At 31.3% G+C, this 50001-nt stretch carries 48 protein-coding genes and 1 riboswitch; of the genes, 7 read left to right on the top strand and 41 right to left on the bottom strand.

Annotated elements, in window-relative coordinates; translation table 11 throughout:
- The 30 genes from B5E75_RS08250 to B5E75_RS08105 form a co-directional block, all read right to left on the bottom strand.
- The coding region (locus tag B5E75_RS08250; protein ID WP_143746949.1) for a hypothetical protein at nt 1-401 on the bottom strand (401 nt) is incomplete at its 3' end.
- A gap of 1 nt (nt 402) precedes the next feature.
- Nucleotides 403-1341, bottom strand: a complete 939-nt coding sequence (locus tag B5E75_RS08245) for a hypothetical protein (RefSeq protein ID WP_087358273.1) — start codon at nt 1339-1341, stop codon at nt 403-405.
- A 184-nt stretch (nt 1342-1525) separates the two neighbouring features.
- The gene (locus B5E75_RS08240; RefSeq protein ID WP_087358272.1) at nt 1526-2353 is read right to left on the bottom strand and encodes a hypothetical protein; all 828 of its coding nucleotides are present in this window, start codon (nt 2351-2353) and stop codon (nt 1526-1528) included.
- Nucleotides 2354-2439: 86 nt separating this feature from the next.
- Nucleotides 2440-3066 carry a TasA family protein gene (locus tag B5E75_RS08235; protein WP_162607654.1) on the bottom strand — a complete coding sequence of 209 codons (627 nt, stop codon included), beginning with the start codon at nt 3064-3066 and terminating at the stop codon, nt 2440-2442.
- A gap of 89 nt (nt 3067-3155) precedes the next feature.
- Nucleotides 3156-3650: a signal peptidase I gene (locus B5E75_RS08230; protein ID WP_162607653.1), complete on the bottom strand. Its 495-nt coding sequence runs from the start codon at nt 3648-3650 to the stop codon at nt 3156-3158.
- 39 nt (nt 3651-3689) lie between these two features.
- A complete protein-coding gene (locus B5E75_RS08225) occupies nt 3690-4721 on the bottom strand; it encodes a DUF5780 domain-containing protein (RefSeq protein ID WP_087358269.1) in 1032 nt (343 codons plus the stop codon).
- A 138-nt stretch (nt 4722-4859) separates the two neighbouring features.
- Nucleotides 4860-5606, bottom strand: a complete 747-nt coding sequence (locus tag B5E75_RS08220; protein ID WP_087358268.1) for a SipW-dependent-type signal peptide-containing protein — start codon at nt 5604-5606, stop codon at nt 4860-4862.
- 86 nt (nt 5607-5692) lie between these two features.
- Nucleotides 5693-6178: a signal peptidase I gene (locus B5E75_RS08215; RefSeq protein WP_087358267.1), complete on the bottom strand. Its 486-nt coding sequence runs from the start codon at nt 6176-6178 to the stop codon at nt 5693-5695.
- 61 nt (nt 6179-6239) lie between these two features.
- Nucleotides 6240-6833, bottom strand: a complete 594-nt coding sequence (locus B5E75_RS08210) for a hypothetical protein (protein ID WP_087358266.1) — start codon at nt 6831-6833, stop codon at nt 6240-6242.
- A 16-nt stretch (nt 6834-6849) separates the two neighbouring features.
- The gene (locus B5E75_RS08205; protein ID WP_087358265.1) at nt 6850-9720 is read right to left on the bottom strand and encodes a VWA domain-containing protein; all 2871 of its coding nucleotides are present in this window, start codon (nt 9718-9720) and stop codon (nt 6850-6852) included.
- Between the two features lie 123 nt (nt 9721-9843).
- Complete coding sequence (locus tag B5E75_RS08200) at nt 9844-10731, bottom strand: MucBP domain-containing protein (protein ID WP_087358264.1); 888 nt, start codon at nt 10729-10731, stop codon at nt 9844-9846.
- Nucleotides 10718-11434 carry a sortase B protein-sorting domain-containing protein gene (locus tag B5E75_RS08195; protein WP_087358263.1) on the bottom strand — a complete coding sequence of 239 codons (717 nt, stop codon included), beginning with the start codon at nt 11432-11434 and terminating at the stop codon, nt 10718-10720. The genes B5E75_RS08200 and B5E75_RS08195 overlap by 14 nt, the downstream gene beginning before the upstream one ends.
- Nucleotides 11435-11452: 18 nt before the next feature.
- Complete coding sequence (locus B5E75_RS08190; protein WP_087358262.1) at nt 11453-12100, bottom strand: hypothetical protein; 648 nt, start codon at nt 12098-12100, stop codon at nt 11453-11455.
- 189 nt (nt 12101-12289) lie between these two features.
- The gene (locus B5E75_RS08185; RefSeq protein WP_087358261.1) at nt 12290-14791 is read right to left on the bottom strand and encodes a hybrid sensor histidine kinase/response regulator; all 2502 of its coding nucleotides are present in this window, start codon (nt 14789-14791) and stop codon (nt 12290-12292) included.
- Nucleotides 14792-14805: 14 nt separating this feature from the next.
- Entirely contained in the window at nt 14806-15153 is a 348-nt protein-coding gene (locus B5E75_RS08180) for an Hpt domain-containing protein (RefSeq protein ID WP_087358260.1), read from the bottom strand.
- Nucleotides 15150-17543 (bottom strand): GGDEF/HDGYP domain-containing response regulator, encoded by a 2394-nt coding sequence (locus B5E75_RS08175; protein ID WP_087358259.1) that lies wholly within the window; start codon nt 17541-17543, stop codon nt 15150-15152. The genes B5E75_RS08180 and B5E75_RS08175 overlap by 4 nt, the downstream gene beginning before the upstream one ends.
- 147 nt (nt 17544-17690) lie before the next feature.
- Nucleotides 17691-18038, bottom strand: a complete 348-nt coding sequence (locus tag B5E75_RS08170) for a hypothetical protein (RefSeq protein ID WP_087358258.1) — start codon at nt 18036-18038, stop codon at nt 17691-17693.
- Nucleotides 18025-18399 (bottom strand): RidA family protein, encoded by a 375-nt coding sequence (locus tag B5E75_RS08165; protein WP_087358257.1) that lies wholly within the window; start codon nt 18397-18399, stop codon nt 18025-18027. The genes B5E75_RS08170 and B5E75_RS08165 overlap by 14 nt, the downstream gene beginning before the upstream one ends.
- A gap of 142 nt (nt 18400-18541) precedes the next feature.
- Nucleotides 18542-20239 (bottom strand): Na/Pi cotransporter family protein, encoded by a 1698-nt coding sequence (locus tag B5E75_RS08160; protein WP_087358256.1) that lies wholly within the window; start codon nt 20237-20239, stop codon nt 18542-18544.
- A gap of 107 nt (nt 20240-20346) precedes the next feature.
- Nucleotides 20347-20715, bottom strand: coding sequence for a hypothetical protein (locus tag B5E75_RS08155; RefSeq protein ID WP_087358255.1), 369 nt, complete (start codon nt 20713-20715; stop codon nt 20347-20349).
- A gap of 202 nt (nt 20716-20917) precedes the next feature.
- The gene (gene purB / locus B5E75_RS08150) at nt 20918-22294 is read right to left on the bottom strand and encodes an adenylosuccinate lyase (RefSeq protein WP_087358254.1); all 1377 of its coding nucleotides are present in this window, start codon (nt 22292-22294) and stop codon (nt 20918-20920) included.
- Nucleotides 22295-26053, bottom strand: coding sequence for a phosphoribosylformylglycinamidine synthase (locus B5E75_RS08145; protein WP_087358253.1), 3759 nt, complete (start codon nt 26051-26053; stop codon nt 22295-22297).
- Between the two features lie 9 nt (nt 26054-26062).
- Nucleotides 26063-27319, bottom strand: a complete 1257-nt coding sequence (purD, locus tag B5E75_RS08140) for a phosphoribosylamine--glycine ligase (RefSeq protein ID WP_087358252.1) — start codon at nt 27317-27319, stop codon at nt 26063-26065.
- A 69-nt stretch (nt 27320-27388) separates the two neighbouring features.
- Nucleotides 27389-28912: a bifunctional phosphoribosylaminoimidazolecarboxamide formyltransferase/IMP cyclohydrolase gene (gene purH / locus B5E75_RS08135; RefSeq protein WP_087358251.1), complete on the bottom strand. Its 1524-nt coding sequence runs from the start codon at nt 28910-28912 to the stop codon at nt 27389-27391.
- Complete coding sequence (gene purN / locus B5E75_RS08130) at nt 28913-29506, bottom strand: phosphoribosylglycinamide formyltransferase (RefSeq protein WP_087358250.1); 594 nt, start codon at nt 29504-29506, stop codon at nt 28913-28915.
- Nucleotides 29500-30525, bottom strand: a complete 1026-nt coding sequence (gene purM, locus B5E75_RS08125) for a phosphoribosylformylglycinamidine cyclo-ligase (protein WP_087358249.1) — start codon at nt 30523-30525, stop codon at nt 29500-29502. The genes purN and purM overlap by 7 nt, the downstream gene beginning before the upstream one ends.
- A gap of 11 nt (nt 30526-30536) precedes the next feature.
- On the bottom strand, nt 30537-31241 hold the full coding sequence (gene purC / locus B5E75_RS08120; RefSeq protein WP_087358248.1) for a phosphoribosylaminoimidazolesuccinocarboxamide synthase: 705 nt from the start codon (nt 31239-31241) through the stop codon (nt 30537-30539).
- An 18-nt stretch (nt 31242-31259) separates the two neighbouring features.
- Entirely contained in the window at nt 31260-31748 is a 489-nt protein-coding gene (gene purE, locus B5E75_RS08115; RefSeq protein ID WP_087358276.1) for a 5-(carboxyamino)imidazole ribonucleotide mutase, read from the bottom strand.
- A gap of 16 nt (nt 31749-31764) precedes the next feature.
- On the bottom strand, nt 31765-33435 hold the full coding sequence (locus B5E75_RS08110; RefSeq protein WP_087358247.1) for a formate--tetrahydrofolate ligase: 1671 nt from the start codon (nt 33433-33435) through the stop codon (nt 31765-31767).
- Between the two features lie 126 nt (nt 33436-33561).
- Nucleotides 33562-33641, bottom strand: a riboswitch (ZMP/ZTP riboswitch).
- Nucleotides 33642-33688: 47 nt separating this feature from the next.
- Complete coding sequence (locus B5E75_RS08105; protein WP_087358246.1) at nt 33689-34393, bottom strand: LytTR family transcriptional regulator DNA-binding domain-containing protein; 705 nt, start codon at nt 34391-34393, stop codon at nt 33689-33691.
- A 154-nt stretch (nt 34394-34547) separates the two neighbouring features.
- Here B5E75_RS08105 and B5E75_RS08100 point away from each other — a divergent pair, with 154 nt between their 5' ends.
- From B5E75_RS08100 to B5E75_RS08085, 4 genes are all read left to right on the top strand, one after another.
- Nucleotides 34548-35390, top strand: a complete 843-nt coding sequence (locus tag B5E75_RS08100; RefSeq protein ID WP_087358245.1) for a hypothetical protein — start codon at nt 34548-34550, stop codon at nt 35388-35390.
- The gene (locus tag B5E75_RS08095; protein ID WP_087358244.1) at nt 35383-35880 is read left to right on the top strand and encodes a hypothetical protein; all 498 of its coding nucleotides are present in this window, start codon (nt 35383-35385) and stop codon (nt 35878-35880) included. Before B5E75_RS08100 ends, B5E75_RS08095 begins: the two co-directional genes overlap by 8 nt.
- 9 nt (nt 35881-35889) lie before the next feature.
- Complete coding sequence (locus tag B5E75_RS08090) at nt 35890-36495, top strand: ATP-binding cassette domain-containing protein (RefSeq protein WP_087358243.1); 606 nt, start codon at nt 35890-35892, stop codon at nt 36493-36495.
- A gap of 449 nt (nt 36496-36944) precedes the next feature.
- Nucleotides 36945-37130 (top strand): hypothetical protein, encoded by a 186-nt coding sequence (locus tag B5E75_RS08085; RefSeq protein ID WP_087358242.1) that lies wholly within the window; start codon nt 36945-36947, stop codon nt 37128-37130.
- Nucleotides 37131-37147: 17 nt separating this feature from the next.
- Here B5E75_RS08085 and B5E75_RS08080 read toward each other — a convergent pair whose 3' ends face one another.
- Nucleotides 37148-38074 (bottom strand): alpha/beta hydrolase, encoded by a 927-nt coding sequence (locus B5E75_RS08080; protein WP_241146644.1) that lies wholly within the window; start codon nt 38072-38074, stop codon nt 37148-37150.
- A 67-nt stretch (nt 38075-38141) separates the two neighbouring features.
- Here B5E75_RS08080 and B5E75_RS08075 point away from each other — a divergent pair, with 67 nt between their 5' ends.
- Complete coding sequence (locus B5E75_RS08075; RefSeq protein ID WP_087358241.1) at nt 38142-38645, top strand: flavin reductase; 504 nt, start codon at nt 38142-38144, stop codon at nt 38643-38645.
- 36 nt (nt 38646-38681) lie between these two features.
- Here the strand turns inward: B5E75_RS08075 and B5E75_RS08070 are convergent, their stop codons facing one another.
- The 10 genes from B5E75_RS08070 to B5E75_RS08025 all read right to left on the bottom strand — a co-directional run bounded on the left by B5E75_RS08070 (nt 38682) and on the right by B5E75_RS08025 (nt 47570).
- Complete coding sequence (locus B5E75_RS08070; RefSeq protein WP_087358240.1) at nt 38682-38945, bottom strand: heavy metal-binding domain-containing protein; 264 nt, start codon at nt 38943-38945, stop codon at nt 38682-38684.
- A 94-nt stretch (nt 38946-39039) separates the two neighbouring features.
- Nucleotides 39040-40641, bottom strand: coding sequence for an ABC-F family ATP-binding cassette domain-containing protein (locus tag B5E75_RS08065; RefSeq protein ID WP_087358239.1), 1602 nt, complete (start codon nt 40639-40641; stop codon nt 39040-39042).
- A gap of 83 nt (nt 40642-40724) precedes the next feature.
- A complete protein-coding gene (locus B5E75_RS08060) occupies nt 40725-41696 on the bottom strand; it encodes a DUF7309 domain-containing protein (RefSeq protein WP_087358238.1) in 972 nt (323 codons plus the stop codon).
- A gap of 52 nt (nt 41697-41748) precedes the next feature.
- A complete protein-coding gene (locus B5E75_RS08055; RefSeq protein ID WP_087358237.1) occupies nt 41749-42615 on the bottom strand; it encodes a tyrosine-type recombinase/integrase in 867 nt (288 codons plus the stop codon).
- 66 nt (nt 42616-42681) lie between these two features.
- Nucleotides 42682-43323: a phosphatase PAP2 family protein gene (locus B5E75_RS08050; RefSeq protein ID WP_087358236.1), complete on the bottom strand. Its 642-nt coding sequence runs from the start codon at nt 43321-43323 to the stop codon at nt 42682-42684.
- On the bottom strand, nt 43323-44339 hold the full coding sequence (locus B5E75_RS08045; protein ID WP_087358235.1) for a glycosyltransferase family 2 protein: 1017 nt from the start codon (nt 44337-44339) through the stop codon (nt 43323-43325). Before B5E75_RS08045 ends, B5E75_RS08050 begins: the two co-directional genes overlap by 1 nt.
- 9 nt (nt 44340-44348) lie before the next feature.
- Nucleotides 44349-45485 carry a UDP-galactopyranose mutase gene (gene glf / locus B5E75_RS08040; protein WP_087358234.1) on the bottom strand — a complete coding sequence of 379 codons (1137 nt, stop codon included), beginning with the start codon at nt 45483-45485 and terminating at the stop codon, nt 44349-44351.
- A 26-nt stretch (nt 45486-45511) separates the two neighbouring features.
- On the bottom strand, nt 45512-46081 hold the full coding sequence (locus tag B5E75_RS08035; RefSeq protein ID WP_205089365.1) for a GNAT family N-acetyltransferase: 570 nt from the start codon (nt 46079-46081) through the stop codon (nt 45512-45514).
- A complete protein-coding gene (locus tag B5E75_RS08030) occupies nt 46072-46986 on the bottom strand; it encodes an exonuclease domain-containing protein (RefSeq protein ID WP_087358233.1) in 915 nt (304 codons plus the stop codon). The genes B5E75_RS08035 and B5E75_RS08030 overlap by 10 nt, the downstream gene beginning before the upstream one ends.
- Nucleotides 46983-47570: a ribonuclease H1 domain-containing protein gene (locus tag B5E75_RS08025; RefSeq protein ID WP_087358232.1), complete on the bottom strand. Its 588-nt coding sequence runs from the start codon at nt 47568-47570 to the stop codon at nt 46983-46985. Before B5E75_RS08025 ends, B5E75_RS08030 begins: the two co-directional genes overlap by 4 nt.
- A 100-nt stretch (nt 47571-47670) precedes the next feature.
- On the opposite strand from B5E75_RS08025, the gene pepT reads away from it, so the two are divergent.
- Nucleotides 47671-48906 (top strand): peptidase T, encoded by a 1236-nt coding sequence (gene pepT / locus B5E75_RS08020; protein WP_087358231.1) that lies wholly within the window; start codon nt 47671-47673, stop codon nt 48904-48906.
- A 51-nt stretch (nt 48907-48957) separates the two neighbouring features.
- On the top strand, nt 48958-49875 hold the full coding sequence (locus B5E75_RS08015; protein ID WP_087358230.1) for a diacylglycerol/lipid kinase family protein: 918 nt from the start codon (nt 48958-48960) through the stop codon (nt 49873-49875).
- Nucleotides 49876-50001 lie beyond the last annotated feature (126 nt).

The following is a 50001-nucleotide window of genomic DNA, read 5'->3' as shown; positions in this document are numbered from 1 at the left end:
CGATAAAACATATTCTCCAATGTCACAATAATCCAACCTAAAATATCACTATTATCACTCATATCATCTGGAACAAGTAATGGAGCAATCAAATCAATAACTTGATCTTGAGCTTCTCCCTTATCACAAAAATAATGTCTACTCTTTATTTCATCAATAATTGTCAACATAATAGAAGTTTTACCTAAACCCCTATCTCCTAAAATAGAAATAAAATTGTCATACTTTTCATAATATAACTCTTTTAAATGTTGATGATTCATATAGGAATTTTTGGCACTATTTCTAAAACTATCAATATAATCCCTAATATTTTCAATATAAGGTAACATTAACTTAACATTCTCAATTTCAAGTTTTCTTGCTCCTAAATGAGCACTATTATGTTTATGATAATCCATTTTATGATTTCCTCCCATCATGATTATTGATATTTAAGTTTAAATCAAATTGATTTGTATTGTAATTTGAATCTTTATTCTTCTTATTTTCTAAGAAATCTAAATAATACGTTACAATTAAAACTTCCATTTTCTTTTTAAATCTTTTATATCTTCTCTGCATTGCAATAAAACCAAATAACAAAAAAAGAATACCTAAAGTATAAACAACAGCAAAACAAATATCCTTCGAATTATAAAACAATTGATATAATAGAATACCTATCCAAAATAAACAAACAGTCCCCATATTTTTAGAAAAAGACTTTGAAGAACTATAATTATGTAATCTATGATATTTATCATCAGTTTGAATTAATAAATCAGCTGATTCAGCCATCACTTCAACCTTTTTTACAATATCAGTTTCACCTTCCATTTGTTTATCAAAACCAGGATATTCCTCTTTTAAATATCCATAGCATTTTTCCATTAAAATACTATATTCTTTATCATATTCATCCTTTTTCTTTTGATTTTTTTCTTTATCTTTCAAGCACTTCCAATAACAACAACTTATAATGAATAAAATGAAATTCAAAACAATGATTCCAACCAATATCATTTTAATAAAACAAGAATAAGAACGAAAATTCATTTGACTCAAAGCATAAAACATACCAAAATCAACTAAAATAACAATACCCCAATTTACACATAATACTTTTTTACACTTTAAATTCACCTTTATAATACATTTAGAAATCTCCGATATAATCCAACCCACAGAATAACTTACACTTATCCCTATCACAAATATAAACCATGAATTATCAACACTTACCACGAATTGATGAACTGTACCCGGAATAACTAAACAAACACCTAGCATCACTAAAAAACCAGGTATCGTCATAGAAATAATGTCATATAAAGTGAACTTCCCAAATAAATTCCCCATAACCATATCCTTCCTTTTTATTGCAATCGCTTACAATTCTAGTTTAAAAAAAGCACTTCAACCCATAAGTCAAAGTGCATACTTGACCATATCTACTATTTACAAATATTGTCAAATAACTACATATTTATAATACAATAATCAGGTCACATAATTGTCACATATTTTGACATTTATTCTAATTCTACTTTTTATTATTTTCTATATAGTCTATTAAATAAATCAAACTTATTCTATTCACTATTCCTTGGTAAGATTTATAACTTTTTATCATAACGAAACATCCATTTAAACTAAATATAAAGCCTATAAAATACAAATAATTAACATTCGTTTCACCGAAAATAAAATAATAACTAAAAATACTACTCCAAAACAAACAAACAATAATCATATTTTTATACAAAGAAAGAAAAGTAGTATATTTTTTTATTGTTGTTTGATATTTATGATCAAGTTCTATTAGTGGATACATTATATTTAATATTTCATATACTATATTTTCTGACAATTCTTCTCCATATATGCTTTTTAAATTTGGAAATGCTTTCTGTAAATACCTATAACAAATGTCTAACAAAATTGTAGATCTATCGCTTTTCAAATCCTCTTCTTTTTTTCTATATTTTGAATAATAAAAAATTAAAAATATACTGACACTATCAAATACTAGAATAAAATTAAAAATAGTATTAAAACAACATAAAAAATAAGTTCCCACATTTATCAAAATCATTAATAAAATAAGTAATAAGAAAAAAATTTTCTTCATTACATCATTAAAATTTAATACCATAATTAATGAAATAATCTTTGACAAAATAATACCAATATAATAACTAACACATATTACAGTGATGATTGTAATCCATATATTATTAACATTCCTTATAAAATCAATCATAATATCTGGAACTAACGAATATACACCTAATAAAATCATAAATCCAGGTATGATTATAGAATAAATATCAAATACACTCAGTTTTTCAAATATATAATCTGCATTCATTTTCGCTCACCGTTATATAAAAATTTTTATAATGCAATCTAATAAAATATAAAAATGGGGTTTTACAACCCCATAATTCTATTTTTTTAATTTCCTTCATTAGTTGTTAAATCAACATATTCTTGAATTTGATCATTACCAATTAACCAACCATTAATATTTCCATCTCCGTCAGTTACTAATGAACTTTCAAAGTTATTAGCTTGAACAGCTTCAGCATCAATGACTATTTCAAAATCAGCATTAACATAGTCATTGTTCAAATTTGATGGAATAGTAATTTCACTAAATAGTGCTGTAGTAGATTCACCAGCCTTTAATACTTCTTGATAATAATAATTTCCATCTTCTGATGCAACCCAATTTTCATTATCAAATTTAGGCAAGAAATTTTCTAAATCTCTAGTTTCTGTTGTTCCATCTTGTTTAGTAATTTTTACATCAACATCTTTAATTCTCACGTATGCTGGTGCACTATCACCAGATAAAGTAATAGTAGGATCTTTTTCAAAAGTATCTCCTGGCATATATTCTTTATCATTATTTTGTAATTCATCATAAAGAGGTTCAGTTAATGTAATATCAATATGCTTAGTACCAAAAATATTTGTTCTACTTTCAGTATCAGTAAACCAAGCTAATGACCCACCAATTCCAACAACTCCAACTAATGCTAAAGCAACTAATCCAGTTCCTAATTTTTTCTTATTCATTATTTTTCCTCCTTTAAAATGTGATTTATAATACACATATATCATACAATTTTTAAGTCACACAGTAGTCACATATCAAATAAATTTTACTATTTATTATGCTTTTTAAAATAATCAGATAAAAACCATAATGCAAACACCATAACAATTGCTCCTACACCAGCAATAATACCATTTGTAGATTGAATAAAATCAGCAACATAACCAAGCATTGGTATACATAAAACAACCTTACCAATCAATCTTTCAAATGATACTGGTGATGAATCAACAGTATCATTATTATCACCTTTTGTAGTAAAGGTTTCTTCCTCACTATTAATCTCTACAACTCTATGGGTTGCGACAACATCTGATCCAGCCGCCATATTGAAAGTAATAACATCCCCTACTCCAATGTTATTCGCTTCTTCATGTTGTACATATATAATGCTTCCAATAGGATAATTCGGTAGCATACTACCACTCAATATCCCATAGACTTCATAACCAAATACTTTTGGTAACATAATCACTGCACATAATGCAACGATAAGTGCAATGATTATGTTTGCTAAAATATTAAATATTCTTGATAACTTCACAATAACCAACCTTTCATACATTTATTCAATATAAAATCACTATATCAATCTTTGATCTTTATATTTATCTAACCAATACTTATAATACTCATTATTCCATGTACTACCATCGTAAAATGTTACTGACTTAACACAACCAATAGCCTGACAGTCAACTTGATATTGTTTAATTTTATTCTCATCTTTATCTAAGTGCATACTTTCAATATCAGAATCTAATTTTTCATCAGTCGAATATTTTATTAATTTTGATGAATACCTGCTTATATTAACATCTTCAATACTTTCTTCAGAAGAATACAAAGCTAATGAATTATTATTGTTTTTATCTGGATACCCTTCTCTATCATAATGTAATATATGGAAAGTAATATCTTTTATATCTTTATCACTGTTATTTATGACTGATGGTTCAAAATATAATCCATATTTAATTATTATCCCAGTTCGATAAATTGTTGGATTCATTTTATCAATTAAAACAAGCTGATTCTTTTTTGCATTTTCAATTCTCTCTTTCTCTTCTTCAATTTCTTTTCTTTTATTTTCTTCCTCAATCTGCTTATTTATATTTTCCAATTCGATATTCAATTTTTCATATGAATCATAATTTATTGTATCTAATTGAGCAATGCTATCCTCAATAGATTTTTTCTTTTCATCAAGTCCACCTTCATTCTTTAAATTATCAAATGTGTAATCAACTATACTAGTTCCTAAATTATTTCTTAATTCTGAATACTTTTCATCACTTTGATAAGTATCTGGAATATCTAAAAAAGAAACAATACCTTTTTCATAATTACCCTCTTCTATATACTCTAGAGTATAAATATAATACTGATTTTCTAAAATATTAGGTACTTCATTATTTTTTAGAACTTGATAAGTAATTGCATGTGTACAAAAAGCAATTACAAACGACAATAATGCCCTTATTGTCATTTCACCAACACTTCTTGCATTCTCACTTTTTGAGTTTCGAATTTTATCAAAAATAAAATAAGCAACAAAAAAAGAAACAATATCAATCATTAAAACTATAATAATCTCATTATAATCGCCTGCCATAAATATTCCTCTCCCATCCATAAATCAAGTATATTATCAAATTGACTTATTCTTAAAGTTATTTACGTAAAATTTTGCTTTTAAAAAGTGAGATTAGCAAATCTTAATCTCACTTTTATTTACATTTATATTTTTACGTTATTCAAATTTTGGTGCGTCAGCTTTTGGACTTGTAGTTTCTGCATCATTTGGTTCCAAATATACTTTTGTTCCATTATCAGTATATACAGCCTGTACTGCACATGCTTTAATTGTTATTGGTGTAATAGTTGGTTGTCCTTCAAAAGTAGAATCAATTCGAATATGATCAAATAATGCTTCTGTATTATGAATTAAATCTTCGCCTTCTTTAGTACTGTTTAAACGTTTATTATAACGTACTACTAGAACCACATTTTCTCCATCATCAGTATTTGAGATTTCCGTCCATTTATCACCAATTACTTCAGCAAGATCTTTATTAGAAGCTTCACCTTTCAAGAAAGAATAAACTTCACCTTTCTTATAAGTAACTTGCATATATACCCAGCTATCTACAGATGCCTCAGTTAAACGAATCACTGGATCTTTTACTACAACAGAACCTGCTTCAAGTTTATTAGTATCTGTACCATAATTATTACCTTTTAATGTACGTAACTCATCACCAACATAATAAAAATCTTCTCCTAAAGTATCATCATTAACATCTTGCTCTCCATCATAATCTTTTTCGTCTACCCATACAGCTTGTTTTAAATCTTCATCAGGAACATAACCTTGTCCTACTGTAAAGCTATTTGTTAAAGTATTTGACTGATCACTTAAATATGCTAAAGTTGATCCGACACAAACAGCTCCAACTAATACTAAACTAGCAATCATCGCTTTTTTGTTTTTCTTCATAATTTCTTCCCTCTTTCTTATTAAATTAACTATCTATATTTTACTATTATTAGGTAACACAACGGTCACAAATCAGAATTTTTTTACTATTTATCATCCTTTTTTAATAAATCTGGTAAAAAATTTAAAAGAAGGATAATAAAAACTATTCCAAAAATAGCTGCTATACCTAAAGGGGTTCTTAAATACATAGCAATATAACCTAATATAGGAATACAGAAGTGAACAACCCCTATGACTTGTGAATAATTGACTGCTTCAGCATCATTAACATCATTAGCATCACCCTTTGTTACAAAAGATTGATCATCTTGATTAATCTCAACAACTCTATGTGTAACCATTGTTTCAGAATTCACCTTAAAACTAATTACATCATCAACTTTAATATTATTAAAATCTTCTGGATGAGAATAAACTATAGAACCAACTGGCATATTAGGTTCCATACTACCACTTATAACTGCAAAATTCTCATATCCAAACAATCTAGGAACAAATAAAATTCCCGCTACTAAAACTAAAACAACAATTATTATATTCATTAATATCTTACATATTCTTTCAATCATTAAAATACTCCTTCTATTAGAAAAGGTTATTACCTTATCATACGATAATAACCTTTTTATTTTAATCTCCTAATGTTAATGTATCATAAATATGCCATATTTCCATAGCTTTCTCATGGTTATATACTCCATCAACAATAGCATTGATTTCATTACCATTTTCTTTATTTGTTGCAGTTGTAGCTATTGTTTCTTGATAAACAGAAATCTCGAAATTATCAGTACTTAATATCCATTTTCCATCTTCATTAGTTACACCTTCAACTTTTGTGAACACTGATATCTCTTCTCCAACTTCTAAAATTCCCTTATAGTAATAATATTCATCAGATTCATACTGCCAGTCAGCTCCAATATCAATGTCTATATCACAAGGAACACTATCTGGACTCCATAATTCTTTTGGTGATACAATAACCCTTACTCTTACTAATGCGTTGGTACTTCCTGTATTAACTACTCTAGGTTTTTTATTAATAATCTCTCCATTAACCGTAGGTTTATCTTCCTTAATCTCGCTATCAACAGTACCTACCAAAAAAGTATTTGTTAAAACATTAGAAATATCTTTTGAAAAAGCCACAGTAAACCCAACGGCCAAACAAAGAAGTAATGAAATACCTATAATATAATATCTTTTATTTATTCTCTTCATACTCCACTACTCCTTTCTAGTTATTATTATTATTTAAACGTTGATTCATAATCACTTCACCATTTGAACCTTTTTCAAATGTATTTACAATAATATCATTATCTGAATCATAATCTTTAGATTTTATGGTATTAGTAAATTGTACTACAAAAGTATTATTATTTTTTAAATAATCAATTTCAAAACTTATGCCATTATCTGTTTTGGTTTCATTACTTACATACCCGTTCGTTACATCTACATCTTTGAATTTGAATCTTAAAGTATTTAATTCTTCAACTTTATAACTACCAACTGGAAGATTATTTAAAACACTTAAATCATTATTGCTCTCTATATCCTTACCTAAATGTATATATCTATAATAAACTTTTTCACCTAAATATTCATTATCAACTGTAACTTTATAAATAAATATTGGCTCACCATCTTTAGACTCATAATCATCTGGATCTAAAACTTTTGCAATATCTAAAGTTGCAGTTCTAATATGAACAATAAATTGATTTGTTTGTTCATTATCATTTATAACACAATCGTTATATGAAATACTATCATCATCATTCTTTGTTACATCTAATTTAAAATTAGCATCTATAGCTTCCATTGGAGTATATATATCATTTTCCAATTTTTGCGTAGAACTATCTACTTTCCCAATTGAAAGAGAAAGCTCTGGTTTATCTCCTTCTACATCAGGTATATCTGAATGATTCTTAACATCAACCCATTCATCACTTAAATTGTAAGAAACATTTTTTTCCTTTAAATTTGTTTGTGTTCCAAAATCAATCGTTGAATCATTTACATGTATATTTGGTTTTAAAACATGTAAAGTAGATATTAATTGACTAGTAGTTTCAATACTTTGAACTCCATTCTCTTTATTATGACTTGGTTCAACTTTCACACTAACCTCAAAGTCTGTACAATCTTTTAAATTCTTTGCTGTAAATTTATTAAGAATTGCTAACTTGTAATCATCAATTGTTTTACCAGCTGGAATAGATAATTTTGCTACAACTTCATCATTTGAGTCTTTTATAGTATATGTTATATTAACATACTCATTTCTAACTCCATTTAATTCAAAAGTAGTGGATTCATTTTTATTATGGCGTTTATTTTTATAAACAATCTCATCGCTGTCATTTGTTATAAAATGAACAAAATCATCCCAATCATTTCCTCTATAGATAGTTGCATCATAATTTTCAATTTCATATTCTAATGGAATATCTACATTAGGATTAGTAAATTCTTCAATAGGTTCACGAGAATAAGAATCTTGATAAATACCAGATAAATCTTTATTCGTTTCAATATTATTACCACCTATAAAGCCATCAATTGGTGTTATATAAAATTCTATAACTAATTTTTTACCCACATGATTATCATCAGGATTATTCTTAAGTACATAATAGTCACTATAATTAAATCCAGTAACTTTTACAGCTTTATTTTCTCTATCAATAACAACTTCTGAATTATTTAACTCTACTTTTCTATCAACAAAATTACCCTCAATATAATCAACAGTAGATACCTTGATTTGCTCTGCATCAGCTGGTAAATTAAAACTATCCTCTATATAGTCTATTACAACTGCATCATCAGTTAAATCACTAGAACTCTCACCAACATCATCAAGAATTTGTTCAAAAGCATTAATAAGATCATTAGGATTTTTAGCAGTTAAATAATAATCTTTTCCATCAGGATTTCTATCTCCTAAGTTCATATCATAAAAATTGTGCCAATAACCATAAGTAATATTCAGAAAATTACTTGATACAGCATGCATATATTTATTAAAATCAGAGTCTATATCACTTGGATCGGCATTTTTAAAAACACCAACAGTGTAAATTGTAACACCAGCAGCTTTCATACGCTTTGCTTGATCAATAGCATCTTTTGCAACATCAGGGTCAAAATCACTATAATGATTTGGCTCCCCATCAGTGAACATAATAACAACCTGATTTCTTCCTTCTTGTTTCGGCTCTAATGCTGCTTGAGCACGTCCCAATCCATAATCAGCAGAAGTAGCACCAGCAGCTTTTAACTGATTAACTGCATTTTTTAAATTTTCAGAATCAGAAATATTTGTAAGATTTTTTACTATTTGTGTATAATTATAGCTATCCCCCCCATCTCTATAAAAATCATTACCTTCAGAAGAATTTATTCTGTCTCCTGCAAATTTAACTATAGATATTCTATCCTTTAGATTTGAATCAGTAATATTAACATTTTGCTCAGCAATACCATCAATAAAAGTATTTGCAGCATTTTTTAATGCATCTATTTTTTTAGATTGTACTTCTTTATATTCATACAATGTAATGTTTAAGTAATCTATTCTTGTACCTTCATTAGCCCAATTGTCCAAAATATATATTTTATTATTTTCATTCATATAATACAATTGATATATTGTATATCTATTAGGCCATTGACCTTTTAGTTCACTTTCAATATATACTTCATAATATTCTCCACCAACTTGATAATAATAATTTGTTTTATTACTCCAATATGGTTCTAAATCCTCTATCGTATCACGGCTATTAAACTCTTTTTCAATATATTGTTTCGTTGGATCTCCAAAAGATTCATCCATACTTCCAGAAACATCTAATAGTAAAACAATATCAGATGGTGTTCTTTCGCCACTAACAACTTTACCAGTAGCATAAGACTCTAATGTAATCTTTACTTGATCAGTTTCAGAGTCATATTCAGCTGTTTTATTTAGTACTATGCCATTATCAGTCTTAGAATCTACTGCATTAACTGTCCCACTTGTATATAGTAGTCCAATTGCCATAGTCAAAGCCAAACCAATAGCAGCTATCTTTTTAAACTTTCCTATTTTCATAGTTTATCCTCCTATCTTTTATTTATATATTTATACATAATATCTCTTTCCATGTGACTATTATATAACTTATAAGTCACATAACAGTCACAAATAGAAAAGATATGTCTAAATTTCTAATCTTTATTCAGCTTTTTTTCTTTTGCTTAATAGGTAAGCAACTATGGCAATAAGAATAACAGCTCCTGCTCCACCTGCAATATAGATTGCATTGTTTGAACCAGAGTCTTTTGCTCCAGCTTGAGGTGTTTCGTTATCTTCAATAGTTGTTTCTCCATCTGCACCAGCTTGTGGTGTTTCATTGTCTTCAATATCAGTTGTTTCACCAGCTACAGCTTGATCTCCACCAGTTGTTGTTCCAGCTGTTCCAGCAGCTCCACCAACACCAGTTCCTGTTCCTACTGTTGTAGCAGTTCCTGCAGTGGCTGGTACTGTCACTACTTCATCAACTGTATTTGTCACATATTCTGTGACATATTCTATTTGAACTTCATCTTCTGGTACTGTATAAACAAACTTAATTTCATTTGTACCATCTGTTAATTGAATAGTTTTTGTACTTTGATCAACTGGCCAGTCATTAATTGTTTTAGCTGTGACTGTTACTGATGAACCAACATTACCAATTGCAAGTCTAGGTGTCACAATGTCTACATCATTTTGATCAACGTATCTGATTTTATATTCTACACCATCTACTAAAGGTGTATATTTTGCAACTAATACAGTTTTTCCTGTCACTGTTTCTGGCATCTCTTCATTCCATCCTGTAAAGATATAACCATCATCAACAGCTAATTCATTTTCATAATATGGATCATCTGGAAAAGCTGTTCCATATTCTTTTTCAACAACATATTTTGATTCACCATTGAATGAACCATGTGCTCCAGCTCTAAAAATGACATCATATGAAGTTGCAGCTTTTACATTATTCAAACAAGGTAAACAAAATGCAAACATCAGAGTTAGACTCAAGATGATTTTAGAAAATATCTTAGTGAATCTCATTTTGATCTTCCTCCTTTTTCTTTCTTGTTGCTACTAAATAAACAATACCAACAACACTACCACCTAATAAAACACCAAATAATCCAAGTGTTGCAGGATCTCCTGTTTTGACAGCTTTTTCAATTCTATTTGTTACAGTCTGTACAACAGTATTCACAACTCTTTGAGGTGTTTGTGCAGCCGCTTCATCATCATATTCAACACTAAATGTATATTGAACTAAACCAGTAGCATTTTGATAAGTGTTATCCATTGTATCTCCATCAGCTGTTACACTCATCTGTAATGTTGCACTTTCTCCTTTAGCTAATGTTGCTATAAGGATGTTATCTTCCATCATTCCTTCACCAACATTATTTTCTCCACCTACTAAACCATCAAATAAATCTTCACCATTGATTTTAAAATTAAAATCATAAGCCATATTTCCAGTAGATGTTTCATTTCCAAATTCATCTAATATTTTAGAATTCATATAGAAATTCATTTCTCTATAATCATTATTTACCAATGTCAATGTTTCTGTTCTTGTTTCACCAGGATACATTCCTTCAAGATTAAAAACTTCTCCTTCATTATTTGTATTAATGAATTTTTCAGCTTCTCCATCAAATGTAATCACTGAATTTCCAGCTGCATGAACTGAATTAATAGTCGGAATAAACAAAGAAAACATGACTAATAATGCAGATAATTTCTTCATCTTTTTCTACTCTCCCTTCTATTCCTCAACTTGAGTGATCATTCCATTTTGATCAAATGCCACTTCTAATCCCCATTCAGCTAAAATTGCATCTTGAGCTGCATATTGTTGAATTGCATCAACTTCTACATCAACCTTAGCTTTTAAGTTTGTATAGCTGTTATCTAAATCAGCACCACTTTGAGCAATCTTCACTTGATTCAAGAAATTCGTTGTCACTTCACCAGTTTCAATAGGTGCTTTATAATACATATAGATGACTTCATCATTAGCCTCATCTCTTTGAACAATCCAATTTGTTTCATCCAAAGGATCTACAATAATCTGTTCAGCCGCTTTTTCTGGTAGCTTTACACCATCAGCATCTTCCCAGTATTTTGTAAGTGTCACTCTAATATAAGAAGGACTCTCTTTGACATTTTCTACATACAATTGTTTATCAATAGTCGCTCCCGGACTCACATTATCTAAAACAACTGTTCCATCACTTAATATCTGTGTTCCTTCTTCTGTTTTTCCCTCCATCAATTCAATTCCTAAATTTGTAGAGCTCATTGGACTTGTTGCATTTGTTTCAGCTCTAAAAAATGCAATAGACCCACCAACAACTAAAACGGAAACAAAAATAACCGCCACGCATAATTTCACTATTCTATCTTTTTTCATTTCTATCAAGCTCCTATCTTTCAATTTAAACATAGATTAAACTATTCTATCTCTAGTATAAACTTTGATTGTCACACATAAGTCACATAGAAATATCTTTTCAATAATTTTTACAAAAAATCTATTACTTAAAAAAGAATGCCATTAAGACATCCTTTTTTAATAAAATATATAATTCATCAATATTATTTACTTCGATAATAAATCACTCATCACCTGATTTAAGACTTTCATACGAATAGGTTTTGATACATGCGCATTCATCCCTACTCTTAAAGCTTTAGAAACATCCTCTGAAAAAGCATTAGCCGTTAAAGCAATAATCATGACAGTTTTTGCATCGGGACGATCTAGCTGACGAATCATTTCTGTTGCCTGACAGCCATCCATCACAGGCATCTGCATATCCATTAAAATCATATCAATGGAAAAGAGTGGTGATGTTTCAAACACATGGAGAGCTTCTTGCCCATTTTTGGCAGTGATGACTTCCATATCATTCATTTTCAACATCTCACTGGCAATCTCCATATTTAAATCATTATCTTCTACCAGCAAAACACGTTTCCCTTTAAGAAGGGATACATCACTTTTAGAAACTGGAATGCCCTCTTGTTTTTGAACAATCTCAAAAGGAATCATCACTGTAAACTTTGTTCCTTTCCCTAGTTCGCTTTCTACAGTGATTTCACCACTCATCTGTTCCACCAGACTTTTGACAATTGGCATTCCTAACCCTGTTCCTATTGTTGATTTCACACTAAAATGTGTTTCTCTGGCATAAGGTTCAAAAAGATGTTCCAAAAATGGTTGTGACATACCTATTCCCGTATCTTCAACAACAAACTGTATTTTATGATGATTTTGATAAATCATCTCTTTTACATCTAAAGTAATTTGATCACCACTTTCACTATATTTTACAGCATTCGATAATAAATTATTTAATATCTGATGAATCTTAAATTCATCACCTATAACCACTGTATTTTGTATATCTATATGTAATTGAAATACTTTCTTTTCTTCAATCATACGTTCTTCAAACAATCCCCATGTTTCATGAATCGCTTTTTCTATATCAAAAGTCTTATAATCTAAATGTCTTTGTCCTGCTTCCATCTTTGATAATTCTAATATATCATTGATCAATGCTAATAATTGATTTCCAGAATAACTGATTTTCTTTAAATAATCTTTGATCTTATCTGATTCATCAAGATGTTTTAAAGCCAATTTAGAAAAACCAATAATGGCATTTAGAGGTGTTCTCATATCATGACTCATATGATTAAAGAAAGCTGTTTTGGCTTCAATATTCTTTTTATTTGTTTCCAATGTTCTTTGTAATAAAAGCATATGTCCTAATTCTTGACGTTTTTCCACATCCACATCCTTAAAACAAAGAATCACTTCATCCCTTGATATTTTTTGATTATATAATGTTCTGACATTCACCCAACGATAATCATCTTCAAAACGTCTTTTAAAATCCCCACCATAATCACTGATTCCTTCTTGTACACGTCCTCGAATACTTTCTAAAGAAAAACACATTGAAAACTCTTGAAAAGCTCCTTGTTCTACAACAGTCCGAACGGTTTTTAATAATTGTTGATAAGGTCCTGTTTTAGGCAAATCAAGCTGATATGCTGGTGATGTTTTAATCACTTCATATGTTCCATTATGGATATGGATACGATACATAGCATAATAGGATTCTGATAAGATTTGAATGATTTGATCAAAACGACGAATCTTTCTTAATTGTCTTACATTTTTAATAATCATAATGAATAAAATGATAATAAAAATGATTCCTGTCACCACTAAAATATAAATAAGGAAATTGCTTTCATCCATTAATAAATCTTGAAAAGGAATGGTCATAATGGCTATCCAGCCATTATCCATCTGATAATAATAAACACCTATCTGCTTTCCTTCTTGATTGACATAATAATCATCATAATGTGCATATTCTCCTTTTTGAATGCTGGTAAATAAATCATGATTATACTCCTGTAATTGTGATTGCTCCATTTCATAAGGTGTTAAAGCATAAATCAGTTGTCCTTTAGAATCACTCATATAAAAGAAACTATTTTGATAAGCACTTTGAATCTTCTTTTGATCAGCAACAATTTTAGAAGGGTAGATATCCATTGCCAGAACATCACCTTCATTTTCTAAAGCAATACTTGCTGTAATAATCGTTTCATTTGTAATGACATCTTGATAAGCATCTGTAAACATAATTTGGCCCGGATTTTCAAGAGTCTGTTGATACCATCTCGTATCTTGATAACGATAAGTCTGATCATCTGCCCATGCATTTTGAGCAATGATTTTGTCATCAATAACCGCATAAGGATCAACAATCTTTTCTCCCAAAATATGTGTCAATTTACTAAAATAATCTTTCATCCACAATTGAATTGTTTGTTCACTATTTTTCTTTTCACTCAATTCATTAACATATTGTGATCCCATATCTAAAAAATCTTTAAACATCGTAATCGTTGTTTCTTCTTCCATAGCATAACTTTGGACAAGTGCCATTCCCATATCTTGAGCATTTTTTAATAACTTATTTCTCACCAGAAAAACTGAAATTGTTATAATGGCTATTACAATCAATAATGTTAAAGAACTCATGATAATCGATAGAGTTGATTGATTTTTACGCAAAACTCCCACCTCTTTTATAACAATTTTTGAGCATTTTCAATAATCCATTGATATTCCTGTTTGAAAGCTGGTAAAAGCTTTTTAACTTCTTGAAAAGCACCTGCTTTTAATAATTCTGTTATCTTTTCACTTTGGTTTTTTAATTTCACAAAACCCATATTATCACAGATTCCCTTGAAAGTATGACTGGCTCTTATAGCTTCTTGAACATCATGATTTTCCAATGACTGCTCTAACATATCAAAGGTTGGATCTTCAATAAACTTCTTCACAAATTTCACAACCAGACTTTCCATCATAAAACGATTGAAAACATCTTCATAATCTTCTCCAATAACTTCATAAAATGTTTGAATTGTCATGATTTTTCTTCCTTTCCATAATGAATTTTAACACTGTTACGATGAATTTTCGCCTGATACATCATCTTATCCGCCTGTTTTAATAATGATTGTTGATATGTGCCACAGGCACATCCTATTGTACATGTGACTTTTAAATGAGGATAATCCTGAATACCAAGACTTTCTACTTCATGACGAATATCATTCAATCTTTCATTAAGAATACTTTCTGGCATTTGATGGAATAAAATAATAAATTCATCTCCACCATAACGAATCACCTCATCCTTATCACGTACATTTCTCTTTAAAATATGTGCCACTTTTTGTAATACTTTATCTCCTGCCAAATGTCCAAACTGATCATTCACTTCTTTAAAACGATCCAAATCAACCATAGCTAAAGCCGTTATATCTTCTTTTTGAAACATTTCATCTTCCAAATAACGACGATTATAAACTTCTGTCAATCCATCTAAATACATACTTTCCTGCATATAATTCAATGTTTTCAACATATTTTGGTACTGTTTATCATTTTTAAAAATATCATCATGCATTTTTAATTTATATTCTAGAACATATCCCTGTCCTTCTACTTCTACATATTGACTGATTGCATAATAAATACGCTGAGGCTGATAATCAAAATGAACAATTTTAGAACGATGTCTAAAAGCCTGTACACAAGCACTTTCGACTGACATATCATGGTGTTTCCACAAAGTATCATGTTGTAAAAACGACATATGGTCAATGATAGATGATGTGATCTTCACAGATTTTCCTAGTAGGACATCAATAAGAATGATCTTATCAAAAATCTTATCAAGTTCACGTAATAATGTTTGAAATTGGACTTTCTTAAAACAAGAGATTTCTTGAGGATGTTCATCCTCAAATAATTGTTCCTTATCTAAAAATCCCATAAAACCTATAAAGCGTGAATCTTTAACACCTAACCAGATAGCGCAACATTGGAAATGACACAAAGAAGCTTTTCCATCTATATCAAAAACAAATTCATATTCAAAAAATGGATTTTCTATAGATGTTTCTTTTGCTTTATGACTTAATTTTGTTAATCTTATTTTTAAACGATCTTGATCATCTCTTTCCATTGGACTCATTATCGTTTCCGGAAGTTCTAAGCGTTTAGCGGCATTATGTGATAAATACATAATGTCTAGTGTTTCATTATAAATAAATGCTAATTGTTCCTGTTTATCAAAGAAAAACTGAGATTTGATTTTTTCAATATCCAACTGATCTAAAACTTGTCTGGTCACAGTCAAATCATCATATTGTCCTAATTCCTGAACAACTTTTTGTGTCTGCCATGTTTTTGGCATTCCCATCATTTCATCAGATGCAAGTGAAATATCTAGAAGTTCATCTTCAATATCAAGCAAACATTCTAATAACATAGGTTGAAATTGACCACATTCCCCATTCATAATCATCTGTATTGCTTTTTTATGAGGAATAGCCTTCTTATAACATCTGTCACTTGTTAAAGCATCATAAACATCAGCAAGAGAAACAACTTGTGCTGATAAAGGAATCTCATCTCCCTTTAATCCATCAGGATAACCCCTGCCATCCCATCTTTCATGGTGCCAACGACATATTTCATAAGCCACTTTAAGTAATGGATCATTTTGATCCCATTGTAAACCTCGAATAATATCACCACCAATAGATGCATGTGTTTTCATAATTGTAAATTCTTCCGGTGTTAAACGTCCTGGTTTATTTAAAATCTTATCTGAAATAGATATCTTACCAATATCATGTAGTGAAGATGCCATTGTGATCAATGAAATATCTTGTGATGTCAATGAACATGTAGGATCTTTTCTTAACAAAGCATACAATAATTTTTCTGTAATCATATTGATATGAATGATATGTAATCCACTTTCTCCATTTCTAAATTCAACAATATGACTTAATACAGAAATCATGAGATTACTACGACTTTCTTTTTCATAAACCTGTTCAGTCACAATATCTTTTAAACGACGTTGTTTAGAATAAAGAGATATAATATTAGATACACGTTTTTGAACAATATTCACATTAAAAGGTCGACTGATAAAATCACTTGCCCCTAAATCATAAACACGTCCAATATATTTTCCAGAATTTTCTGATGAAATAATCATTACAGGTATATCATGTATCCATTGATACTTATTCATATAAGTTAAGACTTCAAAACCATCCATTTCTGGCATTATTAAATCCAGTAATATTAAAGATAATGATGAAAGATGATTTTTCATCAAAGAAATGGCTTCAACTCCATTTTCTGCAAGAATAATATCATAATCATGACATAAAATTTCTTTTAAAAATTCTCTATTCATTTGAGAATCATCAACAATTAATATTTTATCTTTCATATCTGTCCACTCATTTCATTTTATTTCTTTCATTATATATGAATTTTAGACCTTTATAAAGTCTTTCATTTCCTATCATATCGACACTTTCTATTGTCGTCAAACAAAATGAATCTTATAACGCCAAAAAAGAATGAAAGTTTTCTTTCATTCTTTAATACAATCGATATTTATTTCTTTTTGGATTTGTTTTATATACATGATTCTGGCTTTATGATATAAACTCTTATCATGAAGTAAATTCTGACAATACTTATTTTGATGATGTAAATATTTTAAATTCACCCAATGACAAGAAAAATCCTTCTGATTCATTGTTGGATATAACCAGTTTTCATGTAATACAATAGCATTCTTGTATCCCTTTTTAATTCTTTTTTGTTGAAGATAGCTTTGAATATCTTCAAACAAGACCTCAGTATGTCCATCATCATAATAAACACGTATATAATGCTGGAATCTTTCTACTAAGATCACCATCTTATTTACAAGCAATAATCTCTACTTCTATAAGTGCACCTTTAGGTAAACGTCCTACTTCAACAGCACTTCTGGCAGGATATGGCTCTACAAAATATTGAGCATAGATGCTATTGACAGTATTAAAATCATCCATATTGTCTAAAAAGACAGTTGTTTTCACAACATGAGAAAAATCTAACCCTTGACTTTCTAACAGTCCTTTGACATTTTCTAAAGCTTGTTTTGTCTGTGCTTCAATTCCTTCTGGCATTTCACCTGTTTCTGGATTCAAAGGAATTTGTCCAGAAAAGAAAATGAGATTACCAATATCAATTCCTTGACTATATGGTCCAATAGCACCCGGTGCTTTTTTTGTTTCTACAACTTTTTTCATTATCACAACCTCCTTATTTTTATTAAAATATTATACCAAACTTTTATTTTATAAACTACTGTTTATATCAAATATTGTTGTGATGCCCATATACATTTTCAGTATTATCAAAAAAAGAACTCTATGTTCTTACATAAAGTTCTTAAGCATTTTCACTATTGACTTCTTCAATCATTTCTGGTTTTACCATTTTCATTGCTTTCATGGCTTCTCTGGCCTTATAGAAACCTTTGGCTATATTTAATCCATGATCCCCTATTCTTTCAAAGTCTGTTAAAATCTTTGTATACACAACACTATTCTCTGTTGTACATCTTTTATCCTTTAATCGGCTTAACTGATTTACTGAAAACTGATGATGTGTCTTATCTATATTTTCTTCTATCACATCAACCTTATCTACAATTCCACTGAACTCATCATAGTTCATAATCTTTAACTCATCAAGTATATTCACACACAAACTACTCATAATTCCAATTTCATCCATCGCTTCATGTGAGAAATGATTATTTTCCTTATATAATCTTTCTGCTCTTTGAGCAATGTTCATCGCATGATCTCCAATTCTTTCAATATCTGCTGATATTTTTAAGAATAATCCTATTGTCTGTGACCCTTCTATTGGAAATTCTGTTGAAATCGCACTGGTTGTAAATTCTACAATATTCTTATTAAGAAAATTAATATATTCCTCATTTTTCTGTAACTTTTCATATTTATCTTCATTGAAATCTATCAAAAGTTCAAATGATTTTCTGACATTATCAATTGCTACATCCAACATGTTTTGTGTTTCATTGAATAATTGTGTATTCGCTATTGCACTTGTCCCAATATGATAATCATTTGTAAAGATACCAAAATCCAGATATTTCAACTGCATCTTTCCTTCCAGTTCTGGTTTCTCTGGTAAGATAATAAATGATAAATCTACTAATTTTGTTCCAATTGGCAACAAGATAATTGTTGTCACAATATTGAATAAAGTATGTACATTGGCAATTTGAGCTGCTGGATTGGTAGGTGTCAATGATGCCATAAACGATGCAAATGGTGTCAACATACTAATAATCACAAAGATAATTGTTCCAATGATATTAAATGATAAATGAATGATTGTTGTACGTTTGGCATTTCTATTTGTTCCAATAGATGCCAATACAGCCGTGATACATGTTCCAATATTTTGTCCAAATAAAACATAGATTGCTGATGGGAGTGTGACAACGCCACTCATCGCTAAAGCCTGTAAAATACCAACTGATGCTGAAGATGATTGAATGATTGCTGTAAAGACTGCCCCCACAAGAATACCAATCAATGGATTCTGGAAGTTTGCGACAATATTAGCAAATTCTGTTGATTCTCTTAATGGAATCATTGCTGTAGACATCATTTCCATCCCCATAAATAAAATACCTAAACCAGCAATGATTTCTCCAAAAGCATCAAGTTTCTTGCTTTTAAAGAATGCTATCAAAACAACCCCAACAAAAGCAATAATCGGTGCTAATGCTGTAATATCTAAGGCAATCAGCTGCCCTGTAATGGTTGTTCCAATATTAGCTCCCATAATCACCCATACAGCATTTGTTAATTGCATCAATCCTGCATTCACAAATCCTACAACCATGACTGTTGTTGCTGAAGATGATTGAATAATCGCTGTAATTAAAGCTCCTACTCCAACTCCTAAAAAACGATTTGTTGTCAATTTTTCCAAAATTGACTTCATCTTATTCCCGGCAGCCAGCTCTAAACCATTTGACATCATTGTCATCCCATAAAGGAATAGCGCTAACCCCCCAAGTAAAGAGAATATGTTTGTCAGTTCCATCATGTCCCTCCTCGTTTATACACAATAAAAACTTAACATATTCCTAACTTAATGTAAACATTCTTAACATAATCTTAACATTTTATATACATTTTTTGACAATGAAATTATGAAATGATTCTCTCATAAAGCTCTGGATAACCAACACTCAAAGCCTTTTGAAATTGTTTGATATCCTTATTCACCATATTGATTTTCACATAAATACAGATCAAAACACACATAAGAGTCGTTACCAGCATCGCTCCTAAATAGATAAGCATGATCTTTTCATCCACTTTTAATAACCCCAGTAATCCCACAACAATCAAAATCACACCCACCATGATTATAGCTATGATCCATGCTCTTTGCTTTGCCTGATAATGACGATAAATCCATTGATATAAATATTCAATCTCATCATGTGTGTATTCTCTATTTTTAATCTTCTTTAACTGTTCTTTAGGTAACCCTGTATGATAAATACGATACATCTTAACCATCTCCTTATCTTTTATTGTACTCTACTGTACACATTAGACAACCTTTTTATTTCAATATTCAAAAACAAATAAATACAATTATTGATTTTAAATCTCATAAAATAAATATGACTTCCGTATTTGGCATCTTATACAAATTTCATAGACAAGTTCTAAAAAGGATAATGAAAATCAATTCATTACCCTTGTTAAACTATTTCATTTTTGCCAATTCACTTGCTTTTCCAATATAAGAAGCAGGTGTCATATTCACTAAAGTTTCACGATCTTCATCAGATAAAACATCTAAACTTTCCGCAAATTTCAAAATATCTTCCTTAGAAATACTCTTTCCTCTTGTTAGAGCTTTTAAAGTATCATAAGCATCAGGAACACCATATTTTCTTAACATTGTTTGAATAGGTTCAGCTAAAACTTCCCATTTTTCATTGAGATCAGCTGCTAATTTTTCTTTATTAACAACACATTTTGCAAGTCCATTTAATGTTTCATTCATAGCCTGTAAAGAATAACCAAAGGCTAATCCTAAATTTCTTTGACTTGAAGAATCAGATAAATCTCTTTGCATACGAGATTTAGGTAATTTGTTAGACAATGCAACACAAATATGATTAGACATATCCGCATTCGCCTCACTATTTTCAAAACGAATTGGATTGACTTTATGAGGCATTGTACTACTTCCAACTTCTCCTTGAACCGGAATCTGTTTAAAGTATTCCATAGAAATATATAACCACATATCCACATCTAAATCCATTAACACATTATTAAAATGACGAATACCATCTAAAATATGACATGTATAATCATGACTTTCAATTTGTGTTGTGAATGGATTGAAAGTTAAACCTAAATATTCTTCAACAAATCTTTTAGCCATAGAAGGCCAATCTATATTAGGGAAAGCTGTTAAAATCGCACTATAATTTCCTGTTGCACCATTGAATTTGGCTTTGATTTGAATATTTTCAACGTTTTCAATACTAGAAGCAAAACGATAAGCATAAACTTTAAATTCCTTACCAATTGTTGTTGGTGTGGCAGGTTGACCATGTGTATGCGCAAGCATAGCATCATCACTATGTTCACTTGCCCATTTATTCATTGCATCTACAACTTCATTCGCTTTTTTTAACCAGACATCTTTTAAACCATGTTTGATCATACAGGCATAAGATGTATTGTTAATATCTTCTGAAGTACATCCAATATGCACAAAGCTGATTAAATAATCATATCCCATCTCTTTTAAAGTATTACCAATATAATATTCTACAGCTTTGACATCATGACGTGTTGTGGCTTCAATCTCTTTAATCTTCGCAAAAGCTGCTTCATCAAAATCATTGGCAATGGCTTCAATTTGATTCATCTTTGATTGATCAAATCTCTTTAAGATGTCATTATCAATATTTTCAATTAAAAATTTCAACCATTGAATTTCAACAAATACACGATATTTGACTAAAGCATATTCACTAAAATAAGGAGCCAAAGCATCTTTAATCCCTGCATAACGTCCATCTATTGGACAAAGTGTCATACTTTCAAAAACTTGTCTTTCCATTTATTTACCACCTTTAAAATAATTTACACCAGCTTCAAATAATTTCTGATCCATTTCACCATAAATATTCTTATTTCTATTTTCTCCTTGACGTTCACTATGTGCCATCTTACCTAAAACACGTCCATCACGTGAAATAATACCTTCAATAGCCATCATAGAACCATTAGGATTATATGGTGAAACCATTGTTGGTTGATGATGAGAATCAACATATTGACTAAAGACTTGTCCATTTTCAAAGAGTTCTTCAATCACTGCTTTTGGTGCCACAAAGCGACCTTCCCCATGAGAAATAGGAACCGTATGAATATCACCAACGTTTACACCTGCAAGCCATGGTGATTTCACAGAAGCAATTCTTGTATCTACCATTTGAGATAAGTGACGACCAATTGTATTAAATGTTAATGTTGGATCATTTTCATCCATATCTTTAATATGACCATAAGGCAATAATCCTAGTTTAATTAAAGCTTGGAATCCATTGCAGATACCAATCATCAAACCATCACGATGATCTAATAAATCATCAATCGCTTCTTTTAACTGTGGACTTCTTAATACCGTTGCAATAAACTTACCAGAACCTTCTGGTTCATCCCCGGCACTAAATCCACCCGGCAACATCATGATTTGTGATTGTCTGATAGCTGCTTCTAATTCATCTACAGAATCTTTCATTTCTTTGGCTGTCTTATTACGCATTAAGACAAGCTGAACAGTCGCTCCAGCACGTTCAAAAGCACGTTTTGAATCATATTCACAGTTTGTACCTGGAAAAACAGGAATCACAACTTTGACTTCATCATATGTTTGTTTGGCTTTTAATTCACTTCTTTGATGACAATCTTTCACAATCATATCACTTGTTGGTGCTTTTTCTGTTGTTGGATAAACATCATCTAAAACAGATTCATAGACTTGATAAGCTTCATCTAATGATAAAGTTTCATCATGATATATCATAACAGAATCTTTTATTGTATGTCCAATGATTCTTGTATGTGGTAATGTCACGACTTCATCATTTTCAACTTCTAAGATAATATGTCCATAATCTTTTTGAATCAATGAATCTAATTCTAAATCATTATCAAATTGAACCCCTACAGCATTTCCAAATGCCATTTTATAAACAGCTTCAATGACACCACCATCTTTCACTGTATAGGCACTATATACTTTTTTCTCTTTCATCAATTGCATGATACCATCATATTGTGCTTTTAAAACATCAAAATCATAAATATGATATTGATCTTTTGGTAACATCACTTCGACTAATGTATGTCCTGAAGCTTTTATTTCTGGTGTCATCACATCTTCTACTTCGCTACCTGTAATCGCAAAGGATACAAGTGTTGGTGGGACATGAATATCTTCAAATGAACCAGACATAGAATCTTTTCCCCCAATTGAAGGTAATTTCATTTCAGATTGTACACGATAAGCACCCAATAATGCAGCAAATGGTTTTCCCCATTTTGCTGGAATATCAAGTAATTTTTCAAAGTATTCCTGGAAAGAGAAACGAATTGTATGATAATCTCCACCCATTGCGACAATTTTCGCAATTGATTCCACAATCGCATAAACAGCTCCATGATATGGTGACCATTTAGAAATCAATGGATTATATCCATAACTCATTAATGAACATGTTGTTGTTTCCTTATTTAAAACAGGAATCAAGGCTGCCATACCTTCTGTTTCTGTTCTTAAAGTTTTTCCACCAAATGGTGATAAAACAGTTCCATTTCCAATTGATGAATCAAATCTTTCAATCAAACCTTTTTGACTACATACAGATAAACGACTTAACACTTCTTTTGATGTTTCCACAAAAGATTGTTGTGGTTTGACCATAAATGGTGTATGTACAAAGTCTGGTAAATCAACATGGACTTTCTGATAACGTGAAGCTCCATTTTTATCTAAGAAATCACGACTTAAATCAACAACTGTCTGATTCATATATGTCATGACTAAACGATTTTGATCTGTCACTGTTGCGACTTTGACAACTTCCAGATTTTCTTGATCACAGGCTGCTTTAATAAAAGCTTCATCACTTGGATCAATGACAATCGCCATACGTTCCTGTGATTCTGAAATGGCTAATTCTGTTCCTGTTAAACCTTCATATTTTTTCAAAACAGCATCTAAATTGATATCTAGTCCATCAGCCAGTTCTCCGACAGCGACACAGACACCACCAGCACCAAAGTCATTACAACGTACGATACGTTTTGAAACTTCTGGATTTCTAAATAATCTTTGAATTTTTCTTTCTTCAACAGGATTTCCTTTTTGAACTTCTGCTCCAGCTGTCGTTGTTGTTTTTAATTCATGAGATTTTGATGAACCAGTTGCTCCACCAATACCATCACGACCAGTACGTCCACCAATCAATAAAACAATATGTCCTTTTAATGGTTCTAAACGTTTGACCTGATCTTTTGGAGCGGCGGCTACCACAGCGCCAAGTTCCATACGTTTTGCAAGGAATCCATCATCATAGACTTCATGAACAAAACCTGTTGTTAAACCGATCTGATTTCCATAACTTGAAAATCCATGAGCTGCTTCCTGACAAATTTTACGTTGAGGCAGTTTTCCTTTCATGGTTTCATCCAATGGTTGTCTTGGATCACCAGCACCTGTAATACGCATAGACTGATAAACATAGGCACGTCCTGAAAGTGGATCACGAATCGCTCCACCTAAACAAGTCGCTGCTCCTCCAAATGGTTCAATTTCTGTAGGATGGTTATGTGTTTCATTTTTAAACATCAATAACCAGTCTTCATCACCATCACTGGTATGAACAGTTAATTCTACGGAACAGGCATTGATTTCTTTTGATACTTCCATATCATCTAAATAACCTGTTTTTCTTAACTCTTTCATTGAAATGGTTGCTAAATCCATTAAAGTCAATGGTCGATTAGTATTGACACCATATACTAGATGACGTGATGTTTTATAATTTTCAACATCTTTTTCTAAAATTTCTTTAAAAGCTCCATTTTCAATATCTAAATCTGTAATAATAGTCGCAAACGTTGTATGTCGACAATGATCAGACCAATAAGTATCCAATACTTTTAATTCTGTTTCTGTAGGATTACGTTTTTCTTCATTCTTAAAATAATCTTGAGTAACTTTCAAATCATCCTCATTCATCGCCATTCCATTATCTTGAATGAATGCCTTTAACTCATCATCACTCATATCTATAAATCCATCAATAACAGGTACAGGATCAATATGCACATCTTCATCATTCAAATGTTCTGGTTTATCCAATGAAGCTAGACGTTGATCCACTGGATTAATTAAATACTTTTGAATACGTTCAATATCCTGATCAGTGAGGTTTCCTTGTAAAACAATAAGTTTTGCACATTTGACTTTCACATTTTTCTCACCTGTTAAAACTTGGAAACATTGTTCACAGGCATCTGCTCTTTGATCATATTGACCAGGTAGAAATTCAATCGCAAATACTTTTGCATCACTATCAACAGGATAATCTTCTAAATAAACATCATCAACCATTGGTTCACTTAAAATCGTTGGAATTCCCTGTTTCAAGACATCTTCACTCACACCTTGTAAATCATAACGATTAACAACACTGGCAGCTGTCACATTTGACATCTTTAATTGGGTTTGAATATTATTTAATAGCTCATTAGCTTCCACCCCATAAGCTTTTTTCTTTTCAACATATACACGATAGACTTTACTCATCTTTTCACCTCAATTTAATCCAATATCTTTACGATAATATTTACCATCAAAATCAATGATTGTGGCAGCTTGATAAACCTTTTGTCTTGTTTCTTCCAATGTTTGACCTAAAGCACAAATATTTAATACACGTCCACCATTTGTCACAAGTTCCCCCTTGTCATTTACAGCTGTTCCTGCATGGAAGACAATCATATCATCATCAAGCTGATCAAGACCTGTAATGACTTTACCTTTTTCATAACTTCCAGGATATCCAGCACTTGCTAGAACAAGACAAGCCACCTGTTCATCTTTCCATTTTACTTTTACATCTTTTAATGTTTTTGTACTCACAGCATACATAATATCAAATAAATCTGTATCTAATCTTAATAAGATGGATTGTGTTTCTGGATCACCAAAACGCACATTAAATTCCAGCACTTTTGGTTGCTTGTTTTCAATCATTAACCCAATAAAAACAACTCCACGATAATCCATATGATCAGCTTTTAATCCAGCCATAAATGGTTCTAAAATATCTTTCTGGAAAACTTCATCCATACCTTCTGGTAAGAAAGGATTAGGTGATACAGTTCCCATACCTCCTGTATTAGGGCCTTTATTTCCATCATAGATCTGTTTATGATCTTTAGCACTCACCATTGGAACAATAGTTTCACCATCTGTAAAGCAAAGTAATGAACATTCAAAACCTGTTAAAAATTCTTCTAAGACAACCTTTGACCCAGCACCATCTAAAGCACCATCAACCATCATCTCTTTTAAGGCCTGTTTGGCTGTCGCTTCATCTTCACAAATGATAACACCTTTCCCTGCCGCTAAACCATCAGCTTTCACAACAACCGGATAATCAAATTGATTTAAAGCTTGGATAGCTTCTTGATAAGAATTGACTTCCTGATACGCTGCTGTAGGAATATGATGTCTTTTCATAAAATCTTTGGAAAAAGCTTTACTTCCTTCTAATGTTGCTGCTTGCTTTGTTGGACCAAAAACCTTATGACCATGACTTTCCAATAAATCAGCCAATCCCATACACAAAGGCACTTCAGGTCCAATCACTGTCAAATCAATTCCATAGTCTTCAACAAACTTTAAAATACCATCTAAATCTTCAACACTTCCTGAATGACAAGTTCCAATTTTAGCAATACCTGGATTACCGGGTATCGCATGAATCTCACTGACACGAGGACTTTTTGATAAAGCATAGGCAATCGCATGTTCACGACCACCACTCCCAATCACTAATACTTTCATATATATCTCCTTTGATGATTTCATTATAAACTTATAGGAGGCATATCATAATAGATATGCCTGATGATATTAATGTCTAAAATGTCTATATCCACTAAAGACCATTGGAATATTCTTTTCATTACATAAATCAATAGAATCCTGATCTCTGATACTTCCACCTGGTTGGATAATGGCACCTACCCCAGCTTGAGCAGCGACATCGACACAGTCATTGAATGGGAAGAATGCATCACTGGCAAGAACAGAATCTTTAAAGTCTTTATCTGGATTATTTCTAATCGCATTTTCCAATGCCCAGACACGTGAAGTTTGTCCACCACCAATCGCTAATGTGACACCATTTTTCACAATACAGATGGCATTTGATTTGACATATTTAACGACTTTCATACCAAATTCCATATCTGTTAGCTGTTCTGGTGTAGGCTTTGCTTCAGTGACAACTTTCATTTCATCAATCATCTTTGTATTTAATTCTTGAACCAAAACTTTTCCTTCAAGATATTTAATATCATATTTGGCATCTCTGGCATCTAAATTCTTTAACTTTAAGATACGTAAATTTTTCTTTTTCTTTAAAACTTCCAAAGCATCCACGTCAAAATCAGGTGCAGCTACAATTTCTAAGAAAATCTTATGCATCTGCTCAGCTGTTTGTTTATCAATTTTATAGTTCACAGCCACAATACCACCAAAGATAGATTGTGGATCAGCTTCATAAGCTTTCATATAAGAATCATAACCTGTTTTTCCAACAGCCACTCCACAAGGTGTAGAATGTTTAATAGCCGCTGTGACAATCTGATCACCAAATTCTCTCACTAAAGCCACAGCTCCATATAAATCATTCACATTATTAAAAGATATTTCTTTACCATGTAATTGTTCATAATCCAATAATGATTTTTGAACATAACTGTCTTCATATTTATTAGCAGCCTGTTGAGAGTTTTCCCCATAACGTAAATGTTCCACTTTCTTTAAAGAAATATTTAAAGTATCTGGGAATTCATCATGGCATACATCCGCAAAATAACGTGAAATCATGGCGTCATAGGCTCCAGTTGTACTAAAAGCTTTATAAGCTAAATGTAATCTAAAATCATAATCATCTTGATGATTTTGAATCGTTTCTAAAACTTTTGTATAATCACGAGGATCAGTGACAATCAAAACATCTTTAAAGTTTTTAGCTGCACTTCTAATCATAGAAGGTCCACCAATATCAATATTTTCAATCATATCTTCCATGGGTTTACCAGCTTTTAAAGCTTTTTCAAATTCATATAAATTCACACAAACCAAGTCAATCGGTTGAATATTGTGTTCTTGAATTGTTTTGACATGTTCAGGATTATCTCTTTTAAATAACAATCCACCATGAACTTTAGGATGTAAAGTTTTCACTCTCCCATCTAACATTTCTGGAAAACCAGTCACATCATCAATCGCAATACAGCTGACACCATTATCTTCTAAGACTTTCATTGTTCCACCTGTTGAAACAATTTCAAATCCTAATTCAACCAAACCTTTCGCAAAATCCACAATACCATCTTTATTCGTTACAGAAATCAAAGCTCTTTTCATTTAAATCACCTTTACCCTTCCATTTTCAATTTGTATTCTTCCATCACAATATAATCCTACAACTTCAGGTAAAATTTGATGTTCAATCTCTAAGACTCTTGCCTGAATATCCTCAGCTTTATCTAAATCAGAAATATCACAAGCCACCTGTTTAATAATCGGTCCACCATCAATTTCACGGCTGACAAAATGAACAGTTGCCCCACTGACTTTGACACCTCTATTCAACACAGCCTCATGAACATGCATCCCGTACATCCCAGCTCCACAAAAAGAAGGAATCAATGAAGGATGAATATTGATAATCTGATTTGGATAAGCATCAATCAGTTCATCTGTTAAAATGGCTAAATAACCAGCTAAAACAACCAAATCAATCTGTCTTTCCTTGAACATGGAAACAATCAATGCATCATTCTTTTTGACAACAGCTGTTTCAATTCCTGCTTTTTGAGCACGCTCTAAGCCATATGCCTTTTGACGATTAGAAACGACAAGTTCAATCTGTCCATTGATTTTTCCTGCCTGACAGGCATCTATAATTGACTGTAAATCTGTTCCGCCCCCAGAAATCATCACAGCAATCTTTAACATAATTGAACTCCTTTTTGACCTGCTTCAATATGTCCCACAACATAACTATGATCACCAGAAGCTTCAATCGCTTTTAAAACTGTATCAACATCTTCTTTATTCACTGCAATGACCATACCAAGACCCATATTGAAAGTATTATACATCATCTGTTCTTCAATCTGTCCTTGTTTTTGAATCAAATCAAAGATTGGTGGGATTGGATAACTGTTCTTTTCAATGACAGCCAAAGCATTTTCTGGTAACATTCTTGGTACATTTTCATAAAATCCGCCACCAGTAATATGAGAACATCCTTTAATCTTCACACCTGCATTTTTGATATTCTTTAAAGCTTTGACATAAATTCTTGTTGGTGTTAATAAGACTTCACCCAATGTTCCCTTTAATTCATCATAATATGTATTTAAAGATGCTTCACTCATCTCAAAAACTTTTCTGACAAGAGAAAAACCATTACTATGAACACCACTTGAAGCGATACCAATCAAAACATCGCCTGCTTCAATTGTTGAACCATCAATAATATCTTTTTTATCCACGACACCGACTGCAAAACCAGCTAAATCATAATCATTTTCTGGCATTAATCCCGGATGTTCAGCTGTTTCACCACCAACTAATGCACACTCAGACTGAATACATCCTTCAGCCACCCCTTTAACAATCGTCGCAATTTTTTCAGGATAGTTCTTTCCACAAGCAATATAATCCAGGAAAAATAAAGGTTCTCCTCCACTACATGCAATATCATTAACACACATAGCGACTGCATCAATCCCAATCGTATCATGTTTATCTAAGATAAAAGCTAATTTGACCTTTGTTCCACAACCATCAGTTCCTGACAACAAGACAGGGTCTTCCATATTTTTAATAGCACTTAAATCAAAGGCACCGGCAAAACCACCTAATCCTCCAAGCACTTCTGGACGCATTGTCGCTTTGACATGTTCCTTCATCAATTCCACTGATTGATACCCAGCTTCAATATCTACACCCGCTTTTTTATAATCCATATTTATACTCCTTATTTATTTTCCATTCTTGCTAGTACTGCTTTATAAGTTTCAATTAAATCTCCAATATCTTGTCTAAAGACATCTTTATCATATTTTTGATTTGTATCCACATCCCATAAACGACAAGAATCAGGTGAAATTTCATCAGCTAATAAGATTTGACCATCTTCTGTTTTTCCAAATTCAATTTTAAAATCAACCAATTTTAAATTTAATTTCAAGAAAAATGCTTTTAATAATTCATTAATCTTTAATGTTGTTTCACGAATATATTTTAATTCTTCACGAGTCGCAAGTCCTAATGCGACTGCATGATCATCATTAATCAATGGATCACCATAATCATCATTTTTATAACTTAATTCGAATATTGGTTCATCTAAAACAATACCTTCTTTAGCCCCTAATCTTTTACAGAATGATCCTGTTGTAATATTTCTAATAATAACTTCCAATGGGAAGATTTCTACTTTTTTCACACGAATATCTCTTTCATTGATTTTTTCAATCATATGTGTTTTGATTCCTGCTTCTTCTAACATATCAAAGATAATACAAGAAATTGTATTGTTTAAAACACCTTTTCCTTCAAACTGATCATGTTTCACTCCGTTACCAGCTGTTGCATCATCTTTATAATGAATAATGTATTCATTTGGATTTTCTGTTTCATAAACTTGTTTTGCTTTTCCTTCATATAATAATTTTGCCATTGTTTGATTCTCCTTTATTTATTGATATTTTTCCATAATTTCCTGATTTGCTTTCATTGCCTGTTTTTCATTGTCCTGACGGAAAGCTAATAATTTTGCCTTTAATTGTTCATGATGAACAGCCATCATCTGTAAAGCTAAATAAGCTGCATTTTTACTTCCATTAATAGCGACTGTCGCAACGGGAATACCAGAAGGCATCTGGACAATTGATAATAAAGCATCCATACCATCTAATGTCGCCCCACTTAGCGGAACACCAATGACAGGTAATACGGTTTGAGAAGCGACAACACCTGGAAGGGCTGCGGCCATCCCAGCCGCTGTAATAATCACTTCTGTACCATTGGTATTCACTTCTTCCATAAAGGCACTTAATCCTGCATGTGCACGATGAGCAGATAAACATCTCACCTGTACATCGACACCATAATCTTTTAAAATCTGAATCGCTGGTTCAACTTTAGGTAAATCACTTGTTGAACCCATAATCACTGCAACTTTCATTGTTTCATTCCTTTCCTTAAAATAATCCCACAATTTTTCCATCTTCATCTATATCCATATTCACTGCTGCAGGTTGTTTAGGTAATCCCGGCATACGCATAATATCACCACTAATCGCAACTAAAAAACCTGCTCCTGTGTTAGGAATCAAATCATTGATTTTAACTACAAATCCACTTGGACGACCAAGTAAAGTTGGATCATCAGAAAGTGAATATTGTGTTTTTGCAATACAGATTGGTAACTTTCCTAATCCTTGTGCTTCATATTTCTTCATTTTATTGATGACTTTCTTTGTGAAGGTCACATCATTAGCACCATAGATTTCTCTGGCAATGACTTTGATTTTTTCTTCAATAGATAAATCCAAATCATATAAAGGCTCAAAATCAGCTGCCTGTGTATCTAAAACATCTAACAATTTTTCAGCTAATTCAATACCCCCATCAGCTCCCTTTGCCCAAACTTCACTGATAGCGACATCAACACCTTTTTGTAAACAAATATCCTTCAACAACTGAAGTTCAGCTTCTGTGTCTGTTGGAAAAGCATTAATAGCCACAACACTAGGTAAATGATATTTATGAATATTTTCAATATGTTTTTCTAAGTTTTCAATTCCTTTACGTAAAGCTTCTAAATTTTCTTCTCCTAAATCCTTTTTCGCAACACCACCATGCATTTTTAAAGCACGTACAGTTGCCACAATCACAACTGCATCAGGTTTTAATCCAGCTTGACGACATTTAATATCTAAGAACTTTTCAGCCCCTAAATCAGCTCCAAATCCTGCTTCTGTAATCGCATAATCACCTAATTTCATTGCTAAAGTGGTTGCCATGACAGAGTTACATCCATGAGCGATATTGGCAAATGGTCCTCCATGAACAAAAACCGGTGTATGATCCAAAGTTTGTACTAAATTAGGTTTAATCGCATCTTTCAATAATAATGTGACAGCACCAGTGGCCTGAATATCATCCACAGTCACTGGTTCACCAGCATGATTATAAGCCACAATCATACGTCCTGCACGTTGTTTTAAATCTTCTAAAGATGTTGCCAGACATAAAATAGCCATGACTTCACTTGCCACTGAAATATCAAAACCATCTTCTCGAGGCACACCATTGACTTTACCACCTAATCCTACAACGATATGTCTTAAAGCACGGTCATTTAAATCGACACAACGTTTCCAGACAATCTGACGTGTATCAATATCTAACGGATTGCCTTGTTGAATTGAATTATCCAGCATAGCTGCAATCAAGTTATTCGCTGTGGTAATCGCATGAATATCACCTGTAAAATGCAAATTAATGTCTTCCATTGGCACCACTTGCGCATAGCCACCACCAGCAGCTCCACCTTTAATACCAAAACATGGTCCTAGACTTGGTTCACGCATAGCGACAACTGATTTTTTCCCTAACTTATTTAAAGCTTGAGATAAACCAATCATTGTCGTTGTTTTTCCTTCTCCGGCAGGAGTTGGGTTAATGGCTGTAACTAAAATTAATTTGCCATTATCTTTTGATTGAAGCTGATTAATAGCTTCTAAAGAAATTTTTGCTTTATATTTTCCATAAAGCTCTAAATCATCTTCATTCAATCCTACTTTTTTCGCAATTTCTTGAATTGGTTCCATTACTGCACTTTGTGCAATTTCTACATCTGTTAACATCATTAACACCCTTTCTGTTTTGATTTTATGACCTCTTGACACTTTCTTTATATCATAAATTCATCCTTTTGACTATTGATATCGCTGTCAATTTATGAAAAACCAAAAAAAGAGTCTAAACATCCGGTCATTTGCCCAGACGGTCGACTCTTTCCCATTATACTTCCATGTGGTCCTTTCCACTTCCGTCAGTTGTATAACTACATGAATAATATCATTTCTACTCTTTTTTTTCAACATTTATTCACAATTTTTAAAGACTACTCACAAAAGATTGAATCGCATCATTAATGACTTCCTTATTCATAATGGAAGTCGGTACACAATCCCCATTACACATCTCCAGTTCTCCATTTCGAATCAATAAAATATGATGCATATTAACAAAATAATAAGGATGCATCTGAAAAAAAGAATAATTCATTAATTTTTTCTTTACGCGACTTAAATCATGAAAATGACCATAAAAATATTGACTTTCCGTAACCACCTTAGTTTGAAAACGTCCACACTCAATATACACAATTTCACTTGGTAAAAAACGTCGTGAACCCCCTTGATCTAAATAAAATAAAACTTGGTGATGTAACTGCTGATAATGTGTCCATATCCTTTGAAACTCACCATTAAATAAATCATAGAGTTCTTTTTTCAAAAACATTCCAAAACCAAATGCTCGAAAACTCTCATGCATATGAGAATAATCATTTCCAATATAAATAATTAAGCATTCTGGATTCACACAATGTAGCTCACGTCCCAGTTTAAACCCACTGTTTCCATCAATATAATCACTAATAAAAGCGACATTATAACTATCTTTTAATGGTGAACGTAAAATCTGAGGATACTGAGTATAACTATCAATCATCATATTTTCATCAATCTTTGTCTGATATAATAATTCACTTAAATTTTCAATACAATCTTCATCATCAATACAAATAAAAACTTTCATAACTATCACTCCCTAGCATTATTTTACCTACCCATTTTGAAAGAAAAAATGCCACTTTTACTCCTACTTGTGCATTTTTAGCACAATTTTGATTTATTTTTACATAAATCTGTTAAGGTTATACCGCAATAAACGAAAGGAGGAATTGCATTTTATGAAAGAACATCGTTTCTTATGGAAAGCATTTCTTTATAAAGAAAAAATATTTTTAATTGTGATTGTATTTATATTGATGTTGATTTCGATGTTTTATAGTTTTCAACAATCCATTTTTTCCTCACCGGGCTATCAACAGGCTTATCCTAATGCCGGATTAGAATTCTTTTATAGTCTATTTCGCATTGGAACCAATCCCTTCATCTTTATTTTAATGATGTTGGTGTTGCCTAATATTATGTCCTATGATCTCTTAAACATGCATCAAAATCACGCTGTCTACCCTATTGAAACCCGTCTGACAAGACAAAGATTTTATCAAGAAGTCTACATCAAAAATATGATTTCTTCTTTTCTGGTTGTCCTTTGCTTGCAACTTGGATTATTGATAGTCAGTCATATGATGTTAGCTCCCATCCATTTTCAAAGCATGACTTATCCTGAAGGTTACTACATCACAACGCAATTATTATGTCCCAATGAATGTTTGAATCTTATTTTCTTTTTACTTTTGACATCACTTGGTTATGCGTTAATCTCAGGACTGCTCTTTTCTTTACAAAGCAATATAACCAACAAATATGTTTATCGTTGTTGTGGTGTGATTATTGGTATTCTGCTTGTTTTATTCCCAGCTTTAATACAAGGCTATCTTCCTTATCCCGATAGTGCTTTTATTATACAAATCAATAATCTCGTTGCCTTAGGTTTAGAACATGTCAGAGAAAATCCTTTTGGATTATCCCACTGGTCGCTTTATATTCTCTGTTTTTTGATTTATGCAGGAATCTGTTATCTTTGTTTTCAAGTTTTATTAAAAAGGAGAGAATCTCATGATTAGAAAATGGTTTTCTCTGTTAGATCAAAGAGTTGTTATTTTATTAATGGCGATGCTCATCGCATCACCTGTCTTATGTGGTAAAAATACTTATACCATCTGTTTAATTTATTCCCATTATCTTGCTGTGTATATGAATAATGTTTTTTTATTAATGATTTATCAATGGATTGCCAGAATGAATCAATTATTATTACCTGTTCGTATAAGAGTGAATGAACAAACAACCTATATCACAGCCTATTTATTTTTAATACTGATTTCTATCCTATACACAGTAATCATTTATATTAGTTATTATTTCTTTTTTGGTAGTATTGCTCCAAGTGATTTAGGAATCACAGTCACCTTTATGATTATCAATATGATGATCACATTGATTGAAGCAACGATTATTTATTTACAGATTGGGCATAAGAAAAACTTTCTTTATTTAGCTTTACCCGTATTTATTAATTTTTTATTTCATCTTGTATTTACAAAACTATTTTAAGGAGGCATTATGTTAGATATTAAAGATTTAAATAAAGACTTTCATAAACACACAGTCTTACAACATCTTTCTTTACATTTAGAAGGCAATGAATTGATTTATATACATGGAATTAATGGTTCAGGTAAATCAACATTATTTAAACTGATTTGTGATATCTTAAAACCGACATCAGGAACTATAGAAAAGAAAAAAGACTTACAAATTGGTGCTTTAATAGAAAATCCCGGATTTTTAGAAAATGAAACACTCGCCTATAATCTTCGCTTTCTTGCATCGTTAAACAATCATTATGATCAACAATATATTGAAGAACTCTGTCAACAGTTTCACTTAGATTTTCATAGTCGTATGAAATTGAAAAACTTTTCGGTAGGAATGCGTCAAAAAGCTGGAATCATTCAAGCAATCATGGAAAAACAAGAATTGATTTTATTAGATGAACCGACACGTGGTCTAGATCAGGAATCTATTCACATCTTTTGTCAAATTATCAATCAATTACATCAACAAGGTCATACGATTATGATTGCAGCTCATGATTACTTACCAGATATTCACTATACCCACATTTATCATTTAGAAGGACAACTTTATTTAGATGAAATGGATTAAGTTTTCACTTTTTTATAGTTGTCTAATCTTCATCATCAATCACCTTTATACCACACTCACACCCTATATTCTTTTTCATTATCCTTTCTTTGATTTTCGTTATCTTATCTTTATTCTCATTCAAATTATCTGGAGTCTTCTTTTTTATCAGATTGTTTACCAGTATATCTGTTTAGATACTTTTATCAAACTTCGTTTATCACTATTTCAACGTAGTTTCTTCTTTTTCAAACAATGGTTTTTCTATCTTGGCTTTTATACCATCATTCATCTTCTTTTGATGTATCTTTTAGCCATACCAATTCCCTATTATTTTCTTGGATTACAACTATGTCTTTGGAGTCTTGTCTTTATCTTTTCACTTGTATTTCATCACATTTCGAGTTATCATTATGTTTCAATGATATTGATAATGATAAGTATACATTTATTTTTATAGGAGGGTGAATATGGAACGTTTAAATCAAGCCAATGAAGCGATTTATCATGCATTAGAAAAACTTCTTGAAATTTCTAAGGATGACAGCATGACTGATCAACAACGTAAAGCAATTTATGATGTCATTGATGATATTGAAGAAACACGTCATGCTTTATATGAATTAAAAAATGAAATGCGTACACAACAATCTTAATAGATGTTTTCAAACATCTATTTTTTTGTATAACGTTCAATAAATTGAAAGATTGTGGAATAATAAGTTTTTGAATCCGTTGAACAGCTTTGAGCATGTCCTGCTCCTTCAATAATCAGCTTCTCTTTAGGACAGGTTGCACTTTGATAAAGCGTGTTTACCATTTCACAAGGAACAAAATCATCTTCACTGCCATGTATAAACAAAATCGGAACGTGACTCTTTTGGACCTGTTTTAAGGGACTCACATCCTCTAAAGCATATCCAGCACGTATACGTGTCACCACACTCGCCATATGCAGGGCAATCTCACTTTGCCATTTTTCCATAGGAATATGATATTGAAAAACATCCCAGACACTCGTATAGCCACAATCCTCAATGACTGCCTTGACTTGTTGAGGCAAATCTTCACCAGCGACATCCATAACTGTTGCCCCACCCATTGAAACACCGTATAAAATAATTTGAGCCTTCTTGTCTTTAGCGATAATATAGTCAATCCATCCCATGATATCATAACGATCATCCCATCCCATTCCAATATAATCCCCCTCACTTTGTCCATGCCCTCTTAAATCTGGAATCAAAAGATTATATCCTTGCTTATAAAAACGCTTAATGGGTGAAATAATACTGGCACCTGTCCCACGATAACCATGAACCATAATCACATAAACAGAAGTATCCTGTTCAATATAACTGGCATGTAAAAAAAGATCATCATGACTTTGAATAGATACATTGACACTATGCGTATCCAACCACTGTGTAGAATCAGATCTCTTTTGAGTTGACATATTTTCAAAAAGTGTATGGTGAGAAGCAGGATTTAATGTATAATCATATAAATAATTGCCAACATAAAAAGTGATTCCTGTTAAAAAAATTATACAGATAATAATGATACATAGAGAAATTTTTAATAATTTTTTCATTTTCATGGATTCACCTCTTATATTTTTATTTTGTGCATATATTATGTTATAATCATGAAAAGGAGGAAAAATGATGGCTTTTCAAAAAATAGATATTAAAGATTTAGATATGAATGTTTTTCAGACCATTGGTCAAGACTGGATGTTGATAACTGCGGGAGATCAACAAAAAATCAATACAATGACAGCTTCATGGGGTGGCATGGGTGTGTTCTGGGGTGAAAATGTTGTTCATGCCTATATTCGTCCTCAACGCTATACAAAACAATTTGTTGATCAACAACCATGTTTTTCGCTATCATTCTTTGATGGCTATAAAAAAGAATTATCCGTCTTAGGAACGGTTTCTGGTAGAGATACTTGTAAAATTGAAGATGTTCATTTTCATCCTACTTTTATTGATGGCGTTCCTGCTTTTGAAGAAGCAAAGCTTGTCTTTATTGTAGAAAAAATTTATGAAGATTCTGTGAAAGCTGAAAACTTTATTGATACTTCTCTTGATGAAAAATGGTATCCAGATAAAGATTATCATCATATCTATATCGCAAAAATAAAAGGTGTTTACCAAAAGGTATAAACACCTTATTATTTTATCCTCATTTTCCTATTCTAATCATGATGATTCATCTTCTAAAATCACTGCTGTCCCCATTAACATAGGTTTTAATGTATCCCTTAAATCAAAACATATGCCTAGTACTGCATTTGCTCCTTTTTCTTGAGCTTTTTCACTTAAACGCTTGAGTGCTGTTTCCAGATATTTTTCCATATTCATCGCTAATCTGGTCGGCCTCACAGCATCATCATAAGCAAAAACAATTCCTAAATCTTTCACGACTTTTTTTCCTGGATAAGTTGATAATGTTGTTGTAATCATATCGCATCCTCCTTATATTATTCAACAATATTCATATATCTTATTTATAACACATTCATATGAAAAATATATGAAAAAAAGATTAAGATTTCTCTTAACCTTCCATTTTTTCTTTATATTCTAAATATTCATCATAAGTTGATAAACGATCAATACATCCATCTTCTTTTAATTCAATAATTCTATTAGCAATCGTCTGTACAAATTGATGGTCATGAGAAGCAAAGAGTACATTTTCTTTAAAACGAATTAAACCTTCATTTAATGCCTGAATAGATTCCAGATCCAAATGGTTTGTTGGTTCATCTAAAACCAAGACATTGGTATTCGCCATCATCATTTTTGCTAACATACATCTCACTTTTTCTCCACCAGATAAAACATTGGCTTTTTTCAATGCTTCTTCACCAGAGAATAAAACACGTCCAAGCCATCCTCTTAAATCTTGTTCATAAGCATCTTCTCCAGCATATTGTCTTAACCACTCTACAAGAGATAAATCACAATCATCAAAATATTCATTGTTATCTTTTGGAAAATAAGATTTTGAAGTTGTCACACCCCATTGAAATGAACCTGTATAATCAGTGATTTCTCCCATGATAATCTTAAAGAAAGATGTAATGGCTAATTCATGATCAGAAACAAAAGCAACCTTATCTTTAGGTGACAATGAAAAAGATACATGATCAAATATCTGTTCACCATTTTGTTTGTAACCCAAATCTTCTACTGTTAAAACAATGTTTCCTACTTCTCTTTCTGGTGTAAAACCAATAAAAGGATATCTTCTCAGTGATGGTTTAATATCCACCATTTCTAGATTATCTAATAATTTCTTACGTGATGTTGCCTGTTTTGCCTTAGAAGCATTGGCACTAAAACGAGCAATAAATTCCTCTAATTCCTTTTTCTTAGCTTCTGCTTTTTTATTGATTTCTTTCGCCTGTTTTATCATCATCTGTGAATATTCATACCAGAAATCATAGTTTCCAACATATAATTGAATTTTACTATAATCAATATCAGCAATATGTGTACAAACCTTATTTAAAAAATGTCTATCATGGGATACAACAATGACTGTATTAGGGAAGTTTAATAAGAAATTCTCTAACCAAGTGACACTTTTTAAATCTAAATGGTTTGTTGGCTCGTCCAATAATAAAATATCAGGATTGCCAAACAAAGCTTGAGCTAGTAAAACTTTGACTTTTTGTTGATCACCCAGTTCTTTCATCAATAAATGGTGATATTCACTTGTAATCTGTAATCCATTTAATAAGATTTCTGCATCCGTTTCGGCATTCCATCCATCCATTTCCATGAATTCACCTTCAAGTTCAGCTAACTCAATACCATCTTCATCATTAAAATCAGCTTTACTATACAATTCTTCTTTTCTTAACATAATTTCATAAAGACGTTTATTTCCCATTAAAACAGTCTTTAAAACTTCCTGATCATCATAGGCAAAATGATCCTGCTTTAATACTGAAAGTCTTTGTCCCGGTGTGATTACCACTTCACCTTTATTCGGTTCAATTTCACCAGCTAAAATTTTTAAAAATGTTGATTTTCCTGCCCCATTGGCACCAATAATTCCATAACAGTTTCCTTCTGTAAACTTAATAGAAACATTTTCAAATAAGGCACGATCACCATATCGTAAAGATACATTTTGCGTTGCTATCATATTCATTCTCCTTTAACAAATCCACTCTATTATACATGAAAGATTTATTTTTGCAAACAAAATAATGCCATGATTAAACGGCATTATTTTGACATATAATATTCCATTTCATTCAAAATATTATCAATCATTGGTAAGGCAGTCATATATATCTTTGTTCCACAGACCTCACAAATAGAAGATAAGGCACAAAAGACTCTAGGATTTCTAATCATAATCTCTGTAGGTTTTCCATAATCTTCTAATAATTCTTGAAACATATTCAGACAGGCTTTAGATTGTTCTTCTTCAACCTTTAATAAATTCATGTAAACAATTTCTTGTGATTCTAATTCCATCGCTAACAAAACAAGTCCACTGATAGGACGATCATAACCGGCTTCAACGATACCACCTTTAAGATAGGCTAATTCAATGATAAACTGACGAAAGCTTTGAGGAATGGTTTCAAGATTTCCCTTATCAGTGATAGTTAATGTTGGAAATTTATCTTTCACTGGTGGTAAGGCTCTCGCTTCATAAATCCCATCATGGGTATACAACATCTCATCTTGATCAAAATCCACAACAACTTCTTTATTTATATAAGCTTTCATTAAAGGAATCAATTGTTCTAAGACTTGAATCATGATTTTGGCTTGATAATCATTGATTTCATAAGGATAAAATCTTGATTGAAATGATAAAAAGTAAGGCCAATTCCCCTTCCCACGATATTTGAAGCCCAATGTTTTCATCATCTGTCTTTGACTTGAAGGAACTTCTTCACGATCTCCCATGTAGAAAGTCAGACACGTCTGATCAAACATCATATACTGTATCACACGGTCCTCCTCGTATTCTAATGAAATACTATTTAAATCTCTGTAACCTTGTTCACCTTCATAAATAGAAAAACCAATACAATCTCCTAATTGTCCCATAATTGTACAATAATAAGTTGCTCCATTGATTTCCAATCCCACAAAGTCATTACTTCTAATAAACTTCCATGCTCCAAGTTGAATCCACTCATTAATCAGTGTATATAATTGTTTCCAAATATTTTTATCCATACCATCTTCACCTTATTTTTATCATACATAAAGACGCAACAAAAAGAAACCTTTATTTGATTAAATGACGAGGATTTTTATGCATCATAATCTCTTTTTGTCTTTGTAAAGAAGCATATGCATAAATACTCGTTGTCGTAATGGAACTATGTCCTAAGATTTTTTGAATATAAGTAATATCTACATCCTGTTCCAACAACATAGTCGCAAAAGTATGACGAAACATATGAGGCGTAATATGATAGCCATGTGTATAATGATTAATAATATGACGGACAGATTGATCTGTTAAGCGATGATACTGATTATTCATAAAGAAATAATCTTGTTGATGAATGTAATCATAGAAAGTCAATTCATAATTTTTAAGAGCCTTACAAACATCATCTGTTAAATAAATGACCCTTTCTTTAGCGTTCTTTCCATAAATAATTAAATACTGATCTTTTAAATCAATATCTTTTCTTTTAATGGCACACAGTTCTGAAACTCTAATTCCTGTTGAAATCAATAACTCAATGACTGCTTTATCTCTTTGAATAAAAGCATGATGTTCATGATTTAAACATCTAAATAAGTCTTGTAATTGATGATATTGAATAATACGGGGTAATGTCTTTTCTTCTTGAATCTTGTATCTGATTTTATGCATAGGATTATCTTGAAGTATTTCATTAAAAACCAGTTCTTCAAAAAATGCATGAAGTGATGCCAGTTTTCTTTTAACTGTCTTTGGTTTAAAATGTTCATTCAAATAATGAATATAAGATGATATTTCCTGTTTATTCATCTCTTTATTTTTCATAAATACATAAAATTGTTTCAAATCAATGCGATAAGCTTTTAAAGTATGTTGACTAAGTCTTTTATTTTCACATTGATGGAAATAAAATGATAAATGTTCTAATGTTAATTGCATAATGAATCCTCCTTTTATTCATTATGACATATCCTATCCATTTAAGAAAAAAAGAATAGTTTTTCACTATTCTGGAGATACACGTTTTTCAATTTGAAAAATATCTGCTTTATAAATCAAAATATATAAAATCACTGCCAGTAAAGATGCTCCAACAGCATCTAAAAAAGAATGTTGTTTAATAAACATCGTTGATAATGTAATCATAACAGCAGAAACAATCGCAAAGATTTTGATTGTTTGATGATGACTGATATTTTGACATTTCATAAGTGCAATAGCACAACCAATAGAATTATACACATGAATACTAGGAAAGACATTTTGACTTTTATCAGCTTGATAAATGAATTGAACAAGATTCATTGATAAAGATTGTCCTTCAATGACTGGTCGATGATCAAAACTTGTTGGATAAACTGTAAAAATAATTAAACAGATTGTCATACCTATAAACAAAAAAGCAACACATTTATAGAAATCACGACGATGTGTGAAAAACAAATAACCAATCGTTCCAGCCACAAAAAGAAACCAGTAGATATAAGGATAGATAAACCATGATATAAATGGAGTCATAGCATCTATCCCTATATAGACATCATGAAATGAAATCTCTCTTAACTGTAAGCCAAAATACCAAGGTAAATAAATAATAAAATATGTAAATACCCAAGCATGACGATAGCGATATAAGAAACGTTTCATTAATTAAATCCAAATAACTTTCTAGAAATAGCGTATCCTGTTGTAATAATCTTTTTACCAACACGTCCATCCATTTCCATCATTGAACCTAATAGTGTATGTTTGACAGCTTTATAAAGCTCTGGATTTTTATTTTTCAAATAATCCCATAATTCATCTTTCTTTTGAAGATTTTCAGCAGTTCCTGATTTAATCATTAAAACAGTAGATACTGTTGTAATCATTGTTAAATATTTAATCATATAATTTCTTAATTTACGACTTTTTAATTTCATCACATCACAACAATCAATCATTAATTTATTCACTTTAATCTGCTGATCAATACGTGAAATCATGATTTTTTCATTCACTGACTGATCTTCTCTACCAATATAATAACGATATAAATCTACATTTAAATAATAAAGTGTATTCACATAAGGTAAAGGTTGATAAACAAATAAATTATCAACATAGAAAGTATGTTTTGGTAATTCTAGATTACAGTTTCTTAATAATTGAGTACGATAGATGACACTATGCATTAATAAGTTTTGTTGAGGATAAAAATGTTTTAAATCATACCATCTAAACGTTCTATTTTGCGGTAAAGCATTTGTATATTTAATCACACTTGATTTATTAGCACTTGGTTTTTCATAAACGTAATTCGCAATAAACATATCTACATCTTCATCTTTTGAATGAAGTTTTTTTATTGTTTCAATCACTTTTACAAGAGATGAACGATCAAACCAGTCATCACTATCCAATACCTTAAAATAGAGTCCTGTGGCATTTTTTAACCCCGTATTAACAGCCTGTCCATGTCCACCATTTTCTTGATGCACACATTTAATTGTATCTGGATATAAAGCTGCCCAGTCATCACCTTTTTTGGCAGTCAAATCTGAAGAACCATCATCAACAATAATAATTTCCACATCATCTTTTAAAATCAGACATGATTCAATGGCTTTATCCATATATTCCTGTGAGTTATAACATGGGATTGCAATACTTAAATATTTCATAACTTCCTCCTATAATGTTTCAGCCAGTTTTAAGGCTTCTTCAACAATTCCATCAATATTATAATATTTATATTGAGCCAGACGACCTAATAAATAAAACTGTGAAAAAGGTTTGACATAATCTACATATTTTTGATACATCTTTAAATTTTCTGGTGACAAAATCGCATAGTAAGGGACTTGTCTTTCATCATGATAAACCTCAGGATATTCTTTAACAATCGTTGTTCCTGAAATGTCCTGTCCTGTCAAATATTTAAACTCTGTAATGCGTGTATAATCTTCACTGACTGTATAATTAATGACACCATGACTTTGATAATGATCTTGAGGATAATGCTCATAAACAAAGCGTAATGAACGATAAGGCAATCTTCCTAAACAATGATCAAAGAAAGTATCAATAGCTCCAGTAAAAATAACTTTGCCCTGCCATAGTTTTCCTTGATAAAAGATTTGTTTCTTTTCAAAATCAAAAGTCAAATCCTCTTTTGCATCCTTGTTCAATTCTACTTCAATATGATCATGATCCAACATCTTTTCAAATAACTTTGTATAACCCTCTAATGGCATACCTTGATAAATATCTTGAAAATAACGATTATCATAAGAAATCAAAACCGGTACTCTGGCAGTTACGCTTTGATCAACTTCTTCAGGTTTTTGATTCCATTGTTTCATCGTATATTTCAAAAAGATATTTTCATACACATATTGAGCGACTTCCTGTATACCCAAAGAAGGATTCTTCTGTAATTCTAAAATAGGAACACGGGCATTTTTGCCATATGCAGCAATCAATTCCTGTTTTAAGCGTTCTCCTTTTTCCTTTCCAAAAACAATCATTAAAGTATTTAAGTTAAAAGGAATCGGTATAATCTTTCCATAGACATTTCCAGCTACTTCATGGCGATAATCATACCATTTTGTAAAACGTGATAAAAAGTCAAAAACTTCCTTATTATTCGTATGAAAAATATGAGGACCATACTTATGAACCAATATACCATATTCATCATATTCATCATAACAGTTGCCACCAATATGATTTCTCTTTTCAATAATTTTGACTTTTTCTCCTTTTTCAGCTAAAACTCTCGCTACAACACTTCCTGCAAAACCACTTCCAATAATTAATGTATCCATTCTTTCACCTCATTTTATTTATCATATCATAAACCTAAACATGATTCAATTTGTTCTCTTGTCAGGGATGAAAAAGGAATAATTGGTTGAACATCATCTTCATTACCAATTGTTTTTTCCATCCATACAATATCATGCCATTGATGAAACTTATACCCTGCATGATGAAAACAACCAATATATTGAAAACCAAAAGCTTCATGAAATTTTTCACTTTTTATATTGGGATGAGTAATACAAGCATAGACATGTTGTATGTGCATAATTTTTAAGATATGCAACAAACTTTGATAAAGCTGTCTTCCAACGCCTTGACCATGATAGTGAGAATCAATATAAATAGAAAGCTCACTGCCCCACTGATAAGCAGCCCTTGAAGCAAATGCAGAAGCATAAGCATAACCGACAACACGGTCATTGTCTTTGGCGATAAGATAGGGATATTGACACAATGTCTGTGCAATACGCTGTTGCATTTCTTCTAAGGAAGGAACATCATATTCAAAAGTAATGTTGCTAGATTGCACATAAGGTGCATATATATTTAAAATATCTGCTCCATCATCTATGGAAGCAACTTTTATATTTATAGACATTCTTTTCTCCCTTCTAAGAGTTTTAAATATTCTTTTTCATGAATAATTCTTAAATCCTGTCCCTGTTTCATCAGATGTAAAGCTTTCTTAACCTTTTTATTCTCTTTACCAAAACGTACTTTATGATAACCTCTACCACCAATCACAAGATAATTTGTATGCGTACTGACTTGATTGGTTGATAATGCACAAGCCTCTTTTGTCTTTTCTTCTAAGACTTCTCGAGGCATATAGAGTTTTCCTGTAAAACAGACTGATTGATGATACAATAAAGCATCTTCTCTTTGATTCATTTCTAATAGTTGAACAACTGATTCAGCAGAAATGATATTACGATAATAGTTTTCTTTCATTTCACCAAATTCTAAATGAAATTTTTGATGTAAATCATACAGACTGGAAACATCTTCTTGTTCTAGCATTTGCATTAATAAATAAGCACAAGCTTTGGCATCTTCTAAAGCATGATGTGCCTGAAATTGAAAACCATTCATAATGGATAAATCTTTTAAATTATATTTTGAAAGTTTTGGATAAACAAGATGTGCTAAAACATTGGTACATGACATCATTAAGCGTGGATAAGTCATATGATACTGTTTTAAAGCAGCCCTTAAATTCATCATATCTCCTTGAATATCATGTGATACAACAATCGTATTTTCAAAATAATGATGAATGTCTTTCCACACTTCTGGAAATGCTTTTTCTTTATACAATGATTGAGGTCGAATCTGATGAACTCTAAAACGATAAGGATCAAAGCTTAAATTCTTGGGTTTTATTAATGAATAATAGGTTGATACAACTTGTAAATCTTGAATTTGTACAATACCAATCGCACATACACTGGCAGGATCTTGATTTAAAACTTCTATATCAAAAACGGTTATCTTTTCACTCATGCTATTCCAACCGCCTTTTTAGCCAGAAGATCAGCCATTTCATTATACAAATCCCCACTATGTGCTAAAACTTTCATAAAATGTATCTCAATCTTTTGACGACTTTCATCAATAAAAGTTTGATAAGCCTGTGTTCCTTGACGACGTGCCATCCATGTATGATTAGCCCATTTTTCAATTCCCTCATAATCATAATAAATACAAATCATAGGATATTGATGTTCTATCGCATAACAGATTGCCTGATGAGCTCCGGCAATTTCACCAGCTACATTTCGCATACTGACATAATCAGGATGTTTCCCTTTTCCATTGATTTTTAAAATGACTTGTTGTCCATCAATCAAAACACAGCCATAACCATATTCACCCGTCTTTTGATTAAAACTGCCATCCACATAAGCAATTAATCCCTGCTCATGAAAAGATGGTATTTGTTCATTCAAATAGTTTTGTGCATCTTCTAAAGATGAAAATGATTTATACAAAGCTCCTTTAAACCCTTTGACCATCGATTCACATTCTTCCCAAGTTGAAAAAATACCGATCTTTCTTCCTTTTTTCACTGCATAATATTTTGCCATCTTTTTAACCTCCGCTCCCTATTATAATCATAAACATGACATTTGGCTAGTAAAAAATATAAGCGATATGGTATAATCATGAGTGAAAGAAGGTATTATCATGAAAATTGAAAATCGTTTTTTAAAATATATAAGCTTTAATACACAATCCAATCCTTATTCAACTATTTCACCTTCAACAACGGGTCAAAAAGAATTTGCTCAATTTTTAGTTGAAGAAATGCGTATTTTAGGTCTTAAAGATGTACAAATGAGTGAATATGGTGTGGTCTATGGAAAAATTCCTGCTAATAATCAACATCAAGGTGATGTTATAGGGTTGATTGCTCATTTAGATACATCACCCGATGCCAGTGGTCAAGATATTCATCCCCAAATTATTCGTCATTATGATGGTAAGGATATTTCATTAAAAGAAGAACGTTTATTATCACCAAGAGAGTTCCCTGATCTTCAAAAAGTGATAGGACATGATTTAATCACAACGGATGGCACAACGCTTCTTGGTGGCGATGATAAAGCAGGTATTGCAATCATTATGAGTATGGCTGAATATATGTATAAACATCCTGAATTTTTACATAATGATATTATGATTGCTTTTACCCCAGATGAAGAAGTAGGACGTGGAACTGAACATTTTGATTTAGATATTTTTCAAGCTGATTATGCGTATACAATTGATGGTGGTGACATCAATCAATTCCATTTTGAAAACTTTAATGCCTACCAAGTGCTTGTAGACATCATAGGTCAAAGTATTCATCCGGGAAGTGCTAAAAATAAAATGGTCAATTCTCAAGAAGTCGCTATGACATTCCATTCTATGTTACCTGCTGGACAAAAACCACAATTGACTGAAGGTTATGAAGGTTTTCACCATCTTGTTCATATGCAGGGAACATGTGAAAAAACACATTTAGAATATATTGTCCGCAATCATGATTATTTAGAACTGAAACAACAACTCAATGACTTTTCTCGTATTCAATCTTATTTAAATAGTTTCTATGGCTATGAAGCGATTGATATTACCATGCATGAACAATATCTTAATATGAAAGATATTATCAAAGACCATCCTCATATCATTGAACAAGTTGAAACTGCTATGGAAGATGTTGGATTACGTCCAGAAATTACGCCAATTCGTGGTGGTACAGATGGTGCCCGTCTCTCTTTTAATGGTCTTCCCTGTCCTAATCTAGGAACAGGTGGTTTCTATTGTCATGGTCCTTATGAATTTGTTTCTATTACAATGATGAAAAAAGGTGTAGAACTCCTTTTAAGATTAGTGAGAAATAATGTCTATGCTCATGAAGATATACCATTTTAGGTTTATCTTCTTTTTTAAGGATGGTAAAATAAATATAAGGAAGTGTTCACTATGAAATGTTTATTTATTATTAATCCAAGTTCAGGAACAAAAACCATTCAAAAAAAACTTGATCAGCTCATTGGTCAACTGATTTTAAAACAAATTGTTCATACTGTTGACATCTTTTATACTCAAAAGAAAGATGATGCCTACAAGCGTAGTTTAAAGATTCAAGATGGAGATTATGATTTTGTTGTGAGTGTGGGTGGTGATGGAACTGTTAATGAAATCATTAATGGCTTTATTGAAAATCACTTACTGACTCCTCTTGCGATATTACCTGGTGGTACTGTTAATGATTTTGCAAATCACTTACATTTACCTCATAATACTGATGATTTCATTCAAATGATTCAAGACTTCCAGACAATGAAAGTAGATATTGGTAAAGTCAATGAACAATATTTTGCTAATGTTATTGCTGGTGGCATGTTTAGTGACATCAGTTTTCAAGTATCTAAAAATGATAAAGAAAGATTTGGTCCTTTAGCCTATTATATTAGTGGCATTCGACAATTACCATCACAATTACACACATCATTACATTTAAAAGTGGAAGCTGATGGACAACATTTTGAAGAAGATGCAAAATTATTTATGATTACTAACACTTCTCAAGTGGGAGGCTTTAAAGATATCACACCTCATGCTAATATCCAAGATGGTCAATTGGATTTATTGATTATCAAAAAGTGTTCAGCAACTGACTTAATTTCTCTATTCAAAGATTATACTTTAAACAGTCATGAAAAAAGTCCTTTTATCACTTATATTCAAGCTAAAGAATTAATCATTGAATGTGATAAAAATATTATCTATGATGTTGATGGTGAAAAAGGAACAACCTTCCCTATTCATGTCACGGTTGAAAAACAATCTTTATGTGTCATTATTCCTAAAAGTCTAGAATATAAAGAGAAGCTATGAGTACAATATGATATGATAACCTCCTAGTAGACAGTGTAAATAATTAAACACTGATACGGGAGGTTTTTATATTGGGAAGAAAAAGCAAATATTCTAAAGAACTAAAAATAGAAATATGTAAACGTT

The organism is Massiliimicrobium timonense (assembly GCF_002160865.1).
Classification (GTDB): domain Bacteria; phylum Bacillota_I; class Bacilli_A; order Erysipelotrichales; family Coprobacillaceae; genus Allocoprobacillus.
Note: the sequence above shows the minus strand (reverse complement) of the source record. Positions and strands in the feature narration are given on the sequence as shown.

Excerpts from the sequence above, each read along its gene's own strand:
- B5E75_RS08110 (WP_087358247.1), bottom strand. The coding sequence starts at position 33,435 with ATGTTAACAGATGTAGAAATTGCACAAAGTGCAGTAATGGAACCAATT.
- B5E75_RS08225 (WP_087358269.1), bottom strand. The coding sequence starts at position 4,721 with ATGGCAGGCGATTATAATGAGATTATTATAGTTTTAATGATTGATATT.
- pepT (WP_087358231.1), top strand. The coding sequence starts at position 47,671 with ATGAAAATTGAAAATCGTTTTTTAAAATATATAAGCTTTAATACACAA.
- B5E75_RS08050 (WP_087358236.1), bottom strand. The coding sequence starts at position 43,323 with ATGAAACGTTTCTTATATCGCTATCGTCATGCTTGGGTATTTACATAT.
- purN (WP_087358250.1), bottom strand. The coding sequence starts at position 29,506 with ATGTTAAAGATTGCTGTGATGATTTCTGGGGGCGGAACAGATTTACAG.
- B5E75_RS08085 (WP_087358242.1), top strand. The coding sequence starts at position 36,945 with ATGGAACGTTTAAATCAAGCCAATGAAGCGATTTATCATGCATTAGAA.
- B5E75_RS08245 (WP_087358273.1), bottom strand. The coding sequence starts at position 1,341 with ATGGGGAATTTATTTGGGAAGTTCACTTTATATGACATTATTTCTATG.
- B5E75_RS08065 (WP_087358239.1), bottom strand. The coding sequence starts at position 40,641 with ATGATAGCAACGCAAAATGTATCTTTACGATATGGTGATCGTGCCTTA.
- B5E75_RS08220 (WP_087358268.1), bottom strand. The coding sequence starts at position 5,606 with ATGAAGAAAAACAAAAAAGCGATGATTGCTAGTTTAGTATTAGTTGGA.
- B5E75_RS08155 (WP_087358255.1), bottom strand. The coding sequence starts at position 20,715 with ATGTATCGTATTTATCATACAGGGTTACCTAAAGAACAGTTAAAGAAG.
- B5E75_RS08160 (WP_087358256.1), bottom strand. The coding sequence starts at position 20,239 with ATGGAACTGACAAACATATTCTCTTTACTTGGGGGGTTAGCGCTATTC.
- B5E75_RS08035 (WP_205089365.1), bottom strand. The coding sequence starts at position 46,081 with ATGTCTATAAATATAAAAGTTGCTTCCATAGATGATGGAGCAGATATT.
- glf (WP_087358234.1), bottom strand. The coding sequence starts at position 45,485 with ATGGATACATTAATTATTGGAAGTGGTTTTGCAGGAAGTGTTGTAGCG.
- B5E75_RS08030 (WP_087358233.1), bottom strand. The coding sequence starts at position 46,986 with ATGAGTGAAAAGATAACCGTTTTTGATATAGAAGTTTTAAATCAAGAT.
- B5E75_RS08205 (WP_087358265.1), bottom strand. The coding sequence starts at position 9,720 with ATGAAAATAGGAAAGTTTAAAAAGATAGCTGCTATTGGTTTGGCTTTG.
- B5E75_RS08060 (WP_087358238.1), bottom strand. The coding sequence starts at position 41,696 with ATGGATAAAAATATTTGGAAACAATTATATACACTGATTAATGAGTGG.
- B5E75_RS08025 (WP_087358232.1), bottom strand. The coding sequence starts at position 47,570 with ATGGCAAAATATTATGCAGTGAAAAAAGGAAGAAAGATCGGTATTTTT.
- B5E75_RS08105 (WP_087358246.1), bottom strand. The coding sequence starts at position 34,393 with ATGAAAGTTTTTATTTGTATTGATGATGAAGATTGTATTGAAAATTTA.
- B5E75_RS08145 (WP_087358253.1), bottom strand. The coding sequence starts at position 26,053 with ATGAGTAAAGTCTATCGTGTATATGTTGAAAAGAAAAAAGCTTATGGG.
- B5E75_RS08180 (WP_087358260.1), bottom strand. The coding sequence starts at position 15,153 with ATGACAATTCAAACATTTTATGAAGTTATTGGAGAAGATTATGAAGAT.
- B5E75_RS08070 (WP_087358240.1), bottom strand. The coding sequence starts at position 38,945 with ATGATTACAACAACATTATCAACTTATCCAGGAAAAAAAGTCGTGAAA.
- B5E75_RS08215 (WP_087358267.1), bottom strand. The coding sequence starts at position 6,178 with ATGATTGAAAGAATATGTAAGATATTAATGAATATAATAATTGTTGTT.
- B5E75_RS08090 (WP_087358243.1), top strand. The coding sequence starts at position 35,890 with ATGTTAGATATTAAAGATTTAAATAAAGACTTTCATAAACACACAGTC.
- purC (WP_087358248.1), bottom strand. The coding sequence starts at position 31,241 with ATGGCAAAATTATTATATGAAGGAAAAGCAAAACAAGTTTATGAAACA.
- B5E75_RS08210 (WP_087358266.1), bottom strand. The coding sequence starts at position 6,833 with ATGAAGAGAATAAATAAAAGATATTATATTATAGGTATTTCATTACTT.
- B5E75_RS08100 (WP_087358245.1), top strand. The coding sequence starts at position 34,548 with ATGAAAGAACATCGTTTCTTATGGAAAGCATTTCTTTATAAAGAAAAA.
- purB (WP_087358254.1), bottom strand. The coding sequence starts at position 22,294 with ATGGAAAGACAAGTTTTTGAAAGTATGACACTTTGTCCAATAGATGGA.
- B5E75_RS08080 (WP_241146644.1), bottom strand. The coding sequence starts at position 38,074 with ATGAAAATGAAAAAATTATTAAAAATTTCTCTATGTATCATTATTATC.
- B5E75_RS08095 (WP_087358244.1), top strand. The coding sequence starts at position 35,383 with ATGATTAGAAAATGGTTTTCTCTGTTAGATCAAAGAGTTGTTATTTTA.
- purE (WP_087358276.1), bottom strand. The coding sequence starts at position 31,748 with ATGAAAGTTGCAGTGATTATGGGTTCAACAAGTGATTTACCTAAAGTT.
- purD (WP_087358252.1), bottom strand. The coding sequence starts at position 27,319 with ATGAAAGTATTAGTGATTGGGAGTGGTGGTCGTGAACATGCGATTGCC.
- B5E75_RS08190 (WP_087358262.1), bottom strand. The coding sequence starts at position 12,100 with ATGAAAAAAGATAGAATAGTGAAATTATGCGTGGCGGTTATTTTTGTT.
- B5E75_RS08015 (WP_087358230.1), top strand. The coding sequence starts at position 48,958 with ATGAAATGTTTATTTATTATTAATCCAAGTTCAGGAACAAAAACCATT.
- B5E75_RS08195 (WP_087358263.1), bottom strand. The coding sequence starts at position 11,434 with ATGAAGAAATTATCTGCATTATTAGTCATGTTTTCTTTGTTTATTCCG.
- B5E75_RS08165 (WP_087358257.1), bottom strand. The coding sequence starts at position 18,399 with ATGAAAAAAGTTGTAGAAACAAAAAAAGCACCGGGTGCTATTGGACCA.
- B5E75_RS08055 (WP_087358237.1), bottom strand. The coding sequence starts at position 42,615 with ATGCAATTAACATTAGAACATTTATCATTTTATTTCCATCAATGTGAA.
- purM (WP_087358249.1), bottom strand. The coding sequence starts at position 30,525 with ATGGATTATAAAAAAGCGGGTGTAGATATTGAAGCTGGGTATCAATCA.
- B5E75_RS08240 (WP_087358272.1), bottom strand. The coding sequence starts at position 2,353 with ATGAATGCAGATTATATATTTGAAAAACTGAGTGTATTTGATATTTAT.
- B5E75_RS08075 (WP_087358241.1), top strand. The coding sequence starts at position 38,142 with ATGGCTTTTCAAAAAATAGATATTAAAGATTTAGATATGAATGTTTTT.
- B5E75_RS08200 (WP_087358264.1), bottom strand. The coding sequence starts at position 10,731 with ATGAGATTCACTAAGATATTTTCTAAAATCATCTTGAGTCTAACTCTG.
- B5E75_RS08175 (WP_087358259.1), bottom strand. The coding sequence starts at position 17,543 with ATGAAAGATAAAATATTAATTGTTGATGATTCTCAAATGAATAGAGAA.
- B5E75_RS08045 (WP_087358235.1), bottom strand. The coding sequence starts at position 44,339 with ATGAAATATTTAAGTATTGCAATCCCATGTTATAACTCACAGGAATAT.
- purH (WP_087358251.1), bottom strand. The coding sequence starts at position 28,912 with ATGAAAAGAGCTTTGATTTCTGTAACGAATAAAGATGGTATTGTGGAT.
- B5E75_RS08235 (WP_162607654.1), bottom strand. The coding sequence starts at position 3,066 with ATGAATAAGAAAAAATTAGGAACTGGATTAGTTGCTTTAGCATTAGTT.